Source organism: Kitasatospora sp. NPDC028961, from assembly GCF_055564815.1.
On record NZ_JBVHVO010000009.1, the window covers coordinates 27,250 to 83,817 of the forward strand.

Annotated in this window: 50 protein-coding genes and 1 riboswitch (1 of these 51 only partly in view); of the genes, 17 read left to right on the forward strand and 33 right to left on the reverse strand. The window is 74.2% G+C overall.

Features of this window, described 5'->3' with window-relative positions:
* Positions 1–118: 118 nt before the first annotated feature.
* The 4 genes from moaA to ACZ4UX_RS18325 all read right to left on the reverse strand — a co-directional run bounded on the left by moaA (position 119) and on the right by ACZ4UX_RS18325 (position 4,458).
* Positions 119–1,108 (reverse strand): GTP 3',8-cyclase MoaA, encoded by a 990-nt coding sequence (gene moaA / locus ACZ4UX_RS18310; RefSeq protein WP_329490132.1) that lies wholly within the window; start codon positions 1,106–1,108, stop codon positions 119–121.
* Positions 1,109–1,200: 92 nt separating this feature from the next.
* Positions 1,201–2,811, reverse strand: a complete 1,611-nt coding sequence (locus ACZ4UX_RS18315; protein WP_380392201.1) for a solute symporter family protein — start codon at positions 2,809–2,811, stop codon at positions 1,201–1,203.
* Positions 2,808–3,164: a DUF485 domain-containing protein gene (locus ACZ4UX_RS18320; protein WP_329490130.1), complete on the reverse strand. Its 357-nt coding sequence runs from the start codon at positions 3,162–3,164 to the stop codon at positions 2,808–2,810. The genes ACZ4UX_RS18315 and ACZ4UX_RS18320 overlap by 4 nt, the downstream gene beginning before the upstream one ends.
* 250 nt (positions 3,165–3,414) lie before the next feature.
* The gene (locus ACZ4UX_RS18325) at positions 3,415–4,458 is read right to left on the reverse strand and encodes a zinc-dependent alcohol dehydrogenase family protein (protein ID WP_465707402.1); all 1,044 of its coding nucleotides are present in this window, start codon (positions 4,456–4,458) and stop codon (positions 3,415–3,417) included.
* 159 nt (positions 4,459–4,617) lie between these two features.
* Between ACZ4UX_RS18325 and ACZ4UX_RS18330 the strand changes: the two genes are divergently transcribed.
* On the forward strand, positions 4,618–5,610 hold the full coding sequence (locus tag ACZ4UX_RS18330; protein WP_465707403.1) for a DEDDh family exonuclease: 993 nt from the start codon (positions 4,618–4,620) through the stop codon (positions 5,608–5,610).
* Positions 5,611–5,641: 31 nt separating this feature from the next.
* The gene (locus ACZ4UX_RS18335; protein ID WP_329490127.1) at positions 5,642–6,442 is read left to right on the forward strand and encodes an SURF1 family cytochrome oxidase biogenesis protein; all 801 of its coding nucleotides are present in this window, start codon (positions 5,642–5,644) and stop codon (positions 6,440–6,442) included.
* A gap of 8 nt (positions 6,443–6,450) precedes the next feature.
* On the opposite strand, the gene ACZ4UX_RS18340 is transcribed toward ACZ4UX_RS18335, so the two are convergent.
* Together ACZ4UX_RS18340 and ACZ4UX_RS18345 are read right to left on the reverse strand one after the other, a co-directional pair.
* Positions 6,451–6,783, reverse strand: coding sequence for a thioredoxin family protein (locus ACZ4UX_RS18340; protein WP_329490126.1), 333 nt, complete (start codon positions 6,781–6,783; stop codon positions 6,451–6,453).
* On the reverse strand, positions 6,784–7,209 hold the full coding sequence (locus tag ACZ4UX_RS18345) for a MerR family transcriptional regulator (RefSeq protein ID WP_329490125.1): 426 nt from the start codon (positions 7,207–7,209) through the stop codon (positions 6,784–6,786). It lies immediately after the preceding gene.
* Positions 7,210–7,387: 178 nt separating this feature from the next.
* On the opposite strand from ACZ4UX_RS18345, the gene ACZ4UX_RS18350 reads away from it, so the two are divergent.
* Positions 7,388–8,158, forward strand: coding sequence for an SDR family oxidoreductase (locus ACZ4UX_RS18350; RefSeq protein WP_329490124.1), 771 nt, complete (start codon positions 7,388–7,390; stop codon positions 8,156–8,158).
* A 28-nt stretch (positions 8,159–8,186) separates the two neighbouring features.
* Here the strand turns inward: ACZ4UX_RS18350 and ACZ4UX_RS18355 are convergent, their stop codons facing one another.
* The 9 genes from ACZ4UX_RS18355 to ACZ4UX_RS18395 form a co-directional block, all read right to left on the reverse strand.
* Positions 8,187–8,828 (reverse strand): alkaline shock response membrane anchor protein AmaP, encoded by a 642-nt coding sequence (locus tag ACZ4UX_RS18355; RefSeq protein ID WP_329490123.1) that lies wholly within the window; start codon positions 8,826–8,828, stop codon positions 8,187–8,189.
* 79 nt (positions 8,829–8,907) lie between these two features.
* Entirely contained in the window at positions 8,908–9,522 is a 615-nt protein-coding gene (locus ACZ4UX_RS18360) for a DUF6286 domain-containing protein (protein WP_465707404.1), read from the reverse strand.
* 161 nt (positions 9,523–9,683) lie between these two features.
* Positions 9,684–10,073, reverse strand: a complete 390-nt coding sequence (locus tag ACZ4UX_RS18365; RefSeq protein ID WP_359804354.1) for a hypothetical protein — start codon at positions 10,071–10,073, stop codon at positions 9,684–9,686.
* Positions 10,073–10,264 (reverse strand): hypothetical protein, encoded by a 192-nt coding sequence (locus ACZ4UX_RS18370; protein WP_329490120.1) that lies wholly within the window; start codon positions 10,262–10,264, stop codon positions 10,073–10,075. The genes ACZ4UX_RS18365 and ACZ4UX_RS18370 overlap by 1 nt, the downstream gene beginning before the upstream one ends.
* 42 nt (positions 10,265–10,306) lie before the next feature.
* Complete coding sequence (locus ACZ4UX_RS18375) at positions 10,307–10,813, reverse strand: Asp23/Gls24 family envelope stress response protein (protein WP_465707405.1); 507 nt, start codon at positions 10,811–10,813, stop codon at positions 10,307–10,309.
* A 166-nt stretch (positions 10,814–10,979) separates the two neighbouring features.
* Positions 10,980–11,786 carry an enoyl-CoA hydratase/isomerase family protein gene (locus tag ACZ4UX_RS18380; protein ID WP_352288345.1) on the reverse strand — a complete coding sequence of 269 codons (807 nt, stop codon included), beginning with the start codon at positions 11,784–11,786 and terminating at the stop codon, positions 10,980–10,982.
* Positions 11,787–12,017: 231 nt separating this feature from the next.
* On the reverse strand, positions 12,018–12,251 hold the full coding sequence (locus ACZ4UX_RS18385; RefSeq protein ID WP_049658450.1) for a helix-turn-helix domain-containing protein: 234 nt from the start codon (positions 12,249–12,251) through the stop codon (positions 12,018–12,020).
* A gap of 364 nt (positions 12,252–12,615) precedes the next feature.
* Positions 12,616–14,214 (reverse strand): ABC-F family ATP-binding cassette domain-containing protein, encoded by a 1,599-nt coding sequence (locus ACZ4UX_RS18390; protein ID WP_329490117.1) that lies wholly within the window; start codon positions 14,212–14,214, stop codon positions 12,616–12,618.
* 203 nt (positions 14,215–14,417) lie between these two features.
* Entirely contained in the window at positions 14,418–15,347 is a 930-nt protein-coding gene (locus ACZ4UX_RS18395) for a hypothetical protein (RefSeq protein WP_465707406.1), read from the reverse strand.
* 353 nt (positions 15,348–15,700) lie between these two features.
* On the opposite strand from ACZ4UX_RS18395, the gene ACZ4UX_RS18400 reads away from it, so the two are divergent.
* On the forward strand, positions 15,701–16,945 hold the full coding sequence (locus ACZ4UX_RS18400) for a glycoside hydrolase family 26 protein (RefSeq protein ID WP_465707407.1): 1,245 nt from the start codon (positions 15,701–15,703) through the stop codon (positions 16,943–16,945).
* Between the two features lie 33 nt (positions 16,946–16,978).
* On the opposite strand, the gene ACZ4UX_RS18405 is transcribed toward ACZ4UX_RS18400, so the two are convergent.
* The 12 genes from ACZ4UX_RS18405 to ACZ4UX_RS18460 all read right to left on the reverse strand — a co-directional run bounded on the left by ACZ4UX_RS18405 (position 16,979) and on the right by ACZ4UX_RS18460 (position 30,819).
* Entirely contained in the window at positions 16,979–18,142 is a 1,164-nt protein-coding gene (locus ACZ4UX_RS18405; protein WP_465707408.1) for a GNAT family N-acetyltransferase, read from the reverse strand.
* Positions 18,139–18,957: a Wzz/FepE/Etk N-terminal domain-containing protein gene (locus ACZ4UX_RS18410; RefSeq protein WP_465707409.1), complete on the reverse strand. Its 819-nt coding sequence runs from the start codon at positions 18,955–18,957 to the stop codon at positions 18,139–18,141. Before ACZ4UX_RS18410 ends, ACZ4UX_RS18405 begins: the two co-directional genes overlap by 4 nt.
* Before the next feature lie 65 nt (positions 18,958–19,022).
* Positions 19,023–20,138, reverse strand: a complete 1,116-nt coding sequence (locus ACZ4UX_RS18415; protein ID WP_465707410.1) for a glycosyltransferase — start codon at positions 20,136–20,138, stop codon at positions 19,023–19,025.
* Entirely contained in the window at positions 20,135–21,160 is a 1,026-nt protein-coding gene (locus ACZ4UX_RS18420) for a polysaccharide deacetylase family protein (protein WP_465707411.1), read from the reverse strand. Before ACZ4UX_RS18420 ends, ACZ4UX_RS18415 begins: the two co-directional genes overlap by 4 nt.
* Positions 21,150–22,859, reverse strand: coding sequence for a lipid II flippase MurJ (locus ACZ4UX_RS18425; RefSeq protein WP_465707412.1), 1,710 nt, complete (start codon positions 22,857–22,859; stop codon positions 21,150–21,152). The genes ACZ4UX_RS18420 and ACZ4UX_RS18425 overlap by 11 nt, the downstream gene beginning before the upstream one ends.
* A complete protein-coding gene (locus ACZ4UX_RS18430; protein ID WP_465707413.1) occupies positions 22,856–24,184 on the reverse strand; it encodes an O-antigen ligase family protein in 1,329 nt (442 codons plus the stop codon). The genes ACZ4UX_RS18425 and ACZ4UX_RS18430 overlap by 4 nt, the downstream gene beginning before the upstream one ends.
* A 5-nt stretch (positions 24,185–24,189) precedes the next feature.
* Positions 24,190–25,713: an exopolysaccharide biosynthesis polyprenyl glycosylphosphotransferase gene (locus ACZ4UX_RS18435; protein ID WP_465707414.1), complete on the reverse strand. Its 1,524-nt coding sequence runs from the start codon at positions 25,711–25,713 to the stop codon at positions 24,190–24,192.
* 333 nt (positions 25,714–26,046) lie between these two features.
* Positions 26,047–27,201, reverse strand: a complete 1,155-nt coding sequence (locus ACZ4UX_RS18440; RefSeq protein ID WP_359804363.1) for a glycosyltransferase — start codon at positions 27,199–27,201, stop codon at positions 26,047–26,049.
* A gap of 186 nt (positions 27,202–27,387) precedes the next feature.
* Positions 27,388–27,828 (reverse strand): SRPBCC family protein, encoded by a 441-nt coding sequence (locus tag ACZ4UX_RS18445; RefSeq protein ID WP_359834569.1) that lies wholly within the window; start codon positions 27,826–27,828, stop codon positions 27,388–27,390.
* 126 nt (positions 27,829–27,954) lie between these two features.
* Positions 27,955–28,956, reverse strand: coding sequence for an ABC transporter permease (locus ACZ4UX_RS18450; protein ID WP_465707415.1), 1,002 nt, complete (start codon positions 28,954–28,956; stop codon positions 27,955–27,957).
* Positions 28,953–29,960, reverse strand: a complete 1,008-nt coding sequence (locus tag ACZ4UX_RS18455; RefSeq protein ID WP_329490104.1) for an ABC transporter ATP-binding protein — start codon at positions 29,958–29,960, stop codon at positions 28,953–28,955. Before ACZ4UX_RS18455 ends, ACZ4UX_RS18450 begins: the two co-directional genes overlap by 4 nt.
* 55 nt (positions 29,961–30,015) lie before the next feature.
* Positions 30,016–30,819, reverse strand: a complete 804-nt coding sequence (locus ACZ4UX_RS18460) for an ABC transporter permease (protein ID WP_465707416.1) — start codon at positions 30,817–30,819, stop codon at positions 30,016–30,018.
* A 137-nt stretch (positions 30,820–30,956) separates the two neighbouring features.
* Between ACZ4UX_RS18460 and ACZ4UX_RS18465 the strand changes: the two genes are divergently transcribed.
* Entirely contained in the window at positions 30,957–31,844 is an 888-nt protein-coding gene (locus tag ACZ4UX_RS18465) for a winged helix-turn-helix transcriptional regulator (RefSeq protein WP_380390737.1), read from the forward strand.
* A 41-nt stretch (positions 31,845–31,885) separates the two neighbouring features.
* Complete coding sequence (locus ACZ4UX_RS18470) at positions 31,886–32,779, forward strand: HipA family kinase (protein WP_465707417.1); 894 nt, start codon at positions 31,886–31,888, stop codon at positions 32,777–32,779.
* A 122-nt stretch (positions 32,780–32,901) separates the two neighbouring features.
* On the opposite strand, the gene ACZ4UX_RS18475 is transcribed toward ACZ4UX_RS18470, so the two are convergent.
* The 3 genes from ACZ4UX_RS18475 to ACZ4UX_RS18485 all read right to left on the reverse strand — a co-directional run bounded on the left by ACZ4UX_RS18475 (position 32,902) and on the right by ACZ4UX_RS18485 (position 37,365).
* Complete coding sequence (locus tag ACZ4UX_RS18475; RefSeq protein WP_329490100.1) at positions 32,902–34,392, reverse strand: S8 family peptidase; 1,491 nt, start codon at positions 34,390–34,392, stop codon at positions 32,902–32,904.
* Positions 34,393–34,749: 357 nt separating this feature from the next.
* Entirely contained in the window at positions 34,750–35,868 is a 1,119-nt protein-coding gene (locus ACZ4UX_RS18480) for an amidohydrolase family protein (protein WP_465707418.1), read from the reverse strand.
* Between the two features lie 3 nt (positions 35,869–35,871).
* Complete coding sequence (locus tag ACZ4UX_RS18485) at positions 35,872–37,365, reverse strand: type I glutamate--ammonia ligase (RefSeq protein WP_465707419.1); 1,494 nt, start codon at positions 37,363–37,365, stop codon at positions 35,872–35,874.
* 547 nt (positions 37,366–37,912) lie between these two features.
* On the opposite strand from ACZ4UX_RS18485, the gene ACZ4UX_RS18490 reads away from it, so the two are divergent.
* The 9 genes from ACZ4UX_RS18490 (at position 37,913) to ACZ4UX_RS18530 (ending at position 49,583) form a co-directional block, all read left to right on the forward strand.
* Entirely contained in the window at positions 37,913–39,688 is a 1,776-nt protein-coding gene (locus ACZ4UX_RS18490; RefSeq protein WP_465707420.1) for a 3-hydroxyacyl-CoA dehydrogenase family protein, read from the forward strand.
* Between the two features lie 233 nt (positions 39,689–39,921).
* Positions 39,922–40,830 (forward strand): TetR family transcriptional regulator, encoded by a 909-nt coding sequence (locus ACZ4UX_RS18495; RefSeq protein WP_329490096.1) that lies wholly within the window; start codon positions 39,922–39,924, stop codon positions 40,828–40,830.
* Between the two features lie 389 nt (positions 40,831–41,219).
* Positions 41,220–42,557: a crotonyl-CoA carboxylase/reductase gene (ccrA, locus tag ACZ4UX_RS18500; RefSeq protein WP_380391177.1), complete on the forward strand. Its 1,338-nt coding sequence runs from the start codon at positions 41,220–41,222 to the stop codon at positions 42,555–42,557.
* The gene (locus ACZ4UX_RS18505; protein ID WP_465707421.1) at positions 42,557–44,596 is read left to right on the forward strand and encodes a protein meaA; all 2,040 of its coding nucleotides are present in this window, start codon (positions 42,557–42,559) and stop codon (positions 44,594–44,596) included. The genes ccrA and ACZ4UX_RS18505 overlap by 1 nt, the downstream gene beginning before the upstream one ends.
* Before the next feature lie 25 nt (positions 44,597–44,621).
* A complete protein-coding gene (locus ACZ4UX_RS18510) occupies positions 44,622–45,599 on the forward strand; it encodes an HpcH/HpaI aldolase/citrate lyase family protein (RefSeq protein ID WP_329490093.1) in 978 nt (325 codons plus the stop codon).
* A gap of 29 nt (positions 45,600–45,628) precedes the next feature.
* Complete coding sequence (locus tag ACZ4UX_RS18515; protein WP_465707422.1) at positions 45,629–46,132, forward strand: MaoC family dehydratase; 504 nt, start codon at positions 45,629–45,631, stop codon at positions 46,130–46,132.
* Positions 46,133–46,317: 185 nt separating this feature from the next.
* The gene (locus ACZ4UX_RS18520; RefSeq protein WP_329490091.1) at positions 46,318–47,520 is read left to right on the forward strand and encodes an acyl-CoA dehydrogenase family protein; all 1,203 of its coding nucleotides are present in this window, start codon (positions 46,318–46,320) and stop codon (positions 47,518–47,520) included.
* A 505-nt stretch (positions 47,521–48,025) separates the two neighbouring features.
* Positions 48,026–48,718, forward strand: a complete 693-nt coding sequence (locus tag ACZ4UX_RS18525; RefSeq protein ID WP_465707423.1) for a phosphatidylserine decarboxylase — start codon at positions 48,026–48,028, stop codon at positions 48,716–48,718.
* The gene (locus tag ACZ4UX_RS18530) at positions 48,705–49,583 is read left to right on the forward strand and encodes a CDP-alcohol phosphatidyltransferase family protein (protein ID WP_380391186.1); all 879 of its coding nucleotides are present in this window, start codon (positions 48,705–48,707) and stop codon (positions 49,581–49,583) included. Before ACZ4UX_RS18525 ends, ACZ4UX_RS18530 begins: the two co-directional genes overlap by 14 nt.
* 214 nt (positions 49,584–49,797) lie before the next feature.
* On the opposite strand, the gene ACZ4UX_RS18535 is transcribed toward ACZ4UX_RS18530, so the two are convergent.
* The 3 genes from ACZ4UX_RS18535 to ACZ4UX_RS18545 all read right to left on the reverse strand — a co-directional run bounded on the left by ACZ4UX_RS18535 (position 49,798) and on the right by ACZ4UX_RS18545 (position 53,593).
* Positions 49,798–51,123 (reverse strand): hypothetical protein, encoded by a 1,326-nt coding sequence (locus ACZ4UX_RS18535; RefSeq protein ID WP_329490089.1) that lies wholly within the window; start codon positions 51,121–51,123, stop codon positions 49,798–49,800.
* A 402-nt stretch (positions 51,124–51,525) separates the two neighbouring features.
* Positions 51,526–52,641 carry an alpha/beta hydrolase family protein gene (locus ACZ4UX_RS18540; protein ID WP_465707424.1) on the reverse strand — a complete coding sequence of 372 codons (1,116 nt, stop codon included), beginning with the start codon at positions 52,639–52,641 and terminating at the stop codon, positions 51,526–51,528.
* Between the two features lie 238 nt (positions 52,642–52,879).
* Positions 52,880–53,593 (reverse strand): helix-turn-helix domain-containing protein, encoded by a 714-nt coding sequence (locus tag ACZ4UX_RS18545; protein ID WP_465707425.1) that lies wholly within the window; start codon positions 53,591–53,593, stop codon positions 52,880–52,882.
* Positions 53,594–53,805: 212 nt separating this feature from the next.
* Positions 53,806–53,998, forward strand: a riboswitch (cobalamin riboswitch).
* A 93-nt stretch (positions 53,999–54,091) separates the two neighbouring features.
* Between ACZ4UX_RS18545 and ACZ4UX_RS18550 the strand changes: the two genes are divergently transcribed.
* Positions 54,092–55,063 (forward strand): cobalamin biosynthesis protein, encoded by a 972-nt coding sequence (locus ACZ4UX_RS18550; RefSeq protein ID WP_396490042.1) that lies wholly within the window; start codon positions 54,092–54,094, stop codon positions 55,061–55,063.
* Positions 55,060–56,568 carry the 5' portion of a cobyric acid synthase gene (locus tag ACZ4UX_RS18555; RefSeq protein ID WP_465707426.1) on the forward strand. It continues 9 nt past the right edge of the window, so the window shows 1,509 of its 1,518 coding nt (coding positions 1–1,509); it begins with the start codon at positions 55,060–55,062; its stop codon lies off the right edge, out of view. Before ACZ4UX_RS18550 ends, ACZ4UX_RS18555 begins: the two co-directional genes overlap by 4 nt.

Below are 56,568 nucleotides of genomic sequence, written 5' to 3' on the forward strand. Positions count from 1 at the left end.
TCCCTAAGGGGGTTCGCTGCCTCATCCGATGGGACCGTGCCGGACGCGCCGGGCCCCGCCGAACCGTCCGCGTAGCGCCCGGCGACAGGGCCCGGCGCGTCCGGCGATACGGAGCCGGTCAGCCGCCGATCGCGGACATCGGCCGCTCGGGCTGCAGGAACTCCGGGGCGTCGATCCCGGCCCCGGCCTTCTTGCCCCACATCGCCGCACGCCAGAGCTCGGCGATCTCGTCGTCCCCGGCGCCCGACCGCAGCGCCGTCCGCAGGTCCGTCTCACCGGTCGCGAACAGGCAGTTGCGGACCTGGCCGTCGGCGGTCAGCCGGGTGCGGTCGCAGGCGCGGCAGAACGGCCGGGTGACCGAGGCGATCACGCCGACCCGGCCCGGGCCGCCGTCCACCAGCCAGCGCTCGGCCGGAGCCGCGCCGCGGCGGTCCGAGGGCTCGGGGGTCAGCGTGAACCGGGTGGCGAGCCGTTCCAGGATCTCCCCGGCGGTCACCATCGACGAGCGGTCCCAGCCGTGCTGGGCGTCCAGCGGCATCTGCTCGATGAACCGCAGCTCGTAGCCCTCCGCCAGGCACCGGGCGAGCAGCTCGGGCGCCTCGTGGTCGTTGACCCCGCGCATCAGGACGGCGTTCAGCTTGACCGGCGTCAGCCCGGCGGCGACGGCGGCGCTCAGCCCGTCCAGCACGTCCTGGTGGCGGCGGCGACGGGTGAGGGTGTGGAAGGTGTCCGGGTCGAGGGTGTCGAGCGAGACGTTGACCCGGTCCAGCCCGGCGGCGCGCAGCGCCCCGGCGGTCCGGGCGAGGCCGATGCCGTTGGTGGTCAGCGAGAGCTCGGGGCGGGGTTCGAGCGCGGAGCAGGCGGCGACGATGCCGACCAGCCCCGGACGCAGCAGCGGCTCACCCCCGGTGAACCGGACCTCCCGGACGCCGAGCTCGCGCACGGCGAGGCCGACCAGCCGGACGATCTCCTCGTCGGTGAGCAGGTCGGGCTTGGCCAGCCACTGCAGACCCTCCTCGGGCATGCAGTAGGTGCAGCGCAGGTTGCACCGGTCGGTGAGGGAGACCCGCAGGTCGACGGCCTGCCGGCCGAAGGTGTCGAGCAGCACGGCGGTCCCTTCCCGTGAGTGTGCGGCCGGGAGTGCGGCCGGCCCGGTCCCCGCTCCCGCGGGGCCGGGCCAGCTTAGTCATCACCCGCCCGTCAGTGGGCGCCCAGCCCGGTCAGCGAGCGGACCTCCAGTTCAGCGTACTTCGCCGGGTCGGCCTTCTCCTTGGAGAGCAGGGTGCCGATCCAGCCGGCCAGGAAGCCGATCGGGATGGAGACCAGTCCGGGGTTCTCCAGCGGGAACCAGTGGAAGTCGGCGTCCGGGAAGAGCGAGGCCTTGCCGCCGGAGACGACCGGCGAGAAGAACACCAGCGTCACCGAGCTGACCAGCCCGGCGTAGACCGAGCTGACCGCGCCGGTCGTGGTGAAGCGCTTCCAGAACAGCGAGTAGAGCAGCGTGGGCAGGTTGGCGGAGGCGGCCACCGCGAAGGCCAGCGCGACCAGGGCGGCGGTGTTGAGCTTCCCCGCGAAGAGGCTGAGCACGATGGCGACCGCGCCGATCGCGACCGCGGCCCACTTGGCCGAGAGGATCTCCTCCTTCTCGGACGCCTTGCCGCGCCGGATGACGTTGGCGTAGAGGTCGTGGGCGAAGGAGGCCGAGGAGGCCAGGGTGAGGCCTGCCACCACGGCCAGGATGGTGGCGAAGGCCACCGCCGAGATCACCGCGAGGAGGATCGCGCCACCGGTGGTGCCCGGGCCGCCGCCGAGCTGCTCGGCGAGCTGCGGAGCGGCGGTGTTGCCGGCCGGGTTGGCCGCCTTGATCGCCTTGGGGCCGACCAGCGCGGCCGCGCCGAATCCGAGCGCCAGGGTCATCAGGTAGAAGCCGCCGATGATGCCGATCGCCCAGAGCACGGACTTCCGGGCGGCCTTGGCGGTGGGGACGGTGTAGAAGCGGACCAGGATGTGCGGCAGGCCCGCGGTGCCGAGCACCAGCGCGATCCCGAGGCTGAGGAAGTCGAGCTTGGTCGTCCCGTTGACCCCGTACTTCAGCCCCGGTTCGAGGAACGCGGCGCCCTTGCCGCTGGCGTCGGCGGCGGCGCCGAGCAGGGCGGAGGGGTTGAAGTGGTACTTGGCCAGCACCAGGACGGTCATCAGCGCGGTGCCCGCGATCAGCAGCACCGCCTTGACGATCTGCACCCAGGTGGTGCCCTTCATGCCCCCTATCACCACGTAGATCACCATCAGGGCGCCGACCGCGACGATGGTCAGCCGCTTGGCGCCGTCCCCGCTGACGCCGAGCAGCAGGGCGACCAGCGTGCCGGCGCCGACCATCTGGGCGAGCAGGTAGAAGATCGACACCACGATGGTGGAGATGCCCGCGGCGGTCCGGACGGGGCGCTGCTTCATCCGGAAGGCCAGGACGTCGGCCATGGTGTAGCGGCCGGAGTTGCGCAGCGGTTCGGCGACCAGCAGCAGGGCGACCAGCCAGGCGACCAGGAAGCCGATCGAGTAGAGGAAGCCGTCGTAGCCGGAGAGCGCGATGGCGCCGGCGATGCCGAGGAAGGACGCGGCGGACATGTAGTCGCCGGAGATGGCCAGGCCGTTCTGGAACCCGGTGAAGCTCCGGCCGCCGGCGTAGAAGTCGGCGGCGCCCTTGGTCTGCCGTCCGGCCCAGACGGTGATGCCGAGGGTGGCCAGGACGAAGAACCCGAACAGGGTCATCGTCAGACCGCGGTGCTCGGTGGCGGAGCTGGCGAGCAGGGTCATTCGGCGGCCTCCCGGGGAGCGTGGACCACGGCGCCCTGGGCTTCGCGGATCGCGGCGGCGGGCGGGTCGAGCCGCCGGTCCGCGTAGCGCGCGTACCAGGCCGCGATGGCGAAGGTGGTGACGAACTGCAGCAGCCCCAGCACCAGGGCGACGTTGATGTGCCCGGCCACCTTGGTGCCCATGAGGCCGGGGGCGTAGCTGGAGAGCAGGACGTAGAGCAGGTACCAGAGGACGAAGCCGATGGTGACCGGGAAGGCGAAGCTCCGGAACGAGCTTCGAAGGGTGCGGAACTCCTCGCCCTCTTCAATGAGTTGGACTTCGGTAGGGGCAGTGGTGATCGGCGGCGATTCCACGTTGTCTCCTCACTCCTTCGGCGTAGTGGTCGCACCAGTGGAACGATCGGACGTGAGGGGCGTCACAGTCCGGATGCGCGCCGCGCAATGCTAGGAGGGTCGTGCCCGCTCCGAAAGGGGTTGTCCGTGACCAGCCATCCGTTCACCCGCTCGCGCTAGTCAATTGGCCGAAAACCATCACTTCCCGACAACGGGAAGGGCGGCACCGGTGTGCGGTGCCGCCCTTCGTGGAGCCTGTGGTGACGATGCGTCAGAAAGCGATCCGCACCTTCAGCGCGGAGCGGTCGTCCATCGCCCGGTAGCCGTCCGGGACACCGTCCAGGTCGACGGTGCGGTCGAAGACCAGGCCGGGCTCGATGGCGCCGGAGAGGACGTCCGGCAGCAGCTCGGGGATGTACGCGCGGGCCGGCGCGACTCCGCCCCTGAGCGAAACGTTTCGGCCGAACATCTGGCCGATGTCCACGCCGGCGCTACCGCCGTGCGGGACGCCGACGTACCCGACCGCGCCGCCGTCCCGGGCGATCGAGATCGCGGTCCGCATCGACTCCTCGGTACCGACGGCCTCCAGCACGGCGTGCGCGCCCTGTCCCCCGGTCAGCTCCTTGACCGCCTCGATCGCCGCCTCGCCGCGCTCGGCGACCACGTCCGTCGCCCCGAAGCGCCGGGCCAGGTCGGTACGGGCGGTGTGCCGGCCGAGCGCGATGATCCGGCCCGCGCCGAGCCGGTGCGCCGCCAGGACGCCGCACAGGCCGACCGCGCCGTCGCCGACCACCGCGACGGTGGCACCGGCGCGCACGCCCGCCGTGACGGCCGCGTGGTGGCCGGTGGCCATCACGTCGGAGAGGGCGAGCAGGTTCGGCAGCAGCTTCTCGTCGCCCGCCGCCTCGGTGGGCAGCCGCACCAGGGTGCCGTCGGCGAACGGCACGCGCACGGCCTCGCCCTGGCCGCCGTCCGAGCCGACCTCGCCCCAGAAGCCGCCGTGCGGGCAGGAGGTCTGCAGGCCCTCGCGACAGAAATCACACGTGCCGTCCGACCAGACGAACGGGGCGACCACGAAGTCGCCCGGGCGCACGTCGCGGACCTCGGTGCCGACCTCCTCGACCACGCCGAGGAACTCGTGCCCGATCCGCTGCCCGGCCGTCCGCGCCGCCACGCCCCGGTAGGCCCAGAGGTCGCTGCCGCAGATGCAGGCGTTCACCACGCGCACCACGGCATCGGTCGGGCGTTGGATCACCGGGTCCGGCACCTCCTCGATCCGGATGTCGTTCGGGCCGTGGATCACGGTGGCGCGCATGGGGGATTCGTCCTTCGCAGAGACGGCCGCGTGGGGGTGTGGTGCGGCCGGGGGATATTCGACTGGGTGTACGACGAATACGCGTCCCACTCTATTCCGGCCGACCGGTACGAACATTTCGGCCGAGCCCGGTCGCGGCGGCGCTTATTCTGTTTGACCATGCATGCGATCCAGCCCGAGACGAACGGCGCGCCGCGGACCGTCCCCGTCCCCGCCCAGCGCTCCGCCCCCGACGAGGGCTTCGCGGTGGTCGACGTCGAGACCACCGGGCTCGGCCGCTCGGACCGCGTCATCTCGGCCGGCCTCTACCAGCTGGACGCCGACGGTGAGGTCACCGACCACTGGTACACGCTGGTCAACCCGGGGCGCGATCCCGGCCCGGTCTGGATCCACGGCCTCACCGACGACGTGCTGGCGGGCGCGCCCACCTTCCCGGAGATCGCCGACGAGTTCGCCGAGCGGCTGCGCGGCCGGGTGATGGTCGCCCACAACGCGCTCTTCGACTGGAACATGATCTCCCGCGAGTTCTCCCGGGCCGGCCTGCGCGCCCCGGTGGACCAGCGGCTCTGCACCATGGTCCTCTCCCGCGACCTGCGGCTGCCGCTGCCCAACGGCAAGCTGGCCTCGCTCGCGGCGTACTTCGGCGTCCGCCAGCGCCAGGCGCACAACGCCCTCGACGACGCCCGGGTGCTGGCCGAGGCGTTCCGGCCCAGCCTGCACCTGGCCCGCTCGGGGGGCGTCCCACTGCCGCTGCAGACCTGTGTGGCCGTCACCGACCTGGGGGTGGAGGAGCCCGCCTCCCCCGCCCGCGGCTCCTGGACCGGCGCCTCCTACCGGCAGGCCAGGAAGCGCCCGCCGTGCCCCTACCCGAACCCGGGACGCTGGGAGGACGGCAAGCCGCTGGTGCAGGGCATGCGGGTGGCGTTCACCGGCGACACCGCGACCGACCGCGAGGTGCTGGAGGACCGCGCGGTGGAGGCCGGCCTGCACGTCGCCTCCTCGGTGAGCCGGCTCACCAGCCTGCTGGTCACCAACGAGCCGGGGGGCTGGAGCGGCAAGGCCCGCAAGGCCCGCGAGGTCGGCACGCCGGTCCTCGGCGAGGACGCCTTCCTGCATCTGCTGCGCGAGGTCGCCCCGCACCCCGGTGCGTGATCCGGTTGTGAGGTGGGCGTACCGTGCCCGTGTGTACCGTTTTCTGCTCTCGCGGCGCTGGGTGATCACGCTGCTGATCGCCCTGCTGCTGATCCCCACCACCATCCGGCTGGGGTTCTGGCAGTTGCACCGCCACGAGGCACGCGTGGCCCGCAACGAGCTCATCGCCCAGGCACTCACCGACCGGCCGGTCCCGTTCGACACGCTGTCGGGCTCGCCCGGCTTCACCGTCCCCAAGGACCTGACCTGGCGGACGGTGACGGCGACCGGGGAGTACGACCCGGCGCACGAGTTCGTGGTCCGCAAGCGGACCGGTTCCGGCGGGGACAAGATCGGCTACTTCGTCGTCACCCCGCTCCGGCTCTCCGACGGCAAGGGCAGCGTCCTGGTCAACCGCGGCTGGGTGGCGTCCGGCGGCTCCGCCACCGAGTACCCGCAGGTGCCGGCCGCGCCGGCCGGGGAGGTCACCCTCACCGGCCGCCTGCGCGCCGACGAGACCGCGGCCGGCAGCGGCATCCGGGACCGGGCCGGCCTGCCGGACCGGCAGTTCAACCTGATCAGCACCGAGCAGCAGGCCGGCGAGACCGGCGCCACCCTGCTCGGCGGCTACCTGGAGCTCACCGCCACCACCCCGGCCCCGGCCGACCAGCCCGAGCTGCTGCCCGAGCCCAACCACTCCGACATCGGCCCGCACATGGCGTACGCGGTCCAGTGGTGGCTGTTCACGGCGATGATCCCGGTCGGCTTCTGGGTGATGGTGCGCCGCGAGGCCAAGGACCGCGCCAAGGAGGCCGCCGAGGCCGAGGTGGAGCAGGAGAGCGTGCCGGCGTAGCCCGCGAGCTACAGCACGTCCTCCAGTTCGCGCAGCAGCCGCACTTTGGCCCGGGCGCCGACCATGGACTTCACCGGCTCACCTCCCCGGAAGACCATCAGTGTCGGCATCGACAGGACCCCGTACGCGGCCTGGGTCTGCGGATTGTGGTCCACGTCCACGGTGACCACCGTGAGCCGGTGCGCCTGCTCCTTCGCGATGTCGGCCAGCACCGGCACCATCTGGCGGCACGGCGGGCACCAGTCCGCCGTGAACTCCACCAGGACCGGCCCTTCGGCCCCCAGCACCTCGGTCGCGAACGTGTCGTCCGTGACCTCCGGCACTCCAGCGATCTTCCCCATCTACCGCTCCTCCCACTCGACTGCCAACTCACACTGCGGCGTCTGCCAGGCGGCCTCGGCCGCCAGCTCGTCACGGGCCTGCTCGGCCCGGGCGAACTGCTCGGCCACCTGCGTACGGACCTCCTGGAGCCGGGTGATGCACTCGTCCAGCTCGGCCAGCTTGCGCCGGTAGACCTCCAACGAGGCCGGGCAGGAGTCCCCCTCCGGGTGGCCCGCCCGCAGGCACTCGACGAACGGGCGGGTCTCCTCCAGTTCGAAACCGAAGTCCTGGAGCGTGCGGATCTGCTTCAGCAGCCGCAGATCGTCCTCGCCGTACGCGCGGTAGCCGTTGCCGGCCCGTCGGGCGGGTAAGAGCCCGAGCTGCTCGTAGTACCGCAGCGCCCGGGTGGTCGTCCCCGCCCGCTCCGCCAGCTCACCGATCCGCATGACCGCACCCGTTCCTTCCGACCGCCGTTCGAACGCCGTCGGGTACGACGGTAGACCTTGACGCGGGCGTCAAGGCCAGCTCCCGGACGCAGTCGGCCGAAACTCGCCGCCGGCCCGGGCCGCGGCGGCCGCCGTGCCCCCTACCCCGCCGCTCCCCCGACCCGGCAGGATGGGAGCCATGGATCTTGGACTGAAGGACACGGTGTACGTGGTCACCGGCGCCACCCGGGGCCTCGGCCTGGCGGCCGCCCGCGAGCTCGCCGCCGACGGCGCCCGGGTGCTGGTCAGCGGGCGGAACAAGGAGTCCGTCGACGCGGCGGTGGCCGAGCTCGACGCCCTCGGCGGCAGCGGCGCGGCGCACGGCCTGGTCGCCGACAACGCGGACCCGGAGACCGCCGGGCGGCTGCTCGGCGCGGCCGTGGAGCGCTTCGGCCGGCTGGACGGCGTGCTGATCAGCGTCGGCGGCCCGCCGCCCGGCCCGGTGAGCGCCGCCCCCGAGGAGGCCTGGCGCGGCGCCTTCGAGTCGGTCTTCCTCGGCGCCCTGCGGCTGGCCCGGGCCGCGGCCGAGGCGCTCGGCGAGGGCGGTGTGATCGGCTTCGTGCTCTCCGGTTCGGTCCGCGAGCCGATCCCCGGCCTGGGCATCTCCAACGGGCTGCGGCCGGGCCTGGCGATGGCCGCCAAGTCGCTCGCCGACGAGCTGGGCCCGCGCGGGATCCGGGTGGTCGGCCTGCTCCCGGCCCGGATCGACACCGACCGGGTCCGCGAACTGGACGCCCTCGGCGGCGACCCCGCCGCCGCCCGGGCCCGCAACAGCGCCGGCATCCCGCTCCGCCGCTACGGCACCCCGGCGGAGTTCGGGAAGGTCGCCGCCTTCGCGCTCTCCCCCGCCGCCTCCTACCTGACCGGTGTGATGATCCCGGTCGACGGCGGCGCCCTGCGCGGGCTCTGAGCCGCCCGCCGGAGCCGGTCGCGGGCGGCTAGTCGACCCGCGGACGCCGGCGCCGGCCGCCGCGCCCGCGCGCGGCGGCCGGCTTCGCCGCCTGCACCCGCACCCGGAGTTCGGCGGGCAGCTCGGCCAGGCCGAGGCTGGCGCGGGCGTCACCGCGCGGGCCGGTCTCGAAGTGCTCCACCAGCTCCGCCGGATCACCGCCCGGGGTCAGCCGCACGGCCGCCCGCAGCCGCTGCCGACCGGACCCCCGCAGCAGCCGGACGCTGACCCGTTCGACCTCCGGAAGGGCCACCGTCCCGGTCTCCAGCGCCTCCTCCAGGGCGCGGGTGCGCAGCCGCAGCCGCAGTCCGCCCACCCCCGGCGTGGGGAGGACGACGGTCGCCGGGCCGCTGCGGCGCAGCTGGGCGAAGAGCCACCAGCCGGTACCGAGGACGACCAGGACCAGCCCGGCGGTCACGGCCGGCCACCACCACGTCTCGTCGGACCAGCGGGTCCGCGAGCTGGAGCTGACCACCGGCTGGTCCGGCGAGGTGAGCGGCCACCGGCTCGGCGGGTCCACCCCCAGCCGTGCGTAGAGGTCGAGCCCGCCAGCCAGCACCAGCAGGCCGACCGCCAGCAGCAGCACGGCGGCGGCGCCCAGCAGCACCCGGTTGACGGTGGACCGACTCACCGCACCCTCACCACCCCTCCTCGTCCGACCTTCACCCGCGGGTCCGTCCTCCGCCGCCCGGCTCCGGACGGTGTCCCGCTCATCCGACCCCGCCGACCCCGCCGGCCGCCGGCGTGCCCGGGACCGCCGCGGTGCCTTCCGGCGGCCCGGGCACGGCGCCGTCGCCCGCGCCGCCCCCGCCCCGCTTCGCCCGGACGTCGAGGCGCAGCGGCCGGGCCAGGCTGATCTTCGCGAGTTCCGCGCGCAGCTGCCGCTGCACCGAGGCCGGGTCGGCCGGGCCCGTGAGCACCGCCTTCACCCGGCGGCGGTTGACCCGGACGGTGAGGTGCTCGATGCCCGGCAGTCCGGCCGCCCGGTCGTGCAGGAGGGTGCCGACGCCGGCGCGGTCGATGGCGGCGGAGGTCCCGCCGAGCGGGCGCAGCGGCAGCCAGCGGCGCAGCCCGGGGGCGAGGGCGAGCCAGAGCAGCCAGGCCCCGAGCAGGACGGCCGCCCCGGCGCCGACGAGCACCCAGGGGTCGTCCAGGTGGCGGGTGGCCAGTTCGTCCGCGACCTCGGCCCGCCAGCGGCGGGCGGCGTGCCCGGTGCGCACGGCAATCACGTCGTAGAGCAGTGCGGCGCCGATCACCAGGACGACAGTGGCGACGACTACGGCGGCGACCGTGCGGGGGGCCCGCAGCCGGGGCACCTTGACCATGACCGGCTCGGGCTCGCCGGCCTCCGGCGGGAGAGCACTCGCCCCACTCAAACCCGGCGGCGACGACCCCGGCGGGAGAGCGCCCGACCCACCCGAACCCGGCGGCGACGACCCCGGCGGGAGAGCGCCCGGCGGAACGGCGTCCGGTGTCGGCCCGGTCGTCACCGCGGCCCCCCGGTGACCAGTCGTTCGACGACCACCACCACCTCGCCGACCCGCGTCCCGGTCAGACCGCCGACCTGCGCGGCGATCCGCTCCCGGACGGCCCGGGCGAGCGCGGCGAGGTCGGCGGGGAACGGCAGCTCGACGGAGACCCGGACGGTGACGGTGCTGCCCGGCACGGCGACCGAGACCTTCGGCGGCGCACCCCGCTCCGTCCGGCCGCGCCACGCGTCGTCGAGCGCCTCACGGGCGGCCCGGGCGGCGATCCGGGCGTAGACCCGGTCGGCCACCCGCAGCCGCCCGCGGACGCCGGGCTCGCGGCGGCGGGCGGCGGGGGTGACCGCGGTGGTGGAGGTGGCCGAGGTGGCAGGGGTGACGGGGGACGCCATCAGCGGCGCCGGTCGCGGCCGCGCAGCAGGTCGCCGAGATCACCGATCTCGATGTCGCCCTCCAGCAGGCGCCCGACCACGAAGCCGACCACGCCCAGCGCGGCCACCAGCAGGAACGCCGCGAAGCCGCCGAAATAGCCGGCGAAGCCGAGGGCCATACCCACCACCAGGCCGACAATGGCCAGGTTCATCCGCTACTCCTCGTCTTCCACTGCTGCTGTCCCCCGACGGGGCTACTTCAACTTGGGCCGCTGTCCGGAGGGGACGCTCTCCTCTTCCTCCTCCTCGACGTCCGGCTCGTCGGGCAGATGGACGTCGTTGACCGCGATGTTGACCTCGACGACCTCCAGGCCGGTCATCCGCTCCACCGCGTCGATGATGTTCTCCCGTACCTGACGGGCCAGTTCGGGGATGACCACGCCGTACTCGACGACCAGGGCGATGTCGATGGCGGTCTGCTTCTCCCCCACCTCGGCCTTGATCCCTCGCCCGACGGCGGACTTGCCGCCGGGCACCCGGTCGCGCATCGCGCCGAAGGTCCGGGACAGGCCGGACCCGAGGGCGTGGATGCCGGAGACCTCGCGGGCGGCCATACCGGCGATCTTCTCGACCACACCGACGGCCAGGGCGGTACGGCCGCGGTCGGTCACCCCCCGGCCGGTGTCGGCCGCCGAGGCGACCGGTCCGGGCGCGGCGGAGGGGTTCTTGTGCATGGTGGCGGGCGTCGGAGTGTCAGGCATGGGTGGTTCTCCCGTCGTACGGCTCCAGCTATATCGCAAATCGCTCCAACTCTGGCATTTCGCCACGATTCGCGCCCCCGGAGCGGCGACCGGGGGAGCCGCGACGCCGAAGGCCCGGCTCCGGGGGCGGTCCCCCCGGAGCCGGGCCTTCGGCGTGCTCGTGCGGTCAGTCGCCGATGCCGGCCAGATCGCGCAGGCGGCGAGCCTGTGCCGCCCGTTCGGCCGAACGCTGCTCGTCGTACGAGCGTCCGCCCGCACCCTGGAGCAGCGCCTTGGTCTCGATGACGGCGCTGCGCGGGGCGGCGAGCAGCGCGGCGGCGAGGTCGCGGGCGGCGGCGTCCAGCTCCGCGCCGGGGACGGCCAGGTTGGCCAGCCCGATCGCGGTCGCCTCCTCGGCGCCGACCCAGCGGCCGGTCGCGCAGATCTCCAGCGCCCGGGCGTAGCCGACGAGCTCGGTGAGCGGCTTGGTACCGGCCAGGTCGGGGACGAGGCCGAGCGAGGTCTCCTTCATGGCGAACCGGGCGTCGTCGGCGACCACGCGCAGGTCGCAGCCGAGGGCGAGCTGGAAGCCGGCGCCGACGGCGTGGCCCTGGACGGCGGCGATCGTGACCACGTCGGGCCGGCGCCACCAGGAGAAGGCCTCCTGGTAGTACGCGATGGTGTCGTCGAGGTCCTTGTCCTCGGCGGCGGCCAGCTGGAGGAAGGTGACCTCGCCGGGAATCCCCTCGGGGGTGAACATCGCGCGGTCCAGGCCGGCCGAGAAGGAGAGGCCCTCGGCGCGCAGCAGCACCACCCGGACGGCGCCGGGCAGCTCCCGGCCGACGGCGGCCAGCGCGCGCCACATCGCGGGCGACTGGGCGTTGCGCCGTTCGGGCTGACAGAGGGTGACGACGGCGAGTTCGCCGTCGATCTCCAGGCGGACGCCGTCCTGCTCCCAGCTCGGGGCCTGCGGGTCGGTGGCGGGGGCGGTCATGCGGGGACCTCCGGTGGCGAGGGACTTGGCTACCGGAGAGTAACAAAACTGGGCGCGCTGCGGCAGGGCAGCGGCGCCCAGTGTTTCGGACGGGTCCGGACCGGGCCCGGACGGACGGCGGCGGGCATGACGATCGGCGGCCGGTTCGCTCCGACCGGAGGCGGACGACCGACGTCGTCCATCCGGCCCGCGCCCTGCCGCCGAGTCATCCGTCGAAGAACTGACGGACCGTCAGGAGCTGGCTCCAGCAGTAGCTTTGTTCTTGCCCCGCGTGGCACCGCCGCGGCCCCGGAGGATCACTCCGGACTCGCTCAGCATCCGGTGCACGAAGCCGTACGAGCGACCGGTCTCCTCCGCGAGAGCGCGAATGCTCGCCCCGGAGTCGTACTTCTTCTTGAGATCGGCCGCGAGCTTCTCACGCGCGGCACCGGTCACCCGGCTGCCCTTTTTCAGAGTCTCGGCCACCCGTGCCTCCTCGTAGCGTTGCTCGGTCAGATTCCCATGATCACCCATCCACAGCCTCCTGGCCACCCATTCGACAAGGTCGATGCCGGGAATGCGCGTTCCGTCGGTGGTGATCCGAGCGCACAAGGGCGCTCACGCAGAGTGCACGCCCCCGGAGCGATACCGCCATTCGGCGCGAAAGAGCTGATCAGCAGCGTCGGCCCGACCACGATCGAGTGGCGGGCCGACGGAAGCTTCTCAAACGGAATCCCGGACCTCTTCATTCCCGGACACGCCGTAAGTACTAGTTTTTCTGGTCCGAAGAGTGGACGAGGCGTCTACTCCAGGCCGGGCGGAGGCCGGGCCGGATCGAGGGAGCCCCGGATCAGGCGAGCGAGACCAGGTCGTTGTAGGCCGGGCTCCAGAGGTCCTCCACGCCGTCCGGCAGCAGGATGATCCGCTCCGGCTGGAGCGCGTCGACCGCGCCCTCGTCGTGGGTCACCAGTACGACAGCGCCGCTGAACTCGCGCAGCGCGCCCAGGATCTCCTCGCGGCTGGCCGGGTCGAGGTTGTTGGTGGGCTCGTCGAGCAGCAGCACGTTGGCGCTGGAGACCACCAGCGAGGCCAGCGCCAGCCTGGTCTTCTCACCACCGGAGAGCACCCCGGCCGGCTTGTCGACGTCGTCGCCGGAGAACAGGAAGGAGCCGAGGATCTTGCGGATCTGGACCAGGTCGGTGTCGGGCGCCGAGGAGCGCATGTTCTCCAGCACCGTGCGCTCCGGGTCCAGGGTCTCGTGCTCCTGGGCGTAGTAGCCGATCTTCAGGCCGTGGCCCGGGATCACCTCGCCGGTGTCCGGCTTCTCCACCCCGGCCAGCATCCGCAGCAGGGTGGTCTTGCCCGCGCCGTTCAGGCCCAGCACCACGACCCGCGAGCCGCGGTCGATGGCCAGGTCCACGCCGGTGAAGATCTCCAGCGAGCCGTAGGACTTGGAGAGGTCGGCGGCGGTCAGCGGGGTCTTCCCGCAGGGCGCCGGGTCCGGGAAGCGCAGCTTGGCGACCTTGTCGTTCAGCCGGACCTGCTCCAGGCCGGACAGCAGCTTCTCCGCACGGCGGGCCATGTTCTGCGCGGCCACCGTCTTGGTCGCCTTGGCGCGCATCTTGTCGGCCTGCGCGTTCAGGGTCGCGGCCTTCTTCTCCGCGTTGGCCCGCTCGCGCTTGCGGCGCTTCTCGTCGTCCTCGCGCTGCTGCTGGTACTGCTTCCAGCCCATGTTGTAGACGTCGATCGCGGAGCGGTTGGCGTCCAGGTAGAAGACCTTGTTGACGACCGTCTCGACCAGCTCGACATCGTGCGAGATGACGATGAAGCCGCCCTTGTAGGTCTTCAGGAAGTCCCGCAGCCAGGCGATCGAGTCGGCGTCGAGATGGTTGGTGGGCTCGTCGAGCAGCAGCACGTCGGAGTCCGAGAAGAGGATCCGGGCCAGCTCGACGCGGCGTCGCTGACCACCGGAGAGGGTGTGCAGCTGCTGTTCGAGGATGCGGTCCGGCAGGCCCAGCGCGGCGGCGATGGTGGCGGCCTCGGCCTCGGCGGCGTACCCGCCCTTGGTGAGGAACTCCGTCTCCAGGCGCGAGTACTTCTTCATCGCGTTGTCCCGGGTGGCGCCCTTGCCGTTCGCCATCCGCTCCTCGTTCTCGCGCATCTTCTTCAGCACGCTGTCGAGGCCGCGGGCGGAGAGGATGCGGTCCTTGGCGAGGACGTCGAGGTCACCGGTGCGCGGGTCCTGCGGGAGGTAGCCGACCTCACCGGAGCGGGTGACCGTGCCCGAGGCCGGCAGACCCTCGCCGGCCAGCACCTTGGTGAGCGTGGTCTTCCCGGCGCCGTTGCGCCCGACCAGGCCGATCCGGTCGCCCGGGGCCACCTTGAAGCTCGCGGACTCGATCAGGATGCGGGCACCGGCGCGCAGCTCAAGGGCGTTGGCGGAAATCATGGCTGGGACTACTCCTGGGACGTGGGCGGGCGCCTGGGCATGGCACAGGGCCGGGGCAGCGGAAGGGGGCGACGTCGGCAGACCGGCGGACCGCCCGGGGGCGGCGCCGCTCGTCCGCTAGTGCCCGGAGAGAACAGCCATGACGGCAAGTCTACCGGGCCCCGTGACGGGGCCCGGAGGCTTTTACCGCCGGGGTACCGGTCTCAGGACTGCGGGGCGTCCTCCGCGGCGTCGCAGCTGCCCTGCGGGCGGACGGCGGCGAAGGGCTCGGCCGGGCTGCCGCAGGCCGCCTCGGGGGCCGCCGCCTGGGTGTCGAACACCTTGGGGCCGACGATCGGACCGTCCGAGATCAGCACCCGGCGGCCGTCCAGGGCCTTCAGCGACACCCCCGGGCCGGCGGACAGCTGCCAGCCGGTGCTGTCCAGCCGGTAGCCGGTGATGCCGCCGGAGACCGGCTGGCCGGTGCTGTTGGCGCAGCTGCGCGGCACGAGCACCGCGAAGTCGGTGCCCACCGTGCGGGTCGGGTCGTAGACGCAGTTGCCGGCCGGCTTGGAGTTGTAGCGGAGGTCACCGTCGGCGTCGCGGAAGCCCATGGTCAGCTCGGGGGTGACCACGGCCACCCAAGGCGCGGACTGCTGGACGGTGTGCAGGGCCGCCGCGGCGCGCTCCCGCTGGAGCTGCCTGCGCTGCTCGTCGGTCCGCTTCTCGGCGCCCGGCTCGCCCTGGCCGCTCATCCAGTCCGCCAGGCCGGGTACCGCACGGTGCCAGCGCACCTCGTGGTCGCCGGGGCGCACCGAGGTGACCAGGCCGTCGTCCCAGACCACCACGGCGTTCTCGCCCGCCATCGCCAGGTACAGCGCGGTGGCGCCCTCGCGGCGGTAGGACCAGGCGGGCTCGCCGGTGTCCCGGTTGTAGGCCTCCAGGCCGGGGCCCACCTTCAGCTCCAGACCGTCCGCGCCCAACGACTGCGAGTTGACCGGGCTGGCGTCCGCGCCGCCCGGCCCGGCCACCCGGTCACCGAACGGCACCGGCTTGTTGGCATGCGCGGCCGCGCCCGCCACAAGGACCAGCAGGACCGCCAGGGCAGGGAGGATCGATCGGGGGGTGAGGGCACGCAGCGGCTTCCAGGACACGGGCGGAGCGTACCTTTCGACACCGTCACGAGTCAGCCGGACCCGGCCGGACGGCGGGGCGGCGCGGGCGCGGCCGGCCGATTCGCGCCCTTCGCCGGATCCGCCCGCCCACCTGCGCCGTCGGACCCGCGGCCGGCCGGGAGGCGCTCCGGGCGGGCGGCCGCGGTACGGCCTCCAGGGCCGTCCGGACTGTTACAGAGGTGATACACGGCACGTTGCGGCAGACGGCGTTCGAATACCGCCCACTTTAGGGTGACATTCGGCTTTTCCGACGCCTGCGGGGCCTACTGTCTGCGAGCGGGGTATCACGGTCCGTCCCGCTGCCCCCGCCCCGTGACGCCGGAGGAGAGACCATGCGACTCGGCCGCCTGACGCTGGCTGCCGCCGCCCTGCTGATGCTGACCACCGCGAGCGTCCCCACCGGGACCCCGCTCAGCCAGACCGAACGGCACGCCCTCTCCTCGGACGCGTTCCAGCCCCGCGGCGCCGCCCCCCGGCCGGTCGTCCAGCGGCCGAAGCACGAGGCCCCGTTCGGTGCCTTCGTCGGCTCGTGGGACAAGTACATCCCCCAGCTGGGCCGCTACGCGCAGTGGCTGAACAACGCCAACATGCAGGTCGGCCACACCTATCTGGCCGGCAACAGCTGGGCGGACGTCGAGGGCGAGCCGGTGGTGCTCGGCATGTGGTCGCAGTGGCGGCTGGCCGACCCCTCCCGGATGCTGATCCTCGGCGTCCCGATGCTGGTGCCCAGCGAGGCCGCCGTGCCGGACGGCGAGGTGGCCAAGCTGCTCGCCCAGGGCGTCCGGGGGGACTTCGACCGGCACTTCCTGCGGCTCGCCCGCCGGCTGGTGGCGCTCGGCGGGGCGGACACCGTGCTCACCCTCGGCTGGGAGATGAACGGCACCACCTACACCCACCGCTGCAAGCCCGACCCGACCGCCTGGAAGGCGTACTGGCGGCGGATCGTCTCCGTGATGCGCTCGGTGCCCGGTCAGCGGTTCCGCTTCGACTTCACCCCCAACCGGGGGCTGGACGCGATCCCGTGGACCAAGTGCTACCCCGGCGACGACGTGGTCGACATCATCGGCATGGACAGCTACGACCAGCCCGCCGGCGCCACCTTCGACGACTACGTCCGCGAGCCGTACGGACTGCAGGACCAGGTCGAGTTCGCCGCCAAGCGCGGCAAGCCGGTCTCGTACCCGGAGTGGGGGCTGTTCCGCAACGGCGACAACCCGGAGTTCGTGCAGCGGATGGTGGAGTGGATCCGCACCCACGACACCAGCTACCAGACGGTCACCGACTACTGCCCGCACGGGTTCTGGCAGTGCGCGCAGAACCCGCGCTCCAGCAGCCGGTTCAAGCAGCTGATGGCCGGGTCCAAGGGGGCTCCGGTCACCGCTGTGCCGGCGCCCCCGGCGGTCACCCCGCAGCCGGGGGCCGCCGGGTCGGGCTCGCCGGGCGCCTCGCCGACCGCGGCGGCCCCGGGAACCCCCTCCGCACCGGCCTCGCCGTCCGCGGCACCGTCCCCCTCGCCCTCCACGCCGCCCTCACCGTCCGCCGCGCCCGCGACGGGCGGGCTGCCGGCCCGGCGCTGAAGTCGGGCGGCCGGGCCCGCAGGCGGGGCGGGCTCAGCTCCGCCGGCGGGCCGCCAGCGCCTCCTTGAGCCTCGGCAGCCGGGTGCGCAGGACGTGCACCGCGACCTGCCGGGCCCGGACCGAGCCGGCTCGGGCGGCGGCCGCCGGCGCCGGCCCGCGCGGACCGAACAGCAGCCGCTGGTTGGACAGCTGGTCCGGCCGCCAGCGCTGCTTGTAGGGCTCCTGGCCGCGCAACAGGCTGAGCAGCGGGATCCCGGCGTCGACCGTCTCGTCCAGCGCCGCCCCGAACAGCAGACCGGCGATGTCCAGGCGCTCGCGCAGCCGGGGGTGCGCGCCGTACAGGTAGAGACCGCCGAAGGACGGGCAGAGCAGCAGCAGGTTCACCGCGACCAGCTCGCCGTCCAGCCAGTACTGGTGCACCGCGGCGCGGCCGGTGGCGACCAGGCCGGTGGTGGACTCGGCGAGGTGCCGGGCGAACCGCCCAGTGCGGTGCTCCGGGGTGACGCCGCGCTCGTGCCACTGCTCGAAGTGCAGTCGGAGCAGCCCCTCCAGGGCCTCGGGCACCTCCTCCGGGGGCGTCGAACGGACCTCGACCCCGGCCTCGGCGATCTTGCGGAGCTTCACCCGGCTGCGCTGGGCGGTCTTGCCGGGCACCCGCTTGAGCAACTGCTCCATCGGGACGGCCGGCAGGTACTGGCAGAGCGAGTCGCCGAACCGGCGCCGCCGGCCCCGCCACTGCTCGAAGACCCGCTGGACGGCCGCCTCGGGGTGCACCTCGCGCAGCTCCAGGCTGTGCCAGGGGCGGGTGAGCGGCAGGGCCGCGGCGAACTCGGCCGCCGCGCGATCGGCGCAGGAGTCGTCGAGCAGGATGTCGGTGAAGTCGATCAGCCCGTCGCCGAGGCCGGTCAGCCCGCCGAGCGGGCCGGGGCGCCGCCGGAACGCTCCCGCGCCGACCAGCCGGCCGTTCCGGCGGACCACCAGGACCAGGAGGTCGCCCGGGCGGCCGTACTGGCGCCACCAGGAGCGCTGCCAGACCGCGGCCTGGAAGAAGGTGGCCGTCCGGCAGCGGGTGACCAGGTCGTCCCACTCCTCGGCGAGGACGTCCAGGGCGTCGTCCTCGCGGTGCAGCTCGGTGGTCCAGCGGGGCGCGCCGGCCTGGGCGGGGAAACCGGTGGTGGCCGGCGCCTCGGTGCTCATCGACCGCTCCCGGCGGCGCTCTTCTCCTTGGCCGGGGCCTTCTCGGCGGGCGACTTCCCGCCGGCTGCCTTCCCGCCCGTGGGCTGCGCCGGGGCGGCCTGCTCGGGGACGGCCTGCCCGGTGCCGGGCCGCTCCGCCGCGGCCGGTTCCGCCGGGGCCGGGGCCTCGGCCGCCGGGGTCTCCTCGGTGCGCGGGCGCGGGGTGGCCGGGGCGGCGGGCTCCGTGCCGGGCGTCGCCACGGCGGCCGGACCGGCCTCACCGCCCCGGCGGCGGGTCATCATGACCAGCGCGCCGATCAGCACCCCGGCGGCGGCGCCGACCGCGACGTCCAGCTGCGCGGACGGCGTGGTCGGCTTGTCGGGCTCGGCGGCGGGGGCCAGCGGGACCAGCCGGACGCCGGTCTCCTTGCTGCTGGTGTTGGCGAAGGCCACCAGCGACCGGGCGACCGCGTCGGCGGCCAGCACCGCCTCCCGGGGCCGCGCGCCGGTGCCGGTGATCTCGATCATCGGGGCGTCCGGGGAGGTGGTGCCGTGCACCAGGGTCTCCAGTTCGGTGCGGCTGTGCCCGGTCTCGGCGGCGGCGGCCGCGAGCACCTGGGGCTGGCCGGCCAGCCGGCCGTACGCCTGGGCGAAGTTGATCGCCGAGGCGCTCTCCCCCTGGTTCTCCGGCACCACGATCACATAGGAGTTGGCGGCGTACGAGGGGTGCGCGACGACGGCGTACCCGGCGCCGGCGGCGGCGCCCAGCGGCACCGCGAGGACCACCGGCCACCAGCGGCGGGCCAGGCTGCGGACGCTTCGGCGCGGTTCGGACATGGGGTGCTCCTTGGATATGGGGGCCGCCCGGCCGGCGGCCCGGGGGTTCGGCGGCTGCCGGCGGCTCAAGCGGGTGCCAGGCGGTCGTAGAGGGCGCCGAGGTCGGCGGCCACCCGGACGATGTCGTAGTGGCCGACCGCCGGGGGCCGGGGCAGGGGCTCGGGGCTGTGGTCGTTGAGGTGGCGCAGCTCGCGCAGCGCGGTGGTGTAGGCGGCGGCGTCGGAGGGGATCCGGCGGGCCTGCGGAGCGGCGGCCGGCGGGAGTTCGTCCAGGGCCGGACAGGCGCTGTGGCGGACCGGCAGGCCGGCCGCCAGGCCCTCCAGGACGCCGAGGCCGAAGGTCTCCGCGGTCGAGGGGGCGGCCAGCACGTCCAGCGCGGCCAGTAGGTCGGGGACGTCGTCGCGCTCGCCGGTGAGGACCAGGCGGTCGCGGACGCCGAGTTCGACGGCCCGCCGCTCCAGGGCGGCGCGTTCGGGGCCCTCGCCGACCAGCACCAGCCGGGCGGCCGGGTCGAGGCCGGCGAGCGCCTCCAGCAGCACGTGGAACCGCTTGCCGGGCACCAGCCGGCCGACCCCGCCGACCACCCAGCTCGCCGCCGGGAGGCCGAGGTCGGCGCGCAGCCGGTGCCGGGCCGCGGCCCGGTCGGCGTCCGGACGGCGGTAGCGGGCGGCGTCGATGCCGTTGGGGATCAGCTCGACCCGGCCCGGCGGCACGCCCCAGGCGTGCAGGGTCTGGGCGACCTGCCGGGACACCGCGACGGTGGTGGTGCCCAGGCGCTCGGCCGCCAGGTAGAGGCCCTTGACGCCGCGGGTGACCGGGCGGCCCTCGATCACCCCCGCGTGCAGCGAGTGCTCGGTGGCCACCACCGCCCGGACGCCGGCCAGCCGGGCGGCCAGCCTCCCGTACAGGCCGGCCCGGTAGAGGTGGGTGTGGACGAGGTCGTAGCGGCCGGACCGGATCAGCCGGACCAGCCGGGGCAGCGCGCCGACGTCGCGGTTGCCGCGCATCGCCAGGTGGTGGACGGTGACGCCCTCGGCGCGCAGCGCGGCGGCCACCGTGCCGGGGTTGGTCAGCGCGACCACCTCGCAGTGCTGGTGCGCGGGCAGGTGGCGCAGCAGCAGCTGGAGCTGGCGCTCGGCGCCGCCGGAGGCGAGACCGGTGACGATGTGCAGCACCCTCACCGGCCGGCCCCCCGCCGGCCCGCCCGCTCCCCGGCGGGGCGCTCGGACCCGCCCGCGGTGCTCCGGGCCCCGGCGCTCCCCTGCGTCTCCTCGCGCTCGGCGCCGGCCCGGCCCTTCGACGCGGAGCGTGCCGCGAGGCGGTTGCGGCGCAGCTCGGTGAGGGTGTCGCGGAGGCGGTGGCGGCCGCGCTTGGCGCGCAGCCGCCAGGCGCCGTCGCGGTCGCCGACGTAGCAGCGGGGCAGCGCGTAGCGGCCGGTGAGCGGGGAGTGCGCGATGGCGCAGGCGTAGTCGTAGCCGGCGTCGCGCACGGCCAGCGTGGCGGGCAGGTCGACGGCGCCGTACGGGTAGCAGAAGCCGGTGACCGGACCGCCGACGACCTCCTCCAGCACGCGCCGGCTCTCCCGGGTCTGGGTGGCCAGGACGTCGGCGGGCAGGCCTGGCAGGGCCTGGTGGCCGAGGCCGTGGGAGCCGATCTCCCAGCCGGCGGCCGCGAGTTCGGTGACCTCCTGGACGGTGAGCAGCTTCTTGCGCGGGCCCTTGACGTCCCAGTCGTTGGCCCGGCCCAGCAGGTCGGCGACCACGTAGGCGGTCGCGGTGAACCCGTACGCCTGCAGAATCGGTACGGCGAAGCGGCCGAAGTCCGCGTAGCCGTCGTCGAAGGTCAGGCCGACCATGTTGTCGGCCCGGCCGGCGGCCCTGGCCCGCATCAGCTCGCGGACCGAGACGCCGCGCCGGCCGCGCCGGTGGAGCCAGGCGATCTGCTCGGCGAAGCGCTCCGGGCTGACGGTCAGCTGGTACGGGTCGTCCTCCTCGACGGCCACCGAGTGGTACATCAGGATCCACGGCGAGGTGGCCTCCTGGACGGGTGCCCGGGTGGCGGGTCGGCGACTTCGGGGCAGCTGTGCCTCCGGGCGGCGGGCCGCGGCGCGCGGCACCTCGGTCCGTGGACCGGCTGCCGCCGGCGCGCCGGAGCGGCGTACGCCCGACAGCACCGACCGTACGGATCCCCGTTCAGCGTCCATGGGGAGGCTTCCCTTCATCGGCAACGGATGGCGGGCACAGGGCCCGGACGACGGCGAGGACCGGTCCGCGCACCTCGCGGGCACCGAGACCGGTGCCGAGGGCGGCGAAGGCGAGCGCCACGGTGAGGCCCCCGAGCAGCGTCGAGAGCAGGGGGTCGGCGGGGAGTCCGGCGGCGGGGGTGCCGAGGGCGGCCGCCCCGGCGGCGGCGGCCAGCAGCCTGGCGTGGCCGCCGAGGACCAGCCGCAGGCGCAGCGCGATGCCGCGCAGGACGAGCCCGCGCAGCAGCAGCGCCGCGGTGGTGGTGATGCCGGCCGCGTTCCCGGCGGCCAGGCCGAGGGCGCCGAAGCGGGGCGTGGCGAGCAGGCCGACGGCGACGGTGACGACCAGGCCGAGCACCATGGCGGCGGCCGGGTACCAGTCGAGCAGCCGGCGGCCGCCGTCGTCGGTGCGCGGGTCGCCGGCGCGGCGGACCACCGGGCGGAGCGAGAAGTAGGGGCGGATCATCACGCCGATCAGCGCCTGCGCGGGCAGTCCGAAGCTGTAGACGCGGATGACGGCCGCGGTGGCGGCGGTGTCCTGGGCGCCGAAGGCGCCGCGCTGGAAGAGCAGGGCGACCACCGAGGGGGCGCAGGCCAGCAGGAAGGCGGTGCCGAACAGGACGACCGCGGCCGCCTGGCCGAGGTCCTTCTCGACCCGGTCGCGGGCGGCGGTGAGGTCCCCGGCGGCGAGCGCCCGGGCGACCAGCGGGAAGGTCACCGTGCAGATCAGGATGGCCGCCGTCATGGCCAGTTGGGAGACCTTGGCGGCGTAGTTGAGGTGCGAGATGGTGCCGGGCGGCAGCGCGGAGCCGAGGAAGCGCTCGATGAAGACCTGAGCCTGCCGGGTGAGCGTGAAGGCGGCCACCGGCAGCAGCGCGAGCGGGATCAGCACGAGTGCGGGGCGGGCCCGGCGGCCCGCGGCGGCGCGGCCGGACCGCAGCCGGCGCAGGAACGGGACGACCAGCAGACCGGCCATCAGCAGGCTGCCGAGGGCGACGCCGATCGCGGCGGAGCGGACGCCCCAGAGCGCCTGGCAGCTGAGCAGGACGCCGAGGATGCCGACGTTGTAGGCGACGTAGATGCCGGCCGGGGCGGTGAAGCTGTGGTGCGCCCGGAGTGCGGCGGCGAGATAGCCGGCCACGCCGAAGGGCAGCACGGTGCAGGCGGTGATCCGGGTGCAGGTGACGGCGAGCCCGGGGTCGGCCAGGCCGGGGGCGAGCAGGTCGACCAGCTGGGGGGCGCCGAGCGCGACGCCGAGCGAGAGCGCGGTGAGCGCCAGCAGCAGCCAGGGCAGGGTCGCGCGGACCAGCTGGCGGACCGGGTCGGGCCCGTCGGGGTGCTCCTCCCGCAGGACCAGGGCCAGGGCGAAGGCGGGCACCATGAGGAAGGACATGGCGTCCTCGATCAGCAGTGGTGCGGCGGTCTCCGGGACGGTCCAGGCGACCAGGAACGCGTCGGTGCCCTGGTTGGCGCCGAAGTAGCGGGCCAGCAGCAGGTCGCGGAGCAGGCCGAGGGCGGAGCCGGCGGCGCTGAGCACGGCGGTGATGCCGAAGGCCTTGGCGAGGAAGCCGCGCCGGGGGGCCGCCGTGGTCTCGGCGGCGGGTGCGGAGCGGGGGGCCGGCAGCGTCGGGGTGAGCGCGGTCGGCCGGTCGGTGGTCATCGGGGGGTCGCCTCCGGTGTGGCGCCGGCGGCGGTCCGGGCGGCGAGGCCGAGGACGACGGAGGTCAGCACGGTGGTGGTGCCGCCGATGTCCGCGTAGAGGAAGTCGACCAGGACCCAGACCAGCAGGGCGAGCGCCGCGAGGCCGCTGCCCCGGGCCCGGCGCAGGCACCCGATCAGCAGACCGAGGAACAGCGCGGCGTAGGCGACGATGCCGATCAGCCCCTGCTCGCTGAGGACCAGGAAGTACATGTTGTGCGGGGAGAGCAGCGGTTCGCGCTGGAAGCCGATGGTGGGGTCGGCCGCGTCGCTGCCCGAGGAGAGCCGCAACGGGGCGTTGCTGTCGCGCAGTTGCTGGAAGGCCTTGGGGCCGGCGCCACTGACCGGGTGGTCCTGCCAGATGCGCCCGGCGGTGGACCAGAGGTCGTAGCGGTCGGACACCGACTGGTCGGGGGCGGCCGAGACGGAGCCGATGGAGCTGATCCGGGCGGTGACGCCGGAGGCCCCGAGGCCGAGGCCGCCGATCAGCACGACGGCGGCGGCCAGGCCGAGGACGGCGCTGCGGACCGCCAGCCGGGCGTCGGCCCGCAGCAAAAGGACGGCGGCGGCGGCGCCGGTGGCGATCCAGCTGCCGCGGCTGAACGAGACGGCGAGCGGGAAGGCCAGGAAGGCCGCGGCCGCGAACATCGCCCGGCGCAGCTTCGGGCGGCCGGCCGGGCCTCGCTCGGCTAGCCCCAGTGCGAGGGCCGCGAGCAGGCCGTAGCTGACCACGGTGGACATCGCCATGATGTCGAGCGCCCCGAAGGTGCCGACGGCGCGGATCGGCCTGCCGGTGTAGGAGGCGCCCGTCCCGGTGAGGTACTGGTGGGCGCCGACCACACCCTGGACCAGCGCGGCGGCGACGAAGGAGCCGAGCACCAGCCGCCGGTCGGTGCGGTCGCGCAGCGAGCAGAGGACGGCGGCTGGCACCAGGACGAAGACCTGGGTGAGCCGGACGAAGCCGGTGAGGCTGGCGGCCGGGTCGATCGAGCCGACGGTGGCGACGGCGGCGGCGAGCACGATCACGCCGAACTGCACGGCGGCGGTCCGGCCGATCGCGGGGGTGCGGCCGCGCAGCAGCTCGACGGCGGTGACCGCGACCAGTGCCAGCGAGGCGAGGTCGGCGGCGGTGACGTGGACGGCGGCGGTGACGTCCTTCTCGCCGGTGGGCACGCAGACCAGCAGCACGGTGGCGGCCGCGAGCAGGCTGGGCCGGGCGGCGAGCGCCGCGACCGTCCGGTGTAACGCCCGGGCGGGCGTCGGGACGAGATCGAGGGTGAGGGCCACGCTGGTCAGCTTCCGTCCGGGTGGAGCATCAGGGCCGCGGTGCGGCACAGGATCTTGACGTCCTGCCAGAGGCTCCAGCTCTCGATGTAGCGGTTGTCGAAGCGGGCCCGGTCCTCGATGGAGGTGTCCCCGCGCAGGCCGTTGACCTGGGCGAGGCCGGTGAGGCCGACCGGGACGCGGTGGCGGTCCGCGTACTCGGGGTAGGCCTGGCTGAACCGCATGACGAAGTACGGGCGCTCGGGGCGCGGGCCGACCAGGCTCATGTCGCCGCGCAGCACGTTCCACAGCTGCGGCAGCTCGTCCAGGGAGCTGCGGCGCATCAGCTTGCCGACGGCGCCCATCCGGTGGTCCTGGGAGATGTTCCAGCGGGTCGCCGACTCGTGCTCGTTGCTGGGGCGCAGGGTGCGGAACTTGAGGACGGTGAAGACCCGGCCGTCCAGCCCGGTGCGCTGCTGGCGGAAGAGCACGCCGGGGCCGGTGTCGAAGCGGACGGCGAGCGCGCACAGGGCGAGCACGGGAGCGAGGGCGAGCAGGCCGAGGCCGGCGGCGGTGACGTCCAGGGCGCGCTTGACGGCCCAGCCGGGGCGGCGCATCGCCGGGCGGTCCACCTTCAGGCAGGGGAAGCCCCAGAGGTGGTCGCCGCCGGTCGAGTGGCCGTTCTCCAGGGAGCCGTACTCGCGCAGCGCGGGCACCAGCCAGACCTGGCAGCCGAGCCGGGCGGCGTCGCGCAGGGCGGCGGCGGTCTCGGCCTCGTCGGCGGCGCCCGCGGTGGCGACGACGTGGTGGATCCGGTGGCGGCGGACCTCGCGCTCCAGCACCTCGCGGCCGCCGAGCACCGGCAGGTCGGTGTCGCCGGCCAGCAGCGGCGGGTCCGGGTCGAGGAAGCCGACCGGGCGCATGCCGTACTCGCCGCGCTCCCTGAGGGCCTCGGCGACCCGGCGGCCGAGCCGGCCGGCGCCGAGGACCAGTACGGGGCTGGGCCGGCTGCGGCGGATCCGGCGGACCAGGTGGAAGAGCAGCGTCCGGCCGCAGACGGCGAGCAGCAGCTGGGCGCCGAGCAGCGCGGTCAGCCGGGCCGGGGTGGCGGGGCCGGTGTCGGGCCAGCGGCCGTCCAGGCAGCCGGCCAGGGTGACGGCGAAGGCGGTGGCCACGACGGCCCGGACGGTCAGCGCGGGGAGCTCGTCGAGGACGGAGAGGGTGAGCCGGGCCCGGTAGAGGCCGCCGGCCAGGTTGAGCAGGAGCAGCAGCGGGAGCAGGGCGGCCACGCCCAGCAGCGGATCGACCCGGACCGCCGGGTCGAGGGCCCGGTTGGCGAGCCCGGTGGCGGTGCACAGGGCGAAGGCGTCGACGGCGGCCAGGGTGACGGGCAGGGCGAGCCGGGAGCGGACCGGTCGGCGGTGGCGGCGGAGCGCCGGGGTGCTGCGGGTCTGTGCGGACCTGGCCGGGCGGTCGAGCAGTCCGGTGGCGGGCCGGCGCGGGCCGGACAGGGGCCGACCGGGCCGTGGCACGCTGTCGTGGTCAATGGTCATCAGCGCACGAACTCCCCTGCTGTGTGCCCGGGGTGACGGCGGCCCGGCACCGGTTGGCCCGGGGCGGCCGTCCCGGCCCGGTGGGCGCGGTCCTGACTGCACCTGCTGCCGCTGGCGGCTTTCGGTTCTCTCGCGAATTCCCGGCGTGAAATCGAAATGAAGCAGGCAAAATCAGACAGTACCGAACGTGGCCCTGGATGCTGGAAGTTGACTTGCCATTTCATTCCAGCCGCCCATTAATAGGTATTTCCGATTTCACCCCTCGCCCACAAACCGGTTGAGGGTGCGAATACGACAGCTCCCAGCGGAGGGCATTCACGGCATGTGAAACGATCAGATCCGCTCTGGGACACGGGCACGGCGGCGTCCGGCCGCCGGCCCGGCGCCCAGCAGATCGCGGTAGAGCGCGTCCACCTGTTCGACCACCGATCGCACGTCATGGCGCGCCACGGCGTGCTCGCGCAGGCGCGCACCGCGTCGCTCGCACTCGATCGGGTCGGACAATGCTTCGGCCATTCGGGTGGCGAGCGCGGCGGCGTCCTCGGGCGGCACGACCGCGCACTTCCGCTCGGTCGGAGGCAGGCATTCACGGGCTCCGGGCACGTCCGTCAACAGGACCGGCCGGCCCGCCGCCATCGCCTCCAGCGGCGCCAGCGCCATCCCCTCCCAGCGCGAGGGCAGCACCACCAGATCGGCCGCGGCCAGCCACGGCCGCGGATCCGGCACCTCCCCGGCCAGCCGGATCCGGGACGGTTCGGCCGACTCCCGGACGGCGGCGGCCAGCCGGGCCTCCTCCGGACCGGTGCCGACCAGGGCCAGCCGGGCCTGCGGCACCAGCCGCAGCACCTCGGGCCACGCGTCGAGCAGCACGTCCTGGCCCTTCTGGCGGCAGAGCCGGCCCACGCAGACCGCCAGCGGGGCGTCGAGGTCGAGGCCGAGCGCGATCCGGGCGGCCCGGCGGTCGGCGGGCGCGTAGTGGCGCACGTCCACGCCGTTGGGCACCACCGCCCAGTCGGCGTGCAGGCCCGCGGCGACGCCGTCGGCCCGCTCCTGGACGCTGACGCAGAGCAGGCGGTGCGCCCAGCGGGTCGCGTAGCGCTCCCAGCGCAGGGTGGCCGCGGCCAGCGCGCCGTCCACGGCGGCGAACGACCAGGCGTGCGGCTGGAACACGGTCGGCATCGCGCCCCGGATGGCCAGCCGGCCCGCCAGTCCGGCCTTGGCGCTGTGCAGGTGGACCATGTCGGGCGCGGCGGCGCGGACGATCCGGCGCAGCCGCCACGCCTCGGCGGCGACGGACGGGCCGGGCGAGCGGCGGGCGGGCCAGTCCTGGACCAGCGCCCCGGCGGCGGCGGCCTCCTCGGCCAGCCGGCCGCCGCGCGGGCAGGCGACCAGGACCCGGTGGCCGGCCTCGCGCTGGCCGCGGACCAGGTCGACGACGACGCGGGCGACCCCGCCGTCGACGGGCTGTGAAATGTGAAGGATCGTCATATGCACGGCGGCGAGCCTAGGGTGGCTCCGCCGTGCCCGGGGGCCGTCGTCACCCGCAGGTGGCGGCCGTCCACCCGTACGGCTTGCTTGTCGTACGGGTGGGCGAGGCCGTCGAATCTTCTTGCTGGTCCGACGCCCGGGGCGGCGGCCGGCGGCCCTCCCCGGCCGCCCCGGACGCGCCCGGTCTCAGCGGACCTCGGCCGCCAGGTTGGCCAGGATCTGGTCGTGGATCCGGTTCAGGCCCTTCGGCGCGAAGGTGCGCTCGAAGAAGCCGCCGATGCCGCCCGCACCCTGCCAAGTGGCCGAGACGGTGACCTTCGACCGGCCCTCACCGGCCGCGGCGACCGTCCAGGTGATCACCATGCTGGAGTTGGCGTCCTTCTCCACCAGCTGGTCCGGCGTCGGCGCCGAGACGGTGAACAGGCAGTCCCGCACCCGCTTCTCGGTGGCCTGGAGCCGCCAGTGCACCTGGGTGCCCGCGCCGGTGCCGCCGACCCGGACCTCGTACTCGCTGTACTGCGCCGGCAGCAGCTTGGGGCGGGTCACCTGGTAGTCGGCCAGCGCCTCGTAGACCCGCTCGGGGGCCGCGTCGTAGACCCGCTCGGTGGTGGCCTGTACCTGTCCCATGACCGTGCTCTCCTCGTCTGGTACGTCCGGTTTCACCGGCTAGCCAACCACAGCGCACGGCCCGGGACGGTGCAGGGGCTCGGGGTGACCCCGCGTCCCGGCCGGCCGGGGCGGGCCGGGCCGGGCTCAGGACAGGCGCAGGCCCCCCGTCCGCTGCGCCCGCGCCTCGCCGAGGCGCAGCGCCAGTGCCGCGCCCGCCAGCAGCAGCACGCAGAGCACGGCCAGCCGGCCGAGCCCGGGGGCGAGTTCGCCGAACCCCTCCCGCTCCAGCAGCGCGCCGCGGACCACGGCCAGGCTGCCGGTCAGCGGCAGCGCCGCGCCGAGCACCCGCAGCACCCCGGGCAGCGCGAAGACCGGCAGCCGGACCCCGGCGACGAACCACATCGGATCGTCCAGCACCGTGTAGACGAAGGTGGAGTCGCGCGAGAACACCATCAGACTGTTGAGCAGCGCGCCCCAGGCCACCGCGGGCAGCAGCAGGGCGAGGAGCACCACCGGGTAGACCCAGGGCCCGGCGACGTCCAGGCTGCCGAAGCCGAAGGCGGCGGCGCCCAGGAAGCAGGTGAGCAGCCAGGCGTTCTGCAGCAGTGCGCCGGCGCCGTTGGCCAGCATCAGGACCAGCCGGTCGGCGGGCGAGAGGAAGAGCAGCTCCAGCGTGCCGGTGGTGCGCTCGTAGGCGAAGTTCCACGCGGACTGGACGAGCGAGAAGAAGAACGCCCAGGCCAGCGCACCGGTCGCGAGGAAGCCGAGCAGCTTGGCCGGGTCGGCGGCGAGCGGCCAGCGGGCGGCGGCGGCCGAGCCGGCGGCGATCGGGTGCAGCGTGTAGTAGGTGGCGGCCAGTTGGAGCACCGGCCAGACCAGCATCGAGGCGAGCACCAGCGGCTGGCCGAAGAGCGTGCGGTGCTGCTTCAGCGCCTCGGCGGCGAACACCTTGCCGGCGTGCCGCAGCGGCCGGGTGGCGAGGCGGTCGCCGTCCGGGCGGGGCGGGCGACGGGTGCCCGGGCGGGGTGGCGGGAGGGTACGGCCGACGGGGTGGGGCGGCCGGGCGCCGCGGTCGGCCGCGGCGAGCAGCAGCAGCTCGACGGAGGGCGGCGCGGGGTGCGCCGGCCGGGTCGACGGGCCGGTCACGCGGCCACCTCCGAGCGGGCGCCGGCGGGCGCCGGGGCGGTGTCGGTGAGCGCCAGGACGGCGTCCTCCAGGGTGGCCTCGGTGACCTCCAGCCCGCCGATCGACCCACCGGCGGCGACGATCGCCCCCGCCAGCGGGCCGGCCACGTCCTCGGGATGGCGGACGGTGACCAGCAGGCCGCCCTGCCCGGTGGCCCCGAGCTCGGCGCGGACACCGAGGCGGAGCGCGAAGTCGGCCACGGCGGCCTCCAGTTCGGGAGAGGGATTGGTGACGGTGACCCGGACGCTGCGGTGGCTGCCGGTCGCGGCCTTGAGCTCGGCCGGGCTGCCGGCGGCGAGGTGGCGCCCGCCGGAGATCACGTAGACGTGCCCGCAGAGCTCCTCGACCTCGGTCAGGTAGTGCGAGGTGAGCAGCACGCCGCGCCCCTCGGCGGCGAGGGCGGCGACCACCCGGCGCAGGTCCCGGGCGATCGGCGCGTCCAGGCCGAGGGTGGGCTCGTCGAGCAGCAGGTAGGCCGGGTCGTTGATCAGGCCGCGGGCGATCGAGAGCCGCTGGGTCATGCCGCGCGAGTACCGCTCGACCGGGGTGTCGGCGGCTCCGGTGAGGCCGACCAGCTCCAGGAGTTCGCCGATCCGGGGGCGCAGAACCGCGCCGGGGACGTCGTAGAGGTGGCCGAAGTAGCGGAGGTTCTCGGCGCCGGTGAGCTTGCCGTAGACCATCCGCTCGCCGCCGGCGATCAGGTTGATCCGGCGCCGGGCCTCGCGGGCGTGCTCGACCAGGTCGAGGCCGTCCAGGGTGACGGTGCCGGAAGTGGGGCGGAGCAGGGTGGCGAGGATCTTGATGGTGGAGGTCTTGCCCGCGCCGTTGAGGCCGAGCAGTCCGGTGACCCGGCCGGCCGGGATCTCCAGGTCGAGGCCGTCGACGGCGGTCTTCACGGCGCGCGGGCCGAAGAGGCCCTTCTCCCGGCTGCGGAAGGTCTTGCGCAGGGCGGTGGTGCGGATCATGTCACTGGCTCCGGTTCGGGTGGTCCATGCGTCGGGGGCTCCGTTCGGAGGCGGTTCAGAAGCTCCGCTCGGCGGCCCGGCGCTCGGCGGCGGGCAGCAGCCGCAGACCGAGCAGCAGGTAGCCCAGGCTGAGGGCGAGGCAGGTCACCAGCCGCGCGGTGAGCTCGGTGAGCGGCTGCCCCCGGCCGAGCGCGCCGCGCAGCACGTCCATCGCGGAGGTGACGGGCAGCAGCTCGGCCAGCCACCGGGCGGGCACCGGCAGGTAGCTGTTGGGGAAGGTGATGCCGCAGAGCAGCGAGACGGCGAGGAAGACGGTGTTCTGCGAGATGTGCGCCTCGCCGGCGACGATCATCAGCGCGCCGAGCAGCACCGCGACGGCGAACACGGCGGCGCTGAGCGCGAGCAGCCCGGCGAGGGCGGCGAGCGGGTGCCAGGCGGGCAGCGTGACGCCGAGCACCGCGGCGAACCCGCCGAGCAGCCCGACCTCGACGGCGGTGTTGAGCAGCGCGAACCCGGTGAAGCCGAGCAGGTAGGGCAGCCGCCCGGCGGGGGCGATCAGCAGTGCGCCCAGGGTGCCCTGGCGCTGCTCGGTGATCAGCGCCTTGCTGCTCCAGAGCAGCATCCGGACGGTGAACATGTAGCCGGCCGCGCCGATCGCGATGTAGCCGAGGTAGTCGGCGCCTCCGGTGCGGGCGGTGAAGTCCTCGGCCACCGAGCCGCCGCCGATGGCGTGCAGGCCCAGGTAGGACAGGCCGAGGGTGAAGACGCCGATCAGCAGGCAGCCGACGGCGTAGGACCACGGGTAGGCCCGGAAGGTCATCGTCCAGGTGCGGCGCAGCGTCGCCCAGGCGACGGACATCTGCTCCCCCCATTCGTTCTCGTTCGTCCTCAGGCGCACTCGTTCCGCGTGAGTTTTCATCAGGAACTTACAAGTTCCCTTTCGGAACTCGCAAGGGGGTGCGAGGATGGACCGTCCTGGACGTGAGAGGAGCGACGGTGCTCAAAGAGGTACCCGCGCGGGACGCCACCTGCGCGATCGCCCAGTCGGCGGCCGTGATCGGCGACTGGTGGAGCATCCTGATCGTCCGCGAGTCGGCGCGCGGCCTGCTGCGCTTCGACGAGCTCCAGCACGAGCTGGGCATCTCCCGGAAGGTCCTCACCGAGCGGCTCGGCCACCTGACCGAGGCCGGCGTGCTGGTCCGGGTGCCGTACCAGAGCGCCCCGGTGCGCCACGAGTACCGGCTCACCGAGGCTGGCCGGGCGCTGCTGCCGGTCCTGGTCGCGATGCAGGACTGGGCGGACCGCTGGCTGCTCGGCGACGGCGCGCTCTCCGGCTCGGCCGCGCCCGACAGCGCGGAGGCCGCCCGGCTGGCGGCGCTGCCCGGCACCCGGCTGCCGGCGCTCACCCTGCCCGCGCACACCGGCGGCGAGCTGGACCCGGTCGATCCGGCGGCCGGCGCCACCGTGCTGTTCTGTTACCCGGCCACCGGCCGCCCCGGGCCACTGCCGCCGGGCTGGGGCGACATCCCCGGCGCGGTCGGCTGCACGCTGGAGAACCGGCTCTTCCGCGAGGCGTACCCCGAGTTCCGCGCGGCCGGTCTGGCGCTGCGCGGGGTCTCCACCCAACGACCCGACGAACAGCGGGAGTTCGCGGCGGCGGAGGAGATCCCCTTCCCCCTCCTGTCCGACCTGGACGTCCGGCTGGCGGCCGCCCTGCGGCTGCCCACCTTCCACGTCGGCCAGGGCCTGCGGCTGAAGCGGGCGGTGCTCGTGCTGGACCGCGCCCGGGTGGTGCGCCGGGTGGCCTTCCCGGTCACCGACATCCCCGCCGCCGTCCGGCAGGCGCTCGCGGACGCGCGCGAGGTGGCGCTGGAAAGCCGCTGAACGGGTCGGGCCCGGAAGGCGCACGGGTTAGGGTGACGGATGTGCTCGATCAGGTGACAGCAGTGCGCTACGTCGATCCGCTGCGGGCCGGCGGCTCCGTCCCCGGCGTCGTGGAGACCGACGACCTCGGCACCTACGTGGTCAAGTTCATCGGGGCCGCGCAGGGCCGCAAGGCCCTGGTGGCCGAGGTGATCGTCGGTGAACTGGCCCGGCGGCTCGGCCTGCCGGTGCCGGAACTCCGGCTGGTCGACTTCGACCCGGCGGTCGCCGACGCCGAGCCCGACCCGGAGGTCCAGGACATCCTCCGGGCGAGCCGCGGACTCAACCTCGGGATGGACCTGCTGCCCGGCGCCCGCGACTTCAGGCCCGGCATGATCCCCGTCGGGCCGGCCGAGGCCGGCCGGGTGGTCTGGCTGGACGCGCTCACCGGCAACGTCGACCGCAGCGTGCACAACCCCAATCTGATGGTCTGGCACGGCAAGCTCTGGCTGATCGACAACGGCGCCGCGCTGGTCTTCCACCACCGCTGGTCCGGCGCCGCGGGCTCGGTGGGCAAGCGCTACGACCTGAGCGCCCATGCCCTCGGCGGCTACGCCCCCGACGTCGCGCTGGCCGACGACGAGCTCGGGCCGCTGGTCACCCCCACGCTGCTGGAGGAGGTCGTGGCGCTCGTCCCCGACGCGTGGCTGGCCGACGAGCCCGGCTTCGACTCGGTGGCGGCGGTGCGGCACGCCTACGTCGCCCACCTCGCCGCCCGTGCGGCGCGCTCCCGCGACTGGCTGCCGGACGGCTTCGCCACGCCCGAGCAGGTGCGCGAGGCCGAGCGCCGGCGGGCCGCCGCCAGCCGGGCCGGCCGGCCCGCCTGGCTCCAGGAGGTGCCGGACCTGCACGGCAAGCCGGCGGTCGAGACGGTCTGGGACCACCACTTCGAGTGAGGGCCGGGGCGCCGCCGGTAGCCGTGAGGGGTGGGGAGCGGGACCGAAGTCCCGCTCCCCACCCCTCGGTTCGATCAGCTCCGGCCGCTCGGGCCGTCGACGCCTACCGTGCGGTCAGCGCGTCAGCGCCACCACTGGACCGCCTTCTCGGCGTTGATGATGCCCGCGCCGTAGAAGCCGTTGTCGTCCGCGCCGCCCTCGCAGGTGGCCGCCCACGTGCCGGTGCCGCCCGGGTTGTACGGGCCCGACGGGCAGGCGTGCGACTCGGCCTGGTTGGTCAGCAGCTCGGTCAGCTCCTCCGGGCTCGCCCACGGGAAGGTGCTGGCGAGCAGCGCCAGGACGCCGGCCGCGTGCGGGGAGGCCATCGAGGTGCCCTGCATGTAGCCGTAGCGGCCACCGGGGATGGTGGAGAGGGTGCGGCCGTTCTTGTCCGGGGTGTCCGGGATCTGGTAGAGCCGGTCGCCACCGGGGGCGGCGACGGTCACCTTGTCCTTGCCGTAGCTGGAGTAGTACGACTTGTCACCGTTGACGCCCACCGAGGAGACCGAGACCACGCCGTCCAGCTCGGTCGGCAGGTTGAGGCAGTCCTGGGTGATCGGGCGGGTGCCCGGGGTGGTGTCGTCCGGGCTGCTGACGTCCACGGTCTTGTGGGCGAGGTCGATGTTCTCGTTGCCCGCCGCGGCCACGTTGAGGACGCCCTTGCGCTGCGAGAACTCGACCGCGCGGCGCACGGCGGTGGTGATCGCCGCCTGGTCCGCGTCGTTCTGGCAGTTGAACATCCACGGGTCGACGTAGTAGCTGTTGTTGGTCACCTTGAACTTGTGCTCGCCGGCCCAGACGAAGCCGCAGATCGCGTACTCCGGGTAGATGAACCCGCCGTCGTCGACGACCTTGACGGCGGCCAGCTTGACGTTCGGGGCTATGCCCTCGATGCCCTTGCCGTTCTTGGCCGCGGCTATGGTGCCGGCCACGTGGGTGCCGTGGTCGCCGTCGGGGCCCGGCTGCCAGGCCGCCCAGTCGGTGTTCGGCTTGCCGCCGTCGATGCAGGAGACCGACTGCGAGGCGTCGACGTTGGCGGCGAGGTCCTCGTGGGTGCCGTCGATGCCGGAGTCCAGCACGCCGACGGTCACGTTGCGGCTGCCCAGGGAGAGCTTGTGGGCCTTGTCCACGCCGATCTGACGCATGTCCCACTGGTTGGCCCAGTAGGGCTCCTGGCCGGCCGCGGCGGCGGTGACCGGCTCGGCGGCGACCTCGGCCTTCTGCGTCTCGGCGGCCGTGATGCCCTTGGTGCGGCTGGTGCCGACCGACTGGACGCCCTTCGCCTTCCGCAGCTTGGCGGCGAACTGGGTGTCGGTCGAGCGGGCGATCACCACGCCGATCTGCTCGTACGAGTACACCACGGTGCCGCCGAGGGTCGTGACGGCCTTCTCGACCTTCTGCACCTGGCCGTGGTTGGCCTGGGTGTTGACGACGTAGCTCAGCAGCGGCCCGGTGGTCGGCTCGGCCCCGGAGGCGGCGACGGCGGTCCCGGCGGGCAGGGCCAGGGCACTGGCCGCGGCGAGGGCGACGCCCACTGCGGCGTACCGGGTCCGGCTGATCCGAGGAACACTCATAGGGGTTGGCCCTCCCGAGTCGTCGTGCAGCTGCGGATGGCAGGTGCAGTGGAATGATCGGGACGCTAGTGAACATGCGTTGTAATCCGCAAGAGGTAGTCATCTAATCGACACCGTTCGGCCACTTCCGAGGGGTGCGGCTCCGGCCGATCCGACCCGGCGTCAATCCATACGGTGAATATCCGGCCCGCGCGCGCTTTCCCTCACCGGGGCGTAGACGATCCACAATTCCCGGGCCACCGGGGCCGCTCGGCGCACCCGGCCACGGGCCGCCGCCGGGGCGCCCGCACCGCGCCGACCAGGGCCGGACGCTCCACCGGACGGCCGGCCCGGGCCGCTACCGCGGCCGCCCGCCGCTCAGAGCCGGTACAGGCGACGGGCGTTGTCCGCCGCGACCTGCCGGGCGAGGTGGCGGCCGTCGGCCGCCGAGCAGGCGCCGTCCGCGCGCCAGCCGTCCAGCAGGGTGCCCAGGCCGTGCCGGAACTGGGCGGTGCCCACCAGGTAAAGCTCCGGCAATCCGTAGGCGTCGGTGGAGAAGAGCAGCTTGCCGAACGGCGCCAGCTCCAGCATCTCGCCGAGTACGGCGGCCACCCGGGGCCCGACGTAGGAGGCCGTCAGCCCGAGGTCGGTGTACACCAGCGGGAAGGCCTGGGCCAGCCAGGCCGCCTGCCGGTGGTAGGGATATCCGTGCAGGAGCACCAGCGGAACGCCGCTCGGCTCGGCGGCCCGGACGAAGTCGGTCAGCAGCGACGGGTCGGCCCGGTGCAGGGTGAGGTCCGGATCGCCGAACCCGGTGTGCAGTTGGAGCGGCAGGCCGAGCTCGGCGCAGACGTCGAGGGCCGTCCAGAGCAGGTGGTGCAGCAGCACGGGGTGGCTCAGCCGACCGCGCCCGGCGCGCAGCCACTCCCCGGCGGCCGCCACCACCGCCGCCGGGGCGGGGCGCTCGGCCGGTACCGCCAGGCCGTGCCGGTAGGCCACCACCGACTTGACCGCCACCGCGCCGGCCGCCGACGCGGCCAGCGCCTCGTGGACGAGGGCCGGCCAGGACCCGGCCGACGCCGAGACCGTCTCGGCGACGGACTCCAGCCGGACCACCTCGCGCACCCGGGCGCCGGCCACCTCGGCGAACTCGCTGAGCGGCAGCAGCGGGTGGCCGGCCGCCTCGGCCAGGCCGGTGTCCACCAGGCAGGTGTCCAGCCCGGCGGCCGCCAGCAGCCGCCGGGTGGCCTCGGCGGCGCCCAGCTCAGCCCGCCGGGCCAGGTAGTCGGCGGCGGGGGCGTGCACGGGCAGCCCCAGCGCGGGCGGGCACCAGCGCCGCACGGCCAGGCCGAGGGCGCTGTCGAACGGCGTGGTGCCGGGCGCGGGCGGGCGGTCGGACTCGGTGAGCAGCCCGGCCAGCGCGCCGTCGGCGAGGTCGGCCACCACCACGCTGTGGCAGTGGTGGTCGACCAGCGCCGGCACCTCCAGCGAGCGCACCGGTCAGTACCGCCAGCGGGTGGCCGCGACCAGCTGCTCCGGGGTGGCCGAGGCGTGGCGCTCGCTCTCGCCGCGGCGGACGGCCAGCACCGCCTCGTACAACGGCTCGCCGAGCGCCTCGCGGAGCACCGCCGACTGCTGGTAGGCCGCGAGCGCGTCACCCGGGCCCGCCGGGAGCCGGGGCACCGTGCCGGGCGCGGCCTCGGCCGGGTCGCCGGTGAACTCGGGCGGGAGCGCGAGCCGTTGCGCCAGCCCGGCGAGACCGGTGGCGAGCACCCCGCCGATCGCCAGGTACGGGTTGGCGGTGGCGTCGAAGCACTTGATCTCGGCGTTGGCCGCGGTGGCGCGCTCCCCGGTGGAGCCCGTCACCAGCCGCAGCGCCGCCTCCCGGTTCTCCAGGCCCCAGCACTGGTAGGCGCCGGCCCAGTGCGAGGGCACCAGCCGCAGGTACCCGGCCGGGCTGGAGGAGCCGAGCACCAACAGCTCGGGCAGCGCGCCGAGCACTCCGGCGAGGAAGCCCTCCGCCTCGGCCGTCAGCCCGTGCGGGCCGGCTCCGCCGCGGGCGAGGTTCCGGCCGTCCCGCCAGAGGCTGAGGTGGAGGTGGCCGCCGTTGCCGACCGAACCGGCCTCGACCACCGGGGCGAAGGAGGCGCGCAGGCCGTGCCGGGCGGAGACGGCGCGGACGGTCTGGCGGACCAGGACGGAGGTGTCGGCGGCCTCGACCGGCCCCTCCGGGGCGACCGACACCTCGAACTGGCCCGGCGCGTACTCGGGGTGGATCTGCAGGACGGCGAGGCCCTGCGCGCCGAGGGCGTGCAGCACCTCGCGCAGGTAGTCGGAGAGGTCGGTCAGGCGCTGCATGCCGTAGGCCGGGCCGTCGGTCGGGTAGCGGGGCTCCTCCTGCGCCGGCCCGGCGAGCGCGACCACCCACTCGACCTCGATACCGGCCTTGACGGTGATCCCGCGCTCGGCGGCGGCGGCCGTCATCCGGCGGGCGAACAGCCGCTGGCAGCCCGGGTGCGGGGCGCCGGACTGGGTGTACCGCTCGCCCGGGGCCCAGGCCCAGCCGGGCTGGGCGGCCAGCGGGACCACCCGGTCGAGGTCCGGGTAGAGCCGGAGGTCCCCGGTGGGCCCGCCGATCGACCGGCTGGTGACGATCGAGTCGTCGGCCAGGAAGACGTCGAAGCAGGGCGCCGTGCCGACCCCCCACTCGGCGGCGTGCACCAGCCCGTCCAGCGGGACGGCCTTGACCCGGGCGATGCCCGCGTTGTCCACCCAGGTGACGGCGACCGCCTCGACCCCCGCCGGGCGCAGCCGCTCGACGGCCGCCTGCGCCCGCTCGCCGCGCTCGGCCCGCGGCGGCAGGGCGACGGCGGCCGCCGGGCCCGCGGACGGGTCGGGCGCGGCGGCGGGCCCGGACGCGGCGGCGGGAGCCGCGCCCCGGTTGGGCTCGGACGGGTCGGCGAGGCCGGCGGAGGAGACGGCTCCGGTGCTCATGCGGCCATGCTGTCGTGCCCGCCGACCAGGGGGAATTCCCCTATCGGGTGGTTCCGGCGGAGGCCTGTCCACCCGTTCACTCCTGCGGGTCGCACCCCGGGCCGCCGCGGACCCCGGGACCCGGCCGCCCCGGGCGCGGGCCGGCGGCGGCCCGGGGCGGCCGGGAATCCGGTGGCGCCCGCCCCCTTCCTACTGGCGAGTAGCTTCGCTACAGTGTCCGCACGCACCACCGTCGGGCTTCGGGAGCCGCACCGACGGGGTCGCCGGCCGGCGCGTGATCGCGCGGAACGGTCCGGCGGCGGGCGGTGCGTCTTCACCGGTCGTAGCCGCGGGTCGCGGCGGGCCGGATTCTCGCCTCGTATCAGAGCCGCTTCCTTCACCCCGAGCGCCTGAGTACCACGGCACACCCGCAGCACGGCCGGAGCGGACCGGCGGCTGCGCCGGTGGGCCGCAACCGTCATCTCCCCATGCCCCCGCGCGCGGACCCTCCTCCGGCGGCGCGTCCGCCGGAGCGCGCGCGGGCCCTTATGACAAGGAGTCAGGACAGATGGAGCGTCCCTTCCCCACGGTCGCCGTGGTCGGCCTCGGCACGATGGGTGCCGGTGTCGCGGTGGCGGTCGCGCAGAGCGGCCGCCGAGTGATCGGCATCGAGGCCACCGAGGACTCCGCCGCCCGGGCCCTGGCCCGGATCGAGGAGGCCACCGCGCACGCCGTCGCCCGCGAGCGGATCACCGCCGAGGACCGGGCCGCGCTGCTCGCGCGGATCTCGGTCGGCCACGCGCTCGCCGCCGCCGCCGCGGCGGACCTGGTGATCGAGGAGGTCCCCGAGCAGCTGGAGCTGAAGCGGGAGCTCTTCGCCGAGCTGGACCGGATCTGCCCGCCCGCGACGGTGCTGGCCACCGGCACCACCGCGCTGTCGGTGACCCGGATCGCCGCCGCCACCGCGCGCCCGGAGCGCGTGCTGGGCCTGCACTTCTTCAACCCGGTGCACACCATGAAGCTGGTCGAGGTGGTCCGCACCGTGCTGACCGCCCCGCAGGTCGCCGAGGACGCCGCGACGTTCGCCCGCGACCTCGGCAAGGAGCCGGTGGCGGCGGGCGACCGCGCCGGCTTCGTGGTGAACGGGCTGCTCTTCGCGTACCTGAACCAGGCCGCCGCGATGTTCGAGTCCAAGTACGCCACCCGCGAGGACATCGACGCCGCGATGCGGCTCGGCTGCGGACTGCCGATGGGACCGCTGGCGCTGCTCGACCTGATCGGCGTGGACACCGCGCGGACCGTCCTGGAGGCCATGTACGAGCAGTCCCGGGACCGGCTGCACGCACCCGCGCCGATCCTCGGCCAGCTGGTCTCCGCCGGGCTGCTGGGCCGCAAGTCCGGCCGGGGCTTCTACACCTACGAGGCGCCCGGCTCGTCCAAGGTGGTCGGCGCCGCGACCGGGGCCACCGCGGCGAAGGCGCCCGGCCGGGAGGTGCGCCGGGTCGGCGTCTGCGGCTCCGGCACGATGGCCACCGGCATCGTCGAGGTGTTCGCCAAGGCCGGGTACCCGGTGCTGCTGGCCGCCCGCAGCCAGGAGAAGGCCGAGCGGGCCAAGGCGCAGCTGGCCAGGTCGTTGGAGCGCTCGGTGGCCAAGGGCCGGCTCTCCGAGGAGCAGCGCGACGCGGCGCTGGCCCTGGTGACGCCGGTCGGGCAGTACACCGAGCTGGCCGACGTCGACCTGGTGGTCGAGGCGGTGGCCGAGGACCTCGCGGTCAAGCGCGAGCTGTTCGCCACCCTGGACAAGATCGTCAAGCCGGGCGCGGTGCTCGCCACCACCACCTCCTCGCTGCCGGTGATCAGCTGCGCGGCGGCCACCTCTCGGCCGCAGGACGTGATCGGCCTGCACTTCTTCAACCCGGCGCCGGCCATGAAGCTGGTCGAGGTGGTCTCCACCGTACTGACCGCGCCGGACGTCACCGCGACGGCGCTGGAGATCTGCGCCAAGGTGCGCAAGCACCCGGTGGAGTGCGGCGACCGGGCCGGGTTCATCGTGAACGCGCTGCTCTTCCCGTACCTGAACGACGCCGTGCGGATGCTGCAGGAGCACTACGCGACGGTGGACGACATCGACACCGCGATGAAGCTCGGCTGCGGCTACCCGATGGGCCCGTTCGAGCTGCTGGACGTGGTCGGCCTGGACGTCTCGCTGACCATCGAGCAGGTGCTGCACCAGGAGTTCCGCGAGCCGGGCCTGGCGGCGGCGCCGCTGCTGGAGCACCTGGTGGCGGCCGGCTGCCTGGGCCGCAAGACCGGCCGCGGGTTCCGCGACCACGCGCGCCGGTGACCACGCCGTCGGTCGGGGGCGCCGCGCCGCTGGGCGCGGGCCCCACCGGGACGGGACCGGCCGGCCCGGCACCGCTCCTGCCGGGGCAGCCCGGGTACGGGCCGCCGCGCACCGGCTGGAGCCCCGGGGCGGTGTCGGCGCGCTGGCCGAGACCGGCCGTGACCGGACCGGTCGCCCCGGTACGACGGGGAAGGCCCGCGGCGCCGGTGCCGGGGGCGTGTAGCGTTCCGGGCATGGATCGGGTTCAGTCAGCCTCCCCGCAGCACTCCGCCGGACCGCGCGGCGCCGACCGGCCGTCCGGGGCCGGCGCCGAGGGGAATCCCGGCAACCGCCGGGCGGCCGCGCAGCGCCAGCAGATGCGTCAGGACCTGGCCACGGCGGCGATGGAGCTCTTCGCCTCGCAGGGCTACGAGGAGACCACGGTCGACCAGATCGCCGCGGCCGCCGGCGTGGCCCGGCGGACCTTCTTCCGGTACTTCCGGTCCAAGGAGGAGGCGATCTTCCCGGACCACGACGACACCCTCGTCCGGGTGGCCGACCTGCTGGCCAGCGCCGAGTCCGACGAGCACCCGCTGGACGTGGTCTGCCGCGGCATCAAGGAGGTGCTGCGGATGTACGCCTCCACCCCGGCGGTCTCGGTCGCCCGGTACCAGCTGATCCGTCAGGTGCCGGCGCTGCGCGAGCGGGAGATCGCCGTGGTGGCCCGGTACGAGCGGCTGTTCACCCGCTACCTGCTGGGCCGGTTCGACACCGGGGGCGAGATCCCCTCGGGCTGGCAGCGGGCCGGCGAGGACGACTCGATGCTGGCCGAGGTGTCGGCGGCGGCGGTCGTCGCGGCCCACAACCACGTGCTGCGGCGCTGGCTGAGGGCCGGTGGCCGGGGCGACGTGGAGGCGCAGCTGGACCACTCCTTCGAGGTGATCCGGCGGACCTTCTGGGCCTCCGCGGCGCCGGGGGTGAGACGGCGGGGGTCCCTGGTGGCACCCGGTGCCAGTGTGACCCCCCTGGAGGAGGCGGCCGCGAGCGCACTGAGTGCCAGCCCCGGAGGTGAGGTACTCATCACAGTGGCCCGGACCGACGCTCCGCTGGACGTCGTGGTGGACAGCATCAGGGCCGCGCTGAGCAGTGCCAGGCACGCCTGAGCAGTAGCGTTTCCGCAGGTCAGAGCAGTTCGAAGGGCCCGTACCGACGATCCGGTGCGGGCCCTTCGCGCACCCGCCGGCGGGCGCTCGAACGCGGATTTGATTCACCTGAATTGATGACACCCGGTGTCTTTACGAGTGGCACAGGGTGCCACTACCTTGTTACCCACCAGTCGCGGCGCCGCGGCTCCCCACCACGGCGCGCCGTCGTCCGGCGCTCCCACACCCCGGGAGCTGTGCCCAGCAAGGTCCACCGCAGATCCACCGCACGGTCCCAGCCAGGCCACCCGCCAGACCACCCAACCACCCATCTCAGCGAAGCCGGTGTCCGCTCCCGGCTCCCCCAGACGCCCTGTGCCCCTCACACAGGTACGCCTTCGGAGGCAGCCATGAAGGAAATCCTCGACGCGATCCTCAACTCCGACAGCACCGCGGCGGACTTCGCCGCGCTCAAGCTGCCGGAGTCCTACCGGGCGGTCACGCTCCACAAGGACGAGGAGCAGATGTTCGCCGGCCTCGACAGCCGCGACAAGGACCCCCGCAAGTCCCTCCACCTCGACGAGGTCGCCCTGCCCGAGCTGGGCCCGGGCGAGGCCCTGGTCGCCGTCATGGCCAGCGCCGTGAACTACAACACCGTGTGGAGCTCGATCTACGAGCCGGTCTCCACCTTCGGCTTCCTGGAGCGCTACGGCCGGCTCTCCCCGCTGACCAAGCGCCACGACCTGCCGTACCACGTGCTCGGGTCCGACCTCGCGGGCGTGGTGCTGCGCACCGGCGCCGGGGTCAACGCCTGGAAGCCGGGCGACGAGGTCGTCGCGCACTGCCTCTCGGTCGAGCTGGAGTCCCCGGACGGCCACAACGACACGATGATGGACCCGGAGCAGCGGATCTGGGGCTTCGAGACCAACTTCGGCGGTCTGGCCCAGCTGGCGCTGGTGAAGACCAACCAGCTGCTGCCGAAGCCGAAGCACCTGACCTGGGAGGAGGCCGCCTCCCCCGGCCTGGTCAACTCCACCGCCTACCGCCAGCTGGTCTCGCGCAACGGCGCGGGCATGAAGCAGGGCGACAACGTGCTGATCTGGGGCGCCAGCGGCGGCCTCGGCTCGTACGCCACCCAGTACGCGCTGGCCGGCGGCGCCACCCCGATCTGCGTGGTCTCCAACGACCAGAAGGCCGAGATCTGCCGGGCGATGGGCGCCGAGGCGATCATCGACCGCTCCGCCGAGGGGTACAAGTTCTGGAAGGACGAGAACAACCAGGACCCGCGCGAGTGGAAGCGGCTCGGCGCGAAGATCCGCGAGTTCACCGGCGGCGAGGACGTGGACATCGTCTTCGAGCACCCGGGCCGCGAGACCTTCGGCGCCTCGGTCTACGTCACCCGCAAGGGCGGCACCATCGTCACCTGTGCCTCCACCTCGGGCTTCATGCACCAGTACGACAACCGCTACCTGTGGATGTCGCTCAAGCGCATCGTCGGCTCGCACTTCGCCAACTACCGCGAGGCGTTCGAGGCCAACCGCCTGATCGCCAAGGGCAAGATCCACCCGACGCTCTCGAAGGTCTACTCGCTGGAGGACACCGGCCAGGCCGCCCTCGACGTGCACCACAACAAGCACCAGGGCAAGGTCGGCGTGCTCTGCCTGGCGCCGGAGGAGGGCCTGGGCGTGCGGGACGCGGAGTTCCGGGCGAAGCACATCGACGCCATCAACCGCTTCCGGAACGTCTGATGGCCGGACGCGACCGCCCCTGGCTGATGCGCACCTACGCGGGGCACTCGACCGCGCGCGACTCCAACGCGCTCTACCGCAAGAACCTCGCCAAGGGGCAGACCGGCCTGTCGGTGGCCTTCGACCTGCCGACCCAGACCGGCTACGACTCGGACCACGTCCTCGCCCGCGGCGAGGTCGGCCGGGTCGGCGTCCCGGTGGGCCACGTCGGGGACATGCGGGCCCTGTTCGAGGGCATCCCGCTCGAACAGACCAACACCTCGATGACGATCAACGCCACCGCGATGTGGCTGCTGGCGCTCTACCAGGTGGTCGCGGAGGAGCAGGGCGCCGACATCGCCAAGCTCACCGGCACCACCCAGAACGACATCGTCAAGGAGTACCTCTCGCGCGGGACGCACGTCTTCCCGCCCGGGCCCTCGGTGCGGCTGATCACCGACATGATCGCCTACACCGTCGGCAACATCCCGAAGTGGAACCCGATCAACATCTGCAGCTACCACCTGCAGGAGGCCGGCGCCACCCCGGTCCAGGAGATCGCCTACGCGATGTGCACCGCGATCTCGGTGCTGGACGCGGTGCGCGACTCCGGCCAGGTGCCGGCCGAGCGGATGGGCGAGGTGGTCGCCCGGATCTCCTTCTTCGTCAACGCCGGCGTGCGCTTCGTCGAGGAGATGTGCAAGATGCGCGCCTTCGCCCAGCTCTGGGAGAAGGTCACGCTGGAGCGCTACGGCATCCAGGACGCCAAGCAGCGCCGCTTCCGCTACGGCGTCCAGGTCAACTCGCTGGGCCTGACCGAAGCGCAGCCGGAGAACAACGTCCAGCGGATCGTGCTGGAGATGCTCGCCGTCACGCTCTCCAAGGACGCCCGGGCCCGGGCCGTCCAGCTGCCCGCCTGGAACGAGGCGCTCGGCCTGCCCCGCCCGTGGGACCAGCAGTGGTCGCTGCGGATCCAGCAGGTGCTCGCCTACGAGTCCGACCTGCTGGAGTACGGGGACCTCTTCAACGGCTCCGAGGTGATCGAGACCAAGACCGCCGAGCTGCTGGCCGGCGCCGAGGCCGAGATCGCCAAGGTGCTGGAGATGGGCGTCAAGGCGGGCAACCGGGGCATCATCCCGGCCGTCGAGTCCGGCTACCTGAAGTCCAACCTGGTCGCCTCGCACGCCGCCCGGCGGGCCCGGATCGAGTCCGGCGAGGACAAGATCATCGGGGTCAACTGCTTCGACACCACCGAGGAGAGCCCGCTCACGGCCGACCTCGACACCGCGATCATGGTGGTCGACCCGGCCTCCGAGCAGTCCGTGCTGGCCGCACTGGAGGAGTGGCGCGGCAAGCGCGACGAGACCGCCGCCCAGCAGGCGCTGGAGGAGCTCAAGGCCGTCGCCGGCACCGACGTCAACCTGATGGAGGCGACGCTCGCCTGCGCCCGCGCCGGGGTCACCACCGGCGAGTGGGCCTTCGCCCTGCGCGAGGTCTTCGGCGAGTACCGCGCGCCCACCGGCGTCGGCGGCGCCCCGGTCGCGGTGGCCGCCGAGCCCGGCGGCGAGCTGGCCGCGGTCCGCGAGGCGGTCGCCGCCACCGCCGCCGAGCTCGGCGTCGGCAAGCTGCGCCTGCTGGTCGGCAAGCCCGGCCTGGACGGACACTCCAACGGCGCCGAGCAGATAGCCGTCCGGGCCCGTGACGCCGGGTTCGAGGTGGTCTACCAGGGCATCCGGCTGACGCCCGAGCAGATCGTCTCGGCCGCCGTCGCGGAGGACGTGCACTGCGTGGGCCTGTCGATCCTCTCGGGGGCGCACTCCGAGCTGGTGCCCGACGTCCTGCACCGGCTCCGCCGGGCCGGGGTGGAGGATGTCCCGGTGATCGTGGGTGGCATCATCCCGGCAGCGGACGGCGAGGCCCTCAAGGCCGCCGGCGTCGCCGCCGTGTTCACCCCGAAGGACTTCGGCATCACCACCATCATCGGCCGGATCGTGGACGAGATCCGGCTGGCCAACAGGCTCCAGCCGTGGACGCCCACCACCGCCGCGTCCACCAGCTGATCGTGGAAGGAACTGACCACCCCTCATGAGCAACGCCAGCGACACCCCCGTCAACCGGCTCCGCCCCCGCCGCTCCTGCCTCGCCGTACCGGGCAGCAACCCGCGCTTCCTGGAGAAGGCCCAGGGCCTCCCGGCCGACCAGGTCTTCCTCGACCTGGAGGACGCCTGCGCCCCGCTGGTCAAGGAGAGCGCCCGGCACAACATCGTCGACGCGCTGAACAACGGTGACTGGGGCAAGAAGACCAAGGTCGTCCGCGTCAACGACTGGACCACCCACTGGACGTACCGCGACGTGATCACGGTCGTCGAGGGCGCCGGCCCCAACCTCGACTGCATCATGCTGCCGAAGGTCCAGGACGCCGAGCAGGTCCGGGCGCTCGACCTGCTGCTCACCCAGATCGAGAAGACCATGGGCTTCGAGGTCGGCAAGATCGGCATCGAGGCGCAGATCGAGAACGCCAAGGGCCTGATCAACGTCGACGCGATCGCCGAGTCCTCCCCGCGCCTGGAGACGATCATCTTCGGCCCGGCCGACTTCATGGCCTCGATCAACATGAAGTCCCTGGTGGTCGGCGAGCAGCCGGCGGGCTACCCGGCCGACGCCTACCACTACATCCTGATGCGCATCCTGATGGCCGCCCGCGCCAACGACCTGCAGGCCATCGACGGCCCCTACCTGCAGATCCGCAACCAGGAGGGCTACCGCGAGGTGGCCGGCCGCGCCGCCGCGCTCGGCTTCGACGGCAAGTGGGTGCTCCACCCGGACCAGGTCTCCGCCGCGAACGAGATCTTCTCGCCCTCGCAGGAGGACTACGACCACGCCGAGCTGATCCTCGACGCCTACGACTGGTGCACCTCCGAGGCGGGCGGTGCCAAGGGCTCCGCGATGCTCGGCGACGAGATGATCGACGAGGCCAGCCGCAAGATGGCCCTGGTCATCGCGGGCAAGGGCCGCGCCGCCGGGTTCGAGCGCACCTCCAAGTTCGAGCCCCCGCAGGCCTGACCCCTCCTGACCTCCTAAGGACCATTGAGATGCAGTTCGGACGTACCTACGAGGAGTTCGAGGTCGGCGCTGTCTACAAGCACTGGCCCGGCAAGACGGTCACCGAGTACGACGACCACCTCTTCTGTCTGCTCACCATGAACCACCACCCGCTCCACATGGACACCCACTACGCGGAGCGGACGACCGACTTCGGCAAGAACGTCGTGGTCGGCAACTACATCTACTCGCTGCTGCTCGGAATGTCCGTCCCGGACGTCTCCGGCAAGGCGATCGCCAATCTGGAGATCGAGTCGCTGCGCCACATCGCGCCGACCTTCCACGGCGACACCCTGTACGGCGAGACCACCGTGCTCGACAAGTGGCCGTCCAAGTCCAAGGACGACCGCGGCATCGTGTACGTCGAGACCAAGGGCTACAAGCAGGACGGCACGGTCGTCTGCATCTTCCGCCGCAAGGTGATGGTGCCGACCGCGACGTACATCAAGGAGCGCGGCGGCGAGCAGCCCGGCCGCCCGACTCCGCTGTCCTAGCCCGTCCAGAGCCGTACCACCCAGGAGCCCCGGACGGGTAGGCCGCCGTCATCGGCCGATCCCCACCCCGGTACCGGGGGCCCTGCTGCCGCAGCCACGCCGGCAGGGCCCCTGGGAAATCCCCCCCCCCCCCGCTGTTCTGCCCTCCCCCCACCCTCTCCCTCTTTCGCCACAGGAGCCGCACGATGGGACGCCTCGCACAGACCGACGGCCTCACCGAGATCCAGCGGGACATCCTCGCCACCGTGCGGGATTTCGTCGACAAGGAGATCATTCCGGTCGCGACCGAGCTGGAGCACAAGGACGAGTACCCCACCGCCATCGTGGAGGGGATGAAGCAGCTCGGCCTCTTCGGCCTCACCATTCCCGAGGAGTACGGCGGCCTCGGCGAATCGCTCCTCACCTACGCCCTGGTGGTGGAGGAGATCGCACGCGGCTGGATGTCCGTCTCCGGCATCGTGAACACCCACTTCATCGTGGCCCACATGATCAACGCGCACGGCACCCAGGAGCAGAAGGACTACTTCCTGCCGAAGATGGCCGCCGGCGAGATCCGCGGCGCCTTCTCGATGTCCGAGCCGGGCCTCGGCTCCGACGTCTCCGCGATCTCCACCAAGGGCGTCAGGGACGGGGACTCCTACGTCCTCAACGGCCAGAAGATGTGGCTCACCAACGGCGGCACGTCCACCCTGGTCGCGGTGCTCTGCAAGACCGACGAGGGCGGCAGCTCCCCGTACAAGAACATGACCACCTTCCTGATCGAGAAGACGGCGGGCTTCGGCCCGAACCCGACCGTCCCCGGGCTCACCGTGCCCGGCAAGATCGAGAAGATGGGCTACAAGGGCGTCGACACCACCGAGCTGATCCTCCAGGACGTCCGCGTCCCGGCCGACCGCGTCCTCGGCGGTGCCCCGGGCAAGGGCTTCTACCAGATGATGGACGGCGTCGAGGTCGGCCGCGTCAACGTGGCCGCGCGCGGCTGCGGCGTCGCCCGCCGCGCCTTCGAGCTGGGCATCTCCTACGCCCAGCAGCGCTCCACCTTCGGCAAGAAGATCGCTGAGCACCAGGCGATCCAGTTCAAGCTCGCCGAGATGGCCACCAAGGTCGAGGCCGCCCACCAGATGATGGTGATGGCCGCCCGCAAGAAGGACAGCGGCGAGCGCAACGACCTCGAGGCCGGCATGGCCAAGTACCTCGCCTCCGAGTACTGCAAGGAGGTCGTCGAGGACGCCTTCCGCATCCACGGCGGCTACGGCTTCTCCAAGGAGTACGAGATCGAGCGCCTCTACCGCGAGGCTCCGATGCTGCTCATCGGTGAAGGTACTGCGGAGATCCAGAAGATGATCGTCGGACGTCGTCTGCTGGAGGAGTACCGCATCGCGGAGTGAGGACGACCAGCACGAAGACTCGCCCGGGCGGCGCGGTGACGCTCCGCCCGGCGGGCTGACGGCCCGGTGACGGCCGGTCGACGGGCGTGCGGGCCCGTCCCGGCACCCCGCCGTGCCACCACGACCCCGGCCTGGTCCGCCTGGGGTCCGGCACGGCTCCCGAAGCGGCCGTAGGGCGTACAGCTGCTGTCACGCGCCTTGCGGCCGCTTCGGCACACCCCGCGCGCGCCCCTGCGCCGCCCGCCCGGGGTTCCCCGGGCATGCCTGTTGAGACAAGAGTCACCAGCCCTGCCCGGACCCTTGGGAACCGGAGCGGGTCGAGCTACGGTCGTATACACAGAAGGCGCAGCTGCGCCGCACGCAGGACACATGACCGAGCAGGCGGGTTGCCCACCCACCGTGTGGTCCCGATAGCATCCACCGGGACAGACGCCGTCCCTTTATTACTCGATCCCCGCGGTGGCCCCCGTCCAGCGGCCATGATCCCCCGCGACAAAGGTCTTCGATGCCCATCAGCCCGTCCCCTCACACCTCCGTCACGGACAGCGATGCCCTCGCCGCCACGACGGCCGGTCGGCGACCCCGCGTGACCATCGCGCGCGGAGCCACCCCCTGGTTCGTCCCCACCCTCGCCACGGCAGCCGTGACCACCGCCCTCACCCGGCGCAATGGCGCGTGGGCCCTGGCGGCGGTGCCCGCCTGTGCGCTCAGCGCCGGCATGCTGTGGTTCTTCCGCGACCCCGAGCGTGAGATCGGCACGGGCAGAGTGATCTCCCCCGCCGACGGCGTGGTGCAGAGCATCGACGCCTGGCCGGACGGCCGCACCCGGGTGGCGATCTTCATGAGCCCGCTCAACGTCCACGTCAACCGGGCGCCCCTGCCCGGCACCGTGACCTCCGTCGAGCACGTCACGGGTGGTTTCGTGCCCGCGTTCAACAAGGACAGCGACCAGAACGAGCGGGTCGTCTGGCACTTCGACACCGAGCTCGGCGACATCGAGATGGTGCAGATCGCGGGGGCCGTGGCCCGCCGCATCGTGCCGTACGTCGACGCCGGTACCAAGGTCGAGCAGGGCGATCGGATCGGTCTGATCCGCTTCGGGTCCCGGGTCGACACCTACCTGCCGGCCGGCGTCGAGGTCGGCGTCGAGGTCGGCCAGAAGACCACAGCCGGGGTGACGCGCCTTGACCGTGACTGAACCTGAGACGATCGTCGGCCTGGACGACGAGGAGACGGCCCTGCGCCGCCGCCGTTGGGCGCGCGACCGCGAGCTGCGCGCCCCGCGCTCTCCCCAGCACCTGTCCACCGCCGACTTCCTGACCCTGGGGAACGCCGTCTGCGGCTTCCTGGCGATCTACTCGATCACCACCGGGGTCCTCGTCCCGCACATCACCAACCCGGACGCCGCGCCGGACAAGCACAGCGCCGCCACCGCGGTGACGCTGCTGCTGATCGGCTCGATGTGCGACCTCTTCGACGGACTGGTGGCGCGCAAGCTGCGCTCCTCCGCCCTCGGGGCCGAACTCGACAACCTGGCCGACCTGATCAGCTTCGGCATCGCGCCGGCCTACTTCGTCGCGGTCTGGGGCATGGTCTCGCCGGGCTCCGACAGCCGTCTCTCGGCGCTGATCGCGCTGACGGTGCTGCTGTCCGTGGTGCTGCGGCTGGCACGGTTCTCCGCCGTGAAGATGCGACCCGGGGTGTTCCAGGGCATGCCCTGCCCGATGGGCGCCATGACGGTGATCGCCATCGTGCTGCTCGACCCGCCGTTCCTGCCCGGTCTGCTCGCCATCGCCGGTACCGCGTACCTGATGATGAGCCGGATCGAGTACCCGAAGCCGCAGGGGCTGCTGGCCACCGCGACGCTCTGCTGGATCGTGCTCTCGATCGGCTGCCTGGCGGCCTGGGCGACCGGCCTGAAGGGCGGCGACTACCTGCTGCACATCGGCGCCTACGGCCAGATCGCGCTCGCCGCGATGGCCCCGCTGCTGGTGATCCGGCGCAAGGTCGGCCAGAAGGTCGGGGACGTCCGGGCGCGCCGGGCGGAGTCCCGGCTCGGCTGACCCCGAGGGACGTACGACGAAGGGCCCGGATCCGCTCGACGGATCCGGGCCCTTTCGCATGCCCTGCGGCCCTTGCCGGGCCGGTGGTGACGGCCGTGCGGGCGGTGTGCGGCCCCGTGGAGGCCGGCTGCGGCCCTGCCGGGCCGGGTGGCGGCCGTCCGGCCGCCGCGGTCAGGCCCGAGCGGCTACGCGCCGCCGCGGTGCGCCCTGATGGCTACGCGCCGCCGCGGTGGACGCTGAAGGCCGAGCGCCGGGCCGCGCGGGCCACGACCGGGTCCGGGTGGACGCCGGAGACGGCGGTCAGCACCGACGCCGCCCGCGGGTGGCCGGACTGCCGGGCCCGGGCGAACAGCCGGACCGGGTCACCGGCCGAGGCGCCCTCGACATGGCCCACCAGCAGCTCGGTCTCGCCGTGGTCGAGCACCGCGGCCGCGGTGTCCACCCAGAGCCAGGCGGCGTCCTCCGCGCCCAGCACATCGGCCGGGGCGACGCCCTCGTCCGACTGCTCGGCCAGCCAGAGCAGCGCGTAGGGCCGCAGCACCGGGGCGTCCACGGCCGCCCGGACGGCCTGCTCGGCGGTGGAGCCGGCCACCCGCAGCGCCTCGAAGGCGAGGCCGCGCACCAGCGCGTCGTCACCCTGGGCGGCGTCCAGCAGCTCGGCCACCGCCCGGTCGGCCGGTCGGGCCGCCACCCAGGCGCGGAACTCGGCCCGGGCCGGGCCCGGCGAGTAGTCGGCGCAGGCGTTGAGCAGCTCGAAGGCGCTCTGCTCGATGTGCCCGGCGGCGGTCTGCGCGACGGTGCAGATCTCCTCCAGCTTGGCCCGCACCGCCCAGTGCCCGAGCGGGGAGAGCTCGGCGGCGTCGTCCTTGCGGACCACCGCGCCGACCGCGGCCAGGCCGTCCAGCATCCAGTCCAGCACGGCCGCCACGTCGGAGGGCGCGGCCGGGGTGTCGATCTGCGGCTCGCGGCAGGTGCCGCGGACAGCCGAGACCGCGGAGGCGGCGTGCGGCACGGGCGAGAGGCCCAGCGCGCCGTCGCCGCCGCCGACCCGGCGCTCGTCCAGGCCCCGGCGCAGCAGCTCCAGCAGTTCGCTGTCGGCGACCGGGCCGGCCACCAGGTGGAGGAAGGAGAGCAGTTGCGGCGCCTGGTCGACGGCCTGCCCGGCGAGCACCGCGAACACGCCGCGCAGGGCGGCGGGCGGCACCGGGGCGAGCAGCGTCCAGGCGTCGAACAGGGCGGACCAGCCGCGGACCACGGCCTCGTCGTCGTGCTCCCAGGCGTGCAGGCGCCAGCCGGGGGCGGCGCCGCCGTCCCGGGCCTCGACCAGGCCGACCAGCAGGGCCTGGCCCCAGGCCTTGCCGGCGGCGCCCACCGTCATGGCGAGCGCGCGGCCCGCGTCGCGGGCGTCCTCGGGGAGCAGCTCGCCGCGCTTGTCGACCTCGGCGAGTTCACCGGCCCAGCGGGCGATGCGGACGGCGTCGATCAGCATCCGACGGGCCAGCGGGGCGAGCTCGGCGGGAGCGGGGAAGCCGTCCGGCACCGGGACCCGGCCACGGCCGGGGGCTGGTGCGGGGCCTCGTCGGCGGGGTACGCCGGAGCCGCCCGGCCTGGCGCCGGCGGGGCGGTGGGCAGTTCCGGGGAGACGGGTCACCGTCGCACCGGAGCCGATCGTCGGCGGGAGCTGGGCATCACGGTCGCGCGGATTCCGAGACGTCACGTCGAGCAGTCTTCCCCTTGTACCGGCCTTCTGTCACATCCGATCGGCCCCGACTCCCGACAGGTGGTCGCAGGGGGTCGACAAGATCGGGCAACAGAGGCCAAACCGCCTGGCCGGATCTGTGTGACGCGGACACGCCAGTCTGGGGAAAGACGGGGCGAACGGGGTGCGGGAAGGGGCCCGAGGGACTGTCCGGAACACGGCTGGGACCGCCCGCGGCGGGCCTCAGAGCAGCGGGGTGAGCCAGCGCCGCAGGTGCTCCTCGTAGCGGTCGGGGTCGGCGTTCCAGAGGCCGGCGTGCTCGCCGCCGGGGACGGCCTGGAGGCCGACCACGTCGGAGCGGCGGTGGGCCAGCCGGGCGGCGGCCTCCCAGGGGGCCAGCGCGTCGTCGGGCCCGTGCAGGAGGAGCGTGGGCACCCGTAGGTCGGTGCCGTCCGCGAGGCGGGCGAAGTCGGCCAGATCCACGCCGGCCCGGCCCTCGGCCGCGAGCGCGCCCAGCTCGGCGGCGGCGCCCCGGTAGCCGGCCCGGGCGGCGCCCCGGCGGGCGGTGGCCGACCAGTCGAGCACGGGCGAGTCCAGCACCAGGCCGCGGATCGAGGAGGCCCAGGCGGAGCGGGCCGCGGTCTGCAGGACCATGGTCGCGCCGAGCGACCAGCCGTACAGGATGACCCGCCCGGCGCCGCTGTCCAGGGCCAGCCGCAGGGCCGCCTCGACGTCGCGCCACTCGGTCTCGCCGAAGTGGCCGAGGCCGTCCGGGGAGGCCGGCGCGCCCTCGTCGCCGCGGTAGGTGACGGCCAGGACGGGCAGCGCGAGCCGGTGCAGGACGGGCATCACCGGGAGGGTCTGCTGCCGGTCGGCGCCGGGGCCGTGCACCAGGATCACCCAGGTGCCCCGCTTGCCGTCCAGCCGCCAGGCGGGCAGTGCGCCCAGCTCGCCCTGGACGGCGGTCTCGGTGTACGGCAGGCCGAGGGCGCTGGTCGGGTCGCCGAGGTGGACGCGGGGCGTGAAGCGGACCGCGGTACCGGGGGCCAGGGTGCCGCGGTCGGCGCGGACCAGCCGGCGGGTGACGCCCCGCTCGTCGGCGTGCAGGATCTCGCCGACCACCGCGTGCCCTCCGTCGCCCCACTCGACGGCCCAGCGGCCGGGGCGGGCGCTCTCGGCGCTGCGGGTGAAGGTGGCCCGTCCGGCGGCGAGGGTCAGCACCACGACGGGGCCGGCGGCCCGCTCACGGCCGACCGCCGGGCGGACCATCCGCTCGGAGGCCCTCCGGCCGATCAGCAGGACGGCGGCCCCGGTGCCGACGGCGGCGGCCGCCACGGCGGCTGCGGTTCCCCAACGCATATCGCTCCCCGCTCTGTTGGTCGCGGACTGGGCAGTCTGCCCACCAGTCCACTCGCGGGGGCGCCACCCGGCCACCGGACGCGGCCGTCCGGGTCACGGCGGCGGGGGGCTTGGCCGGGTCACCGCAGCGCGGGAAGCGGCTGCGGGTCGGCCCTCTGGTCATGGCGGCACGGGAAGCGGCAGAGGGAGAGGGCAGGGAGGGGGAGGCGCCGCGCGGGGGCGGCGTGGTACCGGCCCGTCAGACCGGGATCTCGGTCTCCAGGCGCTCCAGCAGCTCCCAGAACCGCTCGCCGAGCGGCCGGGCCGCCGCCGCGCGGGTGTCCGCCGCCGGGGCCGGGGAGCCCCAGCTGCCGGCGCCCCAGTGGGAGGTGACCTGGTACTCGTTCTGCAGCGCCGTCAGCACGGCGGTGAGGTCGCCCTCGTGCACCGGCACGATCCGGCCGATCGGCCGGAGCTGCGCCTGCCAGCGGCCGTCCACGCACTGCCGCAGCCGGCGGTCCAGCTCCTCCGCCCGGCCGGTCACCGCGACCAGCTCGCGCAGGGTCGTGCCGAGCACCTGGGCCAGCGCGTAGGTCTGCTCCTGGTCGCCGTCCCACTGACCGGTCGCCTCGGCCCGCTGGTACCGGTCCAGTGCGAGGCCGATCCGGTGGGCCGCGCTCTCCTGGTTGAGCTCCCGGGCGACCCGGAAGTCCCGCAGCCGGGCCGGGCGGACGCCCATCAGCTGGGCCGGCGGGCACCAGAGCGCCCGGGCCAGGGCGATGAACTCGTCCTCGGCGGGGCGCAGCTCGCCGCTCTCCCAGCCGAGCACGTGGGAGGGCAGCAGCCGGACGCCGTGCGCGGCCATGCCCTCGACCACCTGCTCGGGGGTCAGCCCGAGGCCGGCGCGGTGCGCGCGGGCGGCCGCGGGCGAGAAGGGCACCGGGGGCACGGCGGGTGGCTGTCTGCGTCGCATGGCCCGACGGTAGGGGGTGGTCCGGCCGCCCCCCAGCCGCCGAACACACGAAGCGGGCCCGGAGGCTCCTCCGGGCGACTGGACGATCGCACAGGCTGTCATGCCCCTGCGGGGGGTGCCGATCGGAGGTAGTGACGGGGTCGGGCGGCCGGGCTCCGCTGTGACCAACCCCTCCGTGACCTTGGTTGACGCACGGTTCGGCCGCGTGATGGGATCCTTCAGCCAAACGGAGGCATGCAGAGGAAGCCGGTGCGAGTCCGGCGCGGTCCCGCCACTGTCACCGGGGAGCACACTCGGAGTCCCTCCTCCGCCGGCCACGGCGCCGGAGGGGGCCCATCGCGGCGGGCCGTCAGAAGCCGCCGCCGGGGCCGGGAGTGCGTTCGACCCGGAAGCCAGGAGACTCTCGCCCCCGGTACGTCGATCCAGGGCGCGGACCCTGAGTGAGGACACGCACGCGATGCAGGCTGCCCCGACCTTCCGAGCCCTCTGCTGTCCACCGTGCGCCCGCTGACCCGCGCCGCCGCCTTCGCCCTGGGGGCCGCGGCCGGGTACCTCGCCGACGCCCGCTTCGCCGACCCGCGCCGCGGCCACCCGGTGGCCGTCTTCGGCGGCGCGGCCGGCCGGCTGGAGCGGCGGATCTGGCGGGACGACCGCGCCGTCGGAACGGCTTTCACGGCGCTCTGCGTGGGCACCGTCGCGGCCGGCGCGCTGGCGGCCGACCGCACCCTGGGCCGCCGGCCGCTCGGGCGGGCCGCGCTGGCCGCCGCCGCGACCTGGACGGTGCTCGGCGGCACCTCGCTCACCCGCGAGGCCCGCACGATCGGACGCTCGCTCGCCGCGCACGACCTCGCGGCGGCGCGGCAGCGGCTGCCGCACCTGTGCGGGCGGGACCCGAGCGCCCTCGACGAGGGGCAGATCGCCCGCGCGGTGGTCGAGTCGGTCGCCGAGAACACCGCCGACGCCGTGGTCAACGCGCTCGTCTGGGGCGCCCTCGCGGGCACGCCCGGGCTGCTGGCGTTCCGCGCGGTCAACACCCTGGACGCGATGGTCGGCCACCGCTCGCCGCGCCACGCCCGGTTCGGCTGGGCCTCGGCGCGGCTGGACGACGTGGCGGGCTGGCCGGGCGCGCGGCTGACCGCGCTGCTGACCGTCGCCGCCGCGCCCGAGCCCCGGACGGCCTGGCGGGTCTGGCGCCGGGACGGCTCCGCCCACCCCAGCCCCAACGCGGGCCAGGCCGAGTCGGCCTTCGCCGGCGCGGTCGGCGTGCGGCTCGGCGGCACCCTGCGGTACGGCGCCCGGGTCGAGCACCGGCCGGTACTGGGCGGCGAGCTGCGACCGGTGACGGTGGACGACATCGAGCGCGCCTGCCGGCTCTCCCGCCGGGTGGGACTGCTCGCACTGGGTACGACCGTCGCCGGGCACGCCGTCGTGCAGGCACTCAAGGCGGGGACGAGAAGGGGGAGCGCATGAGCAACGCACTGCTGGTCGCCGGGACGACCTCGGACGCCGGCAAGAGCGTGGTCACCGCGGGCATCTGCCGCTGGCTGGCCCGTCAGGGCGTCGCCGTGGCGCCGTTCAAGGCGCAGAACATGTCGCTGAACTCCTTCGTCACCGCCGACGGTGCCGAGATCGGCCGCGCCCAGGCGATGCAGGCCCAGGCGGCCCGGGTGGAGCCCGAGGCGGCGATGAACCCGGTGCTGCTGAAGCCCGGCGCGGACGGCCGCAGCCAGGTGGTGCTGCTCGGCCGGGCGGTCGCCGAGGTCGGCGCGCTGGACTACCGCGACCGCAAGCCCGTCCTGCTGGAGCGAGCGCTGGAGTGCCTGGCCGACCTGCGCCGGCGCTACGACGTGGTGGTCTGCGAGGGCGCCGGATCGCCCGCCGAGATCAACCTGCGGGACCGGGACATCGCCAACATGGGCCTGGCCACCGCCGCCGGCCTGCCGGTCGTGGTGGTCGGCGACATCGACCGCGGCGGCGTGTTCGCCGCGATGTACGGGACGCTGGCGCTGCTGTCGGAGCAGGACCAGCGCCATGTGGCGGGCTGGTTCGTCAACAAGTTCCGCGGCGACGCGCGGCTGCTGGCGCCCGGGCTGGAGATGCTGCGCCAGCTGACCGGCCGTCCGGTGCTGGGCACCCTGCCGATGCTGTCCGGGCTCTGGCTGGACGCCGAGGACTCCCTGGACCTGACCACCGTGGTGGACCGCGCCGAGGGGCGCGGGCCGCTCGGCGCCGACGTGCTGCGGGTGGCCGTGGTGCGCTTCCCCCGGCTGTCCAACTTCACCGACGTGGACGCGCTGGCCCAGGAACCCGGGGTGCTGGTCCGCTGGGCCACCCGGCCCGAGGAGCTGGCCGACGCCGACCTGGTGATCCTGCCCGGCACCCGGGCCACCGTGGCCGACCTGGCCTGGCTGCGCGAGCGCGGCCTGGAGCCGGCCCTCAGGGCCCGGGCCGCGGCCGGGCTGCCGGTCCTCGGCGTCTGCGGCGGCTACCAGATGCTCGCGCGCGCCATCCACGACGAGGTCGAGTCGAAGGCCGGTGCCGTCGACGGCCTCGGGCTGCTCCCGACGCACGTCCGGTTCGGCGCCGAGAAGGTGCTCGGCCGACCGGTCGGCGAGGCCTACGGGCAGCCGGTCCAGGGGTACGAGATCCACCACGGGATCGTCACCGTGGAGGGCGGAGAGGCGTTCCTGGACGGCTGCCGGGTGGGGGCGGTCTGGGGCACGACCTGGCACGGCGCGCTGGAGAACGACGGCTTCCGGCGCGCGCTGCTGCGCGAGGTCGCCGCTCTGTCGGGCCGGGCGTTCGTGCCCGCGCCGGACACCTCGTTCGCCGAGGCGCGCGAGGCCCGGCTGGACCGGCTGGGCGACCTGATCGAGGAGCACGCGGACACCGACGCGCTGTGGAAGCTGATCGAGGGCGGGGTGCCGGCCGCGGGTTCGCTGCCGTTCCTGCCGCCCGGGGCCCCCTTGGAGAAT

Coding starts and splice junctions, on each gene's coding strand:
- ACZ4UX_RS18515 (WP_465707422.1), top strand. CDS start 45,629: ATGCAGTTCGGACGTACCTACGAGGAGTTCGAGGTCGGCGCTGTCTAC.
- ACZ4UX_RS18390 (WP_329490117.1), bottom strand. CDS start 14,214: ATGATTTCCGCCAACGCCCTTGAGCTGCGCGCCGGTGCCCGCATCCTG.
- ACZ4UX_RS18365 (WP_359804354.1), bottom strand. CDS start 10,073: ATGGCGTCCCCCGTCACCCCTGCCACCTCGGCCACCTCCACCACCGCG.
- ACZ4UX_RS18340 (WP_329490126.1), bottom strand. CDS start 6,783: ATGGGGAAGATCGCTGGAGTGCCGGAGGTCACGGACGACACGTTCGCG.
- ACZ4UX_RS18405 (WP_465707408.1), bottom strand. CDS start 18,142: ATGAGCACCGAGGCGCCGGCCACCACCGGTTTCCCCGCCCAGGCCGGC.
- ACZ4UX_RS18345 (WP_329490125.1), bottom strand. CDS start 7,209: ATGCGGATCGGTGAGCTGGCGGAGCGGGCGGGGACGACCACCCGGGCG.
- ACZ4UX_RS18435 (WP_465707414.1), bottom strand. CDS start 25,713: ATGACCATTGACCACGACAGCGTGCCACGGCCCGGTCGGCCCCTGTCC.
- ACZ4UX_RS18360 (WP_465707404.1), bottom strand. CDS start 9,522: ATGGTCAAGGTGCCCCGGCTGCGGGCCCCCCGCACGGTCGCCGCCGTA.
- ACZ4UX_RS18330 (WP_465707403.1), top strand. CDS start 4,618: ATGCATGCGATCCAGCCCGAGACGAACGGCGCGCCGCGGACCGTCCCC.
- ACZ4UX_RS18460 (WP_465707416.1), bottom strand. CDS start 30,819: ATGTCCGTCGCCTGGGCGACGCTGCGCCGCACCTGGACGATGACCTTC.
- ACZ4UX_RS18520 (WP_329490091.1), top strand. CDS start 46,318: ATGGGACGCCTCGCACAGACCGACGGCCTCACCGAGATCCAGCGGGAC.
- ACZ4UX_RS18505 (WP_465707421.1), top strand. CDS start 42,557: ATGGCCGGACGCGACCGCCCCTGGCTGATGCGCACCTACGCGGGGCAC.
- ACZ4UX_RS18445 (WP_359834569.1), bottom strand. CDS start 27,828: ATGGGACAGGTACAGGCCACCACCGAGCGGGTCTACGACGCGGCCCCC.
- ACZ4UX_RS18510 (WP_329490093.1), top strand. CDS start 44,622: ATGAGCAACGCCAGCGACACCCCCGTCAACCGGCTCCGCCCCCGCCGC.
- ACZ4UX_RS18410 (WP_465707409.1), bottom strand. CDS start 18,957: ATGTCCGAACCGCGCCGAAGCGTCCGCAGCCTGGCCCGCCGCTGGTGG.
- ACZ4UX_RS18455 (WP_329490104.1), bottom strand. CDS start 29,960: ATGATCCGCACCACCGCCCTGCGCAAGACCTTCCGCAGCCGGGAGAAG.
- ACZ4UX_RS18350 (WP_329490124.1), top strand. CDS start 7,388: ATGGATCTTGGACTGAAGGACACGGTGTACGTGGTCACCGGCGCCACC.
- ACZ4UX_RS18315 (WP_380392201.1), bottom strand. CDS start 2,811: ATGACCCTGCTCGCCAGCTCCGCCACCGAGCACCGCGGTCTGACGATG.
- ccrA (WP_380391177.1), top strand. CDS start 41,220: ATGAAGGAAATCCTCGACGCGATCCTCAACTCCGACAGCACCGCGGCG.
- ACZ4UX_RS18400 (WP_465707407.1), top strand. CDS start 15,701: ATGCGACTCGGCCGCCTGACGCTGGCTGCCGCCGCCCTGCTGATGCTG.
- ACZ4UX_RS18475 (WP_329490100.1), bottom strand. CDS start 34,392: ATGAGTGTTCCTCGGATCAGCCGGACCCGGTACGCCGCAGTGGGCGTC.
- ACZ4UX_RS18545 (WP_465707425.1), bottom strand. CDS start 53,593: ATGCGACGCAGACAGCCACCCGCCGTGCCCCCGGTGCCCTTCTCGCCC.
- ACZ4UX_RS18540 (WP_465707424.1), bottom strand. CDS start 52,641: ATGCGTTGGGGAACCGCAGCCGCCGTGGCGGCCGCCGCCGTCGGCACC.
- ACZ4UX_RS18525 (WP_465707423.1), top strand. CDS start 48,026: ATGCCCATCAGCCCGTCCCCTCACACCTCCGTCACGGACAGCGATGCC.
- ACZ4UX_RS18420 (WP_465707411.1), bottom strand. CDS start 21,160: ATGGACGCTGAACGGGGATCCGTACGGTCGGTGCTGTCGGGCGTACGC.
- ACZ4UX_RS18425 (WP_465707412.1), bottom strand. CDS start 22,859: ATGACCACCGACCGGCCGACCGCGCTCACCCCGACGCTGCCGGCCCCC.
- ACZ4UX_RS18485 (WP_465707419.1), bottom strand. CDS start 37,365: ATGAGCACCGGAGCCGTCTCCTCCGCCGGCCTCGCCGACCCGTCCGAG.
- ACZ4UX_RS18440 (WP_359804363.1), bottom strand. CDS start 27,201: ATGACGATCCTTCACATTTCACAGCCCGTCGACGGCGGGGTCGCCCGC.
- ACZ4UX_RS18375 (WP_465707405.1), bottom strand. CDS start 10,813: ATGCCTGACACTCCGACGCCCGCCACCATGCACAAGAACCCCTCCGCC.
- ACZ4UX_RS18380 (WP_352288345.1), bottom strand. CDS start 11,786: ATGACCGCCCCCGCCACCGACCCGCAGGCCCCGAGCTGGGAGCAGGAC.
- ACZ4UX_RS18495 (WP_329490096.1), top strand. CDS start 39,922: ATGGATCGGGTTCAGTCAGCCTCCCCGCAGCACTCCGCCGGACCGCGC.
- ACZ4UX_RS18370 (WP_329490120.1), bottom strand. CDS start 10,264: ATGAACCTGGCCATTGTCGGCCTGGTGGTGGGTATGGCCCTCGGCTTC.
- ACZ4UX_RS18325 (WP_465707402.1), bottom strand. CDS start 4,458: ATGCGCGCCACCGTGATCCACGGCCCGAACGACATCCGGATCGAGGAG.
- ACZ4UX_RS18490 (WP_465707420.1), top strand. CDS start 37,913: ATGGAGCGTCCCTTCCCCACGGTCGCCGTGGTCGGCCTCGGCACGATG.